The sequence below is a fragment of the Clostridioides sp. ZZV14-6154 genome (assembly GCF_020657785.1).
Taxonomy (GTDB): domain Bacteria; phylum Bacillota; class Clostridia; order Peptostreptococcales; family Peptostreptococcaceae; genus Clostridioides.
Genome location: NZ_JAGWCY010000001.1, coordinates 1 through 57,671 on the forward strand (window position 1 = coordinate 1; position 57,671 = coordinate 57,671).

49 protein-coding genes are annotated in these 57,671 nt (G+C 27.2%); 36 read left to right on the forward strand and 13 right to left on the reverse strand.

Annotated features, from left to right (window positions below):
* Positions 1–192: 192 nt before the first annotated feature.
* The 9 genes from KGF45_RS00005 to KGF45_RS00045 all read left to right on the forward strand — a co-directional run bounded on the left by KGF45_RS00005 (position 193) and on the right by KGF45_RS00045 (position 12,638).
* Positions 193–1,014 (forward strand): histidinol-phosphatase HisJ family protein, encoded by an 822-nt coding sequence (locus KGF45_RS00005; RefSeq protein ID WP_227829562.1) that lies wholly within the window; start codon positions 193–195, stop codon positions 1,012–1,014.
* Positions 1,015–1,286: 272 nt separating this feature from the next.
* Positions 1,287–3,170: a glycoside hydrolase family 13 protein gene (locus KGF45_RS00010; protein WP_227841558.1), complete on the forward strand. Its 1,884-nt coding sequence runs from the start codon at positions 1,287–1,289 to the stop codon at positions 3,168–3,170.
* Between the two features lie 226 nt (positions 3,171–3,396).
* The gene (locus KGF45_RS00015) at positions 3,397–4,281 is read left to right on the forward strand and encodes a hypothetical protein (RefSeq protein WP_227841559.1); all 885 of its coding nucleotides are present in this window, start codon (positions 3,397–3,399) and stop codon (positions 4,279–4,281) included.
* A 113-nt stretch (positions 4,282–4,394) separates the two neighbouring features.
* Complete coding sequence (pgmB, locus tag KGF45_RS00020; RefSeq protein ID WP_227841560.1) at positions 4,395–5,075, forward strand: beta-phosphoglucomutase; 681 nt, start codon at positions 4,395–4,397, stop codon at positions 5,073–5,075.
* Positions 5,072–7,369: a glycoside hydrolase family 65 protein gene (locus KGF45_RS00025; protein ID WP_227841561.1), complete on the forward strand. Its 2,298-nt coding sequence runs from the start codon at positions 5,072–5,074 to the stop codon at positions 7,367–7,369. The genes pgmB and KGF45_RS00025 overlap by 4 nt, the downstream gene beginning before the upstream one ends.
* 217 nt (positions 7,370–7,586) lie before the next feature.
* The gene (locus tag KGF45_RS00030; RefSeq protein WP_227841562.1) at positions 7,587–8,480 is read left to right on the forward strand and encodes a glucosaminidase domain-containing protein; all 894 of its coding nucleotides are present in this window, start codon (positions 7,587–7,589) and stop codon (positions 8,478–8,480) included.
* A gap of 47 nt (positions 8,481–8,527) precedes the next feature.
* On the forward strand, positions 8,528–10,831 hold the full coding sequence (locus KGF45_RS00035; RefSeq protein WP_227841563.1) for a glycoside hydrolase: 2,304 nt from the start codon (positions 8,528–8,530) through the stop codon (positions 10,829–10,831).
* A gap of 381 nt (positions 10,832–11,212) precedes the next feature.
* Entirely contained in the window at positions 11,213–11,941 is a 729-nt protein-coding gene (locus tag KGF45_RS00040) for an ABC transporter ATP-binding protein (protein WP_227829555.1), read from the forward strand.
* Positions 11,934–12,638: an ABC transporter permease gene (locus KGF45_RS00045; RefSeq protein WP_227829554.1), complete on the forward strand. Its 705-nt coding sequence runs from the start codon at positions 11,934–11,936 to the stop codon at positions 12,636–12,638. Before KGF45_RS00040 ends, KGF45_RS00045 begins: the two co-directional genes overlap by 8 nt.
* Before the next feature lie 289 nt (positions 12,639–12,927).
* Here the strand turns inward: KGF45_RS00045 and KGF45_RS00050 are convergent, their stop codons facing one another.
* On the reverse strand, positions 12,928–14,184 hold the full coding sequence (locus KGF45_RS00050; protein WP_227829553.1) for an MFS transporter: 1,257 nt from the start codon (positions 14,182–14,184) through the stop codon (positions 12,928–12,930).
* 258 nt (positions 14,185–14,442) lie between these two features.
* Between KGF45_RS00050 and KGF45_RS00055 the strand changes: the two genes are divergently transcribed.
* From KGF45_RS00055 to KGF45_RS00080, 6 genes are all read left to right on the forward strand, one after another.
* Positions 14,443–14,940 carry an SPOCS domain-containing protein gene (locus tag KGF45_RS00055; RefSeq protein ID WP_227829552.1) on the forward strand — a complete coding sequence of 166 codons (498 nt, stop codon included), beginning with the start codon at positions 14,443–14,445 and terminating at the stop codon, positions 14,938–14,940.
* Positions 14,941–14,967: 27 nt separating this feature from the next.
* Positions 14,968–15,981 (forward strand): DUF11 domain-containing protein, encoded by a 1,014-nt coding sequence (locus tag KGF45_RS00060; protein WP_227841564.1) that lies wholly within the window; start codon positions 14,968–14,970, stop codon positions 15,979–15,981.
* A gap of 472 nt (positions 15,982–16,453) precedes the next feature.
* Positions 16,454–16,996, forward strand: a complete 543-nt coding sequence (locus KGF45_RS00065; RefSeq protein ID WP_227829550.1) for an N-acetylmuramoyl-L-alanine amidase — start codon at positions 16,454–16,456, stop codon at positions 16,994–16,996.
* Positions 16,997–17,346: 350 nt separating this feature from the next.
* Positions 17,347–18,840: a DEAD/DEAH box helicase gene (locus KGF45_RS00070; protein WP_227829549.1), complete on the forward strand. Its 1,494-nt coding sequence runs from the start codon at positions 17,347–17,349 to the stop codon at positions 18,838–18,840.
* 42 nt (positions 18,841–18,882) lie between these two features.
* A complete protein-coding gene (locus KGF45_RS00075; RefSeq protein WP_227841214.1) occupies positions 18,883–19,578 on the forward strand; it encodes a DinB family protein in 696 nt (231 codons plus the stop codon).
* A gap of 154 nt (positions 19,579–19,732) precedes the next feature.
* Positions 19,733–20,497, forward strand: coding sequence for an alpha/beta fold hydrolase (locus tag KGF45_RS00080; RefSeq protein WP_227829547.1), 765 nt, complete (start codon positions 19,733–19,735; stop codon positions 20,495–20,497).
* 130 nt (positions 20,498–20,627) lie between these two features.
* Here the strand turns inward: KGF45_RS00080 and KGF45_RS00085 are convergent, their stop codons facing one another.
* Positions 20,628–21,485 carry a LysR family transcriptional regulator gene (locus tag KGF45_RS00085; RefSeq protein ID WP_227841215.1) on the reverse strand — a complete coding sequence of 286 codons (858 nt, stop codon included), beginning with the start codon at positions 21,483–21,485 and terminating at the stop codon, positions 20,628–20,630.
* Positions 21,486–21,598: 113 nt separating this feature from the next.
* On the opposite strand from KGF45_RS00085, the gene KGF45_RS00090 reads away from it, so the two are divergent.
* Together KGF45_RS00090 and KGF45_RS00095 are read left to right on the forward strand one after the other, a co-directional pair.
* Complete coding sequence (locus KGF45_RS00090) at positions 21,599–22,171, forward strand: chromate transporter (RefSeq protein WP_227829545.1); 573 nt, start codon at positions 21,599–21,601, stop codon at positions 22,169–22,171.
* Positions 22,168–22,728: a chromate transporter gene (locus tag KGF45_RS00095; protein WP_227829544.1), complete on the forward strand. Its 561-nt coding sequence runs from the start codon at positions 22,168–22,170 to the stop codon at positions 22,726–22,728. Before KGF45_RS00090 ends, KGF45_RS00095 begins: the two co-directional genes overlap by 4 nt.
* Positions 22,729–22,871: 143 nt before the next feature.
* On the opposite strand, the gene KGF45_RS00100 is transcribed toward KGF45_RS00095, so the two are convergent.
* The gene (locus KGF45_RS00100; protein ID WP_227841565.1) at positions 22,872–26,060 is read right to left on the reverse strand and encodes a DEAD/DEAH box helicase; all 3,189 of its coding nucleotides are present in this window, start codon (positions 26,058–26,060) and stop codon (positions 22,872–22,874) included.
* Positions 26,061–26,341: 281 nt separating this feature from the next.
* Between KGF45_RS00100 and KGF45_RS00105 the strand changes: the two genes are divergently transcribed.
* Both KGF45_RS00105 and KGF45_RS00110 read left to right on the forward strand, forming a co-directional pair.
* Complete coding sequence (locus KGF45_RS00105; protein WP_227841566.1) at positions 26,342–28,516, forward strand: molybdopterin-dependent oxidoreductase; 2,175 nt, start codon at positions 26,342–26,344, stop codon at positions 28,514–28,516.
* A gap of 13 nt (positions 28,517–28,529) precedes the next feature.
* The gene (locus KGF45_RS00110) at positions 28,530–28,958 is read left to right on the forward strand and encodes a 4Fe-4S dicluster domain-containing protein (protein ID WP_227829542.1); all 429 of its coding nucleotides are present in this window, start codon (positions 28,530–28,532) and stop codon (positions 28,956–28,958) included.
* Positions 28,959–29,134: 176 nt separating this feature from the next.
* Here KGF45_RS00110 and KGF45_RS00115 read toward each other — a convergent pair whose 3' ends face one another.
* Entirely contained in the window at positions 29,135–29,887 is a 753-nt protein-coding gene (locus KGF45_RS00115; RefSeq protein ID WP_227829541.1) for an AAA family ATPase, read from the reverse strand.
* A gap of 197 nt (positions 29,888–30,084) precedes the next feature.
* On the opposite strand from KGF45_RS00115, the gene KGF45_RS00120 reads away from it, so the two are divergent.
* From KGF45_RS00120 to KGF45_RS00135, 4 genes are all read left to right on the forward strand, one after another.
* Positions 30,085–30,747: an amino acid ABC transporter permease gene (locus KGF45_RS00120; RefSeq protein WP_227829540.1), complete on the forward strand. Its 663-nt coding sequence runs from the start codon at positions 30,085–30,087 to the stop codon at positions 30,745–30,747.
* A 59-nt stretch (positions 30,748–30,806) separates the two neighbouring features.
* Entirely contained in the window at positions 30,807–31,604 is a 798-nt protein-coding gene (locus KGF45_RS00125) for an amino acid ABC transporter substrate-binding protein (RefSeq protein ID WP_227829539.1), read from the forward strand.
* 139 nt (positions 31,605–31,743) lie between these two features.
* Positions 31,744–32,919 carry a M20 family metallopeptidase gene (locus KGF45_RS00130; protein WP_227829538.1) on the forward strand — a complete coding sequence of 392 codons (1,176 nt, stop codon included), beginning with the start codon at positions 31,744–31,746 and terminating at the stop codon, positions 32,917–32,919.
* 132 nt (positions 32,920–33,051) lie between these two features.
* Positions 33,052–33,801, forward strand: a complete 750-nt coding sequence (locus KGF45_RS00135) for an amino acid ABC transporter ATP-binding protein (protein WP_227841567.1) — start codon at positions 33,052–33,054, stop codon at positions 33,799–33,801.
* A 201-nt stretch (positions 33,802–34,002) separates the two neighbouring features.
* Here KGF45_RS00135 and KGF45_RS00140 read toward each other — a convergent pair whose 3' ends face one another.
* A complete protein-coding gene (locus tag KGF45_RS00140; RefSeq protein WP_227829536.1) occupies positions 34,003–34,719 on the reverse strand; it encodes a Crp/Fnr family transcriptional regulator in 717 nt (238 codons plus the stop codon).
* A 163-nt stretch (positions 34,720–34,882) separates the two neighbouring features.
* On the opposite strand from KGF45_RS00140, the gene KGF45_RS00145 reads away from it, so the two are divergent.
* From KGF45_RS00145 to KGF45_RS00165, 5 genes are all read left to right on the forward strand, one after another.
* A complete protein-coding gene (locus KGF45_RS00145; protein WP_227841568.1) occupies positions 34,883–35,611 on the forward strand; it encodes a 4Fe-4S binding protein in 729 nt (242 codons plus the stop codon).
* Positions 35,612–35,674: 63 nt separating this feature from the next.
* On the forward strand, positions 35,675–37,267 hold the full coding sequence (gene hcp, locus KGF45_RS00150; protein ID WP_227841569.1) for a hydroxylamine reductase: 1,593 nt from the start codon (positions 35,675–35,677) through the stop codon (positions 37,265–37,267).
* Positions 37,268–37,639: 372 nt separating this feature from the next.
* On the forward strand, positions 37,640–38,551 hold the full coding sequence (locus tag KGF45_RS00155; RefSeq protein ID WP_227829533.1) for a patatin-like phospholipase family protein: 912 nt from the start codon (positions 37,640–37,642) through the stop codon (positions 38,549–38,551).
* A 191-nt stretch (positions 38,552–38,742) separates the two neighbouring features.
* Entirely contained in the window at positions 38,743–39,696 is a 954-nt protein-coding gene (gene msrA, locus KGF45_RS00160) for a peptide-methionine (S)-S-oxide reductase MsrA (protein WP_227829532.1), read from the forward strand.
* A 161-nt stretch (positions 39,697–39,857) separates the two neighbouring features.
* Positions 39,858–40,988: an XRE family transcriptional regulator gene (locus tag KGF45_RS00165; RefSeq protein ID WP_227840649.1), complete on the forward strand. Its 1,131-nt coding sequence runs from the start codon at positions 39,858–39,860 to the stop codon at positions 40,986–40,988.
* A 159-nt stretch (positions 40,989–41,147) separates the two neighbouring features.
* Here the strand turns inward: KGF45_RS00165 and KGF45_RS00170 are convergent, their stop codons facing one another.
* Both KGF45_RS00170 and KGF45_RS00175 read right to left on the reverse strand, forming a co-directional pair.
* On the reverse strand, positions 41,148–42,101 hold the full coding sequence (locus KGF45_RS00170) for an L-lactate dehydrogenase (protein ID WP_227841570.1): 954 nt from the start codon (positions 42,099–42,101) through the stop codon (positions 41,148–41,150).
* A 109-nt stretch (positions 42,102–42,210) separates the two neighbouring features.
* The gene (locus tag KGF45_RS00175; protein WP_227841571.1) at positions 42,211–43,179 is read right to left on the reverse strand and encodes an L-lactate dehydrogenase; all 969 of its coding nucleotides are present in this window, start codon (positions 43,177–43,179) and stop codon (positions 42,211–42,213) included.
* Positions 43,180–43,538: 359 nt separating this feature from the next.
* Here KGF45_RS00175 and KGF45_RS00180 point away from each other — a divergent pair, with 359 nt between their 5' ends.
* The 6 genes from KGF45_RS00180 (at position 43,539) to KGF45_RS00205 (ending at position 49,394) form a co-directional block, all read left to right on the forward strand.
* On the forward strand, positions 43,539–44,738 hold the full coding sequence (locus KGF45_RS00180; RefSeq protein WP_227829528.1) for a DHHA1 domain-containing protein: 1,200 nt from the start codon (positions 43,539–43,541) through the stop codon (positions 44,736–44,738).
* A gap of 55 nt (positions 44,739–44,793) precedes the next feature.
* A complete protein-coding gene (locus tag KGF45_RS00185) occupies positions 44,794–45,294 on the forward strand; it encodes a GNAT family N-acetyltransferase (protein ID WP_227829527.1) in 501 nt (166 codons plus the stop codon).
* 141 nt (positions 45,295–45,435) lie between these two features.
* Positions 45,436–45,750: a hypothetical protein gene (locus KGF45_RS00190; protein ID WP_227829526.1), complete on the forward strand. Its 315-nt coding sequence runs from the start codon at positions 45,436–45,438 to the stop codon at positions 45,748–45,750.
* Positions 45,751–45,913: 163 nt separating this feature from the next.
* On the forward strand, positions 45,914–46,879 hold the full coding sequence (locus tag KGF45_RS00195; protein ID WP_227829525.1) for a VanZ family protein: 966 nt from the start codon (positions 45,914–45,916) through the stop codon (positions 46,877–46,879).
* Between the two features lie 112 nt (positions 46,880–46,991).
* Positions 46,992–47,780 (forward strand): putative ABC transporter permease, encoded by a 789-nt coding sequence (locus KGF45_RS00200; RefSeq protein WP_227841572.1) that lies wholly within the window; start codon positions 46,992–46,994, stop codon positions 47,778–47,780.
* A 294-nt stretch (positions 47,781–48,074) separates the two neighbouring features.
* A complete protein-coding gene (locus KGF45_RS00205; protein WP_227841573.1) occupies positions 48,075–49,394 on the forward strand; it encodes an aminotransferase class III-fold pyridoxal phosphate-dependent enzyme in 1,320 nt (439 codons plus the stop codon).
* A gap of 72 nt (positions 49,395–49,466) precedes the next feature.
* On the opposite strand, the gene KGF45_RS00210 is transcribed toward KGF45_RS00205, so the two are convergent.
* The 6 genes from KGF45_RS00210 to KGF45_RS00235 form a co-directional block, all read right to left on the reverse strand.
* Complete coding sequence (locus KGF45_RS00210; protein WP_227840642.1) at positions 49,467–49,901, reverse strand: hypothetical protein; 435 nt, start codon at positions 49,899–49,901, stop codon at positions 49,467–49,469.
* An 89-nt stretch (positions 49,902–49,990) separates the two neighbouring features.
* Positions 49,991–51,367: a [FeFe] hydrogenase H-cluster radical SAM maturase HydG gene (hydG, locus tag KGF45_RS00215; protein WP_227829521.1), complete on the reverse strand. Its 1,377-nt coding sequence runs from the start codon at positions 51,365–51,367 to the stop codon at positions 49,991–49,993.
* The gene (hydE, locus tag KGF45_RS00220; RefSeq protein ID WP_227829520.1) at positions 51,368–52,453 is read right to left on the reverse strand and encodes a [FeFe] hydrogenase H-cluster radical SAM maturase HydE; all 1,086 of its coding nucleotides are present in this window, start codon (positions 52,451–52,453) and stop codon (positions 51,368–51,370) included.
* Positions 52,454–52,488: 35 nt separating this feature from the next.
* The gene (hydF, locus tag KGF45_RS00225; RefSeq protein WP_227841574.1) at positions 52,489–53,697 is read right to left on the reverse strand and encodes a [FeFe] hydrogenase H-cluster maturation GTPase HydF; all 1,209 of its coding nucleotides are present in this window, start codon (positions 53,695–53,697) and stop codon (positions 52,489–52,491) included.
* Positions 53,698–53,711: 14 nt separating this feature from the next.
* Entirely contained in the window at positions 53,712–53,963 is a 252-nt protein-coding gene (locus tag KGF45_RS00230) for a TM1266 family iron-only hydrogenase system putative regulator (RefSeq protein WP_227434807.1), read from the reverse strand.
* Between the two features lie 379 nt (positions 53,964–54,342).
* Positions 54,343–55,383, reverse strand: coding sequence for a M42 family metallopeptidase (locus KGF45_RS00235; protein WP_227829518.1), 1,041 nt, complete (start codon positions 55,381–55,383; stop codon positions 54,343–54,345).
* Between the two features lie 485 nt (positions 55,384–55,868).
* Between KGF45_RS00235 and KGF45_RS00240 the strand changes: the two genes are divergently transcribed.
* On the forward strand, positions 55,869–57,029 hold the full coding sequence (locus KGF45_RS00240; protein WP_227829517.1) for a DUF819 domain-containing protein: 1,161 nt from the start codon (positions 55,869–55,871) through the stop codon (positions 57,027–57,029).
* Between the two features lie 342 nt (positions 57,030–57,371).
* Positions 57,372–57,533 (forward strand): hypothetical protein, encoded by a 162-nt coding sequence (locus KGF45_RS00245; RefSeq protein WP_227434804.1) that lies wholly within the window; start codon positions 57,372–57,374, stop codon positions 57,531–57,533.
* The last annotated feature ends 138 nt before the right edge of the window (positions 57,534–57,671 follow it).

Below are 57,671 nucleotides of genomic sequence, written 5' to 3' on the forward strand. Positions count from 1 at the left end.
ATATTAATAAGGAAGTGTCTGAATTGATTTTATAAAATCAATTCAGACACTTCCTTTTTTGTATAAAAATAAGGTATTTCTTTAAAGAGGAAGTATTGTAAATAAAATTTAACTATTATCATTTTCTTTTAACAATTGTATACAATAAACCTGTAGTATAATTAAGGTAGATAAAATAAAGGGAGGGATAATATGAATTTAATTGATAATCATATTCATACTAATTTTTCAAGTGATGGAAAGGATTCAATGGAAGATACAATAAAAAAAGCTATAAGTATAGGTGTTAGATATTTAACTTTTACAGACCATTTAGAGCATGATGAAGGTAAGGGATTTTGTATAGATTATAACAACTATGTCCCAGTGTTTAATAAACTAAAAGAAAAGTATAAAAAGGATATAGAGTTATTATTAGGTGTTGAAGTAGGATATAGAAAACATTTAAAAAATGAAATAAAAGATGTAATAAATTCACATCCTTTTGATTTTATATTGTGCTCAACTCATACAATTGATAATGTACCTGTTCCATCGAAAAAATACTTTGAAGGACTTAGCAAAGAAGATGCATATTATAAATATTTTAATAGCATACTTGAAACTAATCATGAATTTAAAGATTATAATATATATGGACATTTAGATTATATATCTAGATATGGGATATATTCAGATAACAGAGTAATATATAATGATTTTAAAGATGTTATTGATGAAGTCTTAAAGTCAATAATTAATAATGGAAGTGGAATAGAGTTAAATACATCTGGTTATAGATATGGATTAAATGCCATACATCCAAATGAAGATATCTTAAAAAGATATAGAGAACTTGGAGGTTTTATAGTTACTGTAGGTTCTGACTCTCATAGAGTAGAAGATATATGTAAAGATTTTGATGTGGCTTATGATATGCTTAAATATCTTGATTTTAAATATGTATCATTATTTAAAGAGAGAGAAACTTATTTTTTAAACATAGAAAAAGTTAAATCTAATAATATAGCATAGAGAGCTAATATAGCATAGATAAGTCTTTTTAAATAATTTAAAAGTTAGTATAAAAATTAATAGTATGACATTGTATCCTCTAGGAAAATACTAGAGGTTTTTATTTTGCAAAAAAATAATAAAGATAAGATTTATTTTAATAAAAATGATTATTGTAGCTTAGAAAACTATTGTTATGATATTTAACTATTATATCTTTTTATTATGATATAATAGTTAAATATATTGACCTATCTTTAAATTATGTAAATTATTAGAAAGAAGGGATAAAGTTGTCTAATAAAAATAAAGAAAATATAACTTTAAACAATCAAATCACAGAATCAACTCAACAAACTTTAACAAAAGAAGCTATATTACATATACCAATGAGCAACTATGCTTATGGCTATGATAGAGAAACATTACATATAAGAATTAGAACTAAAAAAAATGAGGTAAAAAAAGTGACCTTAAGGATAGGAGACCAATATGTATGGGACAAAGGAGGTGCAGGAGGAGGGAATCTAAATGCATCTGGACTTGGTTGGTCTGGTGGAACAAATATAATGATGAACAAAGAAGTAGAAACAGAATTATTTGATTATTGGATAGCTGAGTGTAAGCCTTTAAATAAACGTTCAAGGTATGGATTTATAATAGAAGGTCAAGAAGAAAAAATTTTATTTACAGAAAAAAAGATAATAAAATTAGGAAACGAAAATGATGAGAAAGAGTTATGTGAAATAAGTAATTTTTTTGGATATCCATATTTGAATCATATAGATATACCTAAAGTCCCAAATTGGGTAAAGGATACTGTTTGGTATCAAATATTTCCTGATAGATTTGCAAATGGAAATCCATCTATAAATCCAGAAGGAGTAGATATATGGGGAGCTATTCCAACAAGAGATAATTTTACAGGTGGAGATTTACAAGGTGTAATAGACCACCTAGATTATTTGAGCGATTTAGGAGTAAATGGAATTTATTTTTGTCCTATTACAGTTGGAAAAACTAATCATAGATATGATACGATGGACTACATGGAAATAGACCCTACCTTAGGTGATAAAGCTACTTTGAAAAAACTGATAGAAGAAGCACATAAAAGAAATATAAAAATAATGTTGGATGCTGTATTTAATCATATAGGATATTATTCTAAACAGTGGCAAGATGTAGTTAAAAATAAGGATAATTCGAGATATAAAGATTGGTTTTATATAAAAGATATGAGTAAAGTTGATACTCCAATAGAAGAAATAGATGAAAAAAACATACCTTATGAAACTTTTGGGTGTGAAAAATACATGCCGAAACTTAACACAGAAAATTCAGAAGTAATAGAATACTTATTGAGTGTAGGGAGGTATTGGATACAGGAATTTGATATAGATGCATGGAGATTGGATGTATCAAATGAAGTAGATCATGCTTTCTGGCGAAAATTTAGACAAGAGATTAAAAGAATAAAACCTGATATATACATATTGGGAGAAATTTGGCATGGAAGTTTACCATGGTTGATGGGAGACCAATTTGATTCAGTTATGAATTATTTAATGTCAGAAGCTATGAAACAATTCTTTTGTACAAATGAGATAAATGCTGAAGAATTTAAATATATGATAAATGATGTAATAGTAAGCTATCCAATGCAAGTCAATGAAGTTATTTTTAATTTACTTGGAAGTCATGATACTACTAGAATATTGACTTATGCAAATGGTAATATAGGTAAATTTAAACTTGCGCATTTATTTATGTTTATACAATCAGGAAGTCCTTGTATATACTATGGTGATGAAATAGGAATGCAAGGAGAACTAAGTCCAGTATCTGAAGGACAAAGAAAATGTATGGAATGGAATGAGGAAAAATGGAATAAAGATATACTTGATTTTATGAAGAAGATTATTAGACTTCGTAAATCAAATAGAGAGCTTAGAACTGTATCAAATGAGTGGATACTATCAGATAAAAAAAATGGAACAATTATATTAAAAAAAGAATCTATTACAGTAATAATAAATAATTCATCCAAAGATTTAATCTTAAAGTTACCAGATTACTTGATGAATAGAAAAGTAAAAGATTTATATGAAGAAAAGATAATTGATTTAAAGGAAGAAATAACATTAAAAAAATACGAGTTTATTATTTTAAAATAATGTAACAATGTGCTTGATTTAAAATTAACTATAACTTTTTATATTATTTAAATAAAGTATCTTTAATTATAATAAATGAATTTAGTATAATTTTATATACAGGTGATTTGTAATAAAACTTGTTAAGAAAAGTTTTTATTTAGATGAAAATAAATATTGAAGTTTTTAATTATTTTGTAATTTAATAAAAAGGAGAATTACTGAATAAGTAGAGGGAAGGGAAAACATGAATGACTATAAAGAATATATATTTACAGTAAAGTCTAGTAGTGTAAATTTAATTTTAGGTTTGATATTTTTATCAATTGGGATTGTATTAAGTGTATTTTGTGTATATATTAAACAGTATTACATATTAGTAATTACTATTACACTTACAATATATGGATTAACTTCAATTCTCAAATATACAAGAAAGTATATTATTTTTGATTTATATAATATTAAAGTTCGTAAATTCATAGGGCGTGAAAAAGAGTATTCATATCGTGATATTACTAGAATTTCAATAAATAATAAGAAGCAGGAATGTCCAGTTAAAATATATGTAGATAATAATAAAATTGCAATTTTTTTTATATCTGATAAAAATTATCTGTCTGCTATAGCTGAAATGAAGCGAAGAGAATTACCATTTGATGATAAAAGTATAGATTATATATCAGATATGCCACTTTGGATTCCAATTCAATCTAATGAAATTAAAAAGTTTTGTAATGAAGCTTCACGAAAACTTGAAAAACAGGTTAAAGAGGATTTGTGTAAAATAGAAAAAGAGTTTGGAAAGGATATATCTTTTTCTTTTGGTATAGATATTGAAGAAAATCCGTTTGTATGTGTATTTTTAGTATGTATTATGAAGAATGAAAATTATACAAAAGTTATAAAAAAATACAGAGGGGAAAAAGCATGGGCTATGTTTCCTGTATATATAGTGGGACCACGACTATATAAGAAAGAAATTGAAGATGGGAAATTTATTTGCAATATAAATTATTTAAATGCTTTTTCTGGAAAGATGTGGTCAAATTTTTCTAGAGTGATAAAAAAATATGGTGTGCAAGAGAGTGAAATAGATGTGGGTTTTGAATTAAAGAGTGAATTAGATTGAATAGTTCTATAAAGAATATTTAAAATATAAAAGAATATCTAAAATATGAGATATAGACGCAAAATAAATTAATTATTAGTCTAAAAAATCCTTATAGAGAAAGAGGTATAGGAATGCTTGAAGCATTTATATTTGATTTAGATGGAGTGATTACAGATACAGCAGATTATCATTATTTAGCTTGGAAAAAACTAGCTGATGAGATTGGTATAGATATAGATAAGGAATTTAATGAGTCTTTAAAGGGTATAAGTAGAATGGAATCATTAAATAAAATACTAGAATATGGATATAAAAAAGATTCATTTTCGGAAGAAGAAAAAATGAAAATGGCTGAAGACAAAAATAACTATTATGTATCTTTAATAAACAAGATAACTTCAAATGATATTTTACCAGGTATAAAAAATTTACTTGATGATATAAAATCTAATAATATAAAGATAGGATTATCTTCTGCAAGTAAGAATGCCACAAATGTATTAAAACATCTAGGCATAAGTGACCAATTTGATTTCATAGCGGATGCATCAAAATGTAAGAACAACAAACCATATCCAGATATATTTCTCATGTCAGCAAAGGGGCTTGGTGTAAATCCTAAAAATTGTATAGGTATAGAAGATGCAAGTGCAGGTATTGATGCTATAAACTCAGCTAATATGTTTTCTGTTGGAGTTGGAGATTATAAAAATCTAAAAAAAGCAAATTTACTTGTAAATTCAACAAGTCAGTTAAATTTTAAGTATATATTAAGTGAGTATAATAAGTATATAGTTAGGAGCGTTATATGAAATGTTTGTTTGATAATATAAATGAGTGGAAAATTATACAAGACAAGATTGAAATTAAAGAAAATAGATTAGCAGAGTCTATAATGAGTATAGGCAATGGTTATATGGGTATGAGAGGAAACTATGAGGAAAGATATAGCGGAGATAGTCATAGAGGTTCTTATATAGCTGGAGTATGGTTTCCAGATAAAACTCGTGTTGGATGGTGGAAAAATGGATATCCAGAATACTTTGGTAAAATTCCTAACTCAGTTAATTATATAGGGATAAGAATTTTCATAGATGGTGTAGAGTTAGACCTTGCAAAATGTAATGTTGAAAATTTTTATAGAGAATTAGACATGAAAAATGGTATTTTAAAGCGCAAATTTACTGTGAATATTAATGGCAAAAAATTTGAAGCTAATATAACAAGATTTTTAAGCATATCAGTTAAGGAATTAGCTGTAATAAAGTATGATATAAAAGCTTTGAATTCTAGCGCTAAAATAAAATTTATTCCATACTTAGATTCAAATATAAAAAATGAAGATTCAAATTATGAAGAAGAATTTTGGAATGCAGTTTCTTCAAGTTCCTCAGAATATAGAGGAAAGATACTTTCACGTACAAAAGAAAATACATTTAATACACCAATATTTACAGTAGGTGCAATGATGCATATTAAAACAAGAGGTAAAGTAGATGATATATCTTATTTAAGTACTGATAATTACTGTGAAAATTCAATAACAATGGATATTTTAGAAAATGAAACTATTGGAATAGAAAAATATGTAACAATAACTTCTACTAGAGATTATGGTGAAAATGAGTTATTAAAGAGATGTGAAGATATTTTAAATATAGAAATATTTAAAGATTACGAAGATATCTTAAATAAACATACAAAATTGTGGAATAAAAGATGGGAAAGTGCAGATATAAAGATAGAAGGGGATAAGAGTAGTCAACAAGGTATAAGATATAATCTATTTCAACTATTCTCGACTTATTATGGAGAAGATTCAAGATTAAATATAGGACCAAAAGGATTTACTGGTGAAAAATATGGAGGTGCTACTTATTGGGATACAGAAGCATTTTGTCTTCCAGTATATTTAGGTGTGGCAGATAAGAGTGTAGCAAGAAATCTTTTAGTATATAGATACAATCAGCTAAAGCAAGCAAAAGATAATGCAAAAAAACTTGGACTTAAGGGAGCCTTATACCCAATGGTTACTTTTGATGGAGTAGAATGTCATAATGAATGGGAGATAACATTTGAAGAGATTCATCGCAATGGAAGTATAGTATATGCAATATATAATTATACAAATTATACAGGTGATTTTGAATATATAAAAGAAAAGGGTATAGATGTAATAATAGAAGTAGCTAGATTTTGGGCTAGCAGAGTACATTTATCTACAAGAAAAGGTTTGTATATGATACATGGAGTTACAGGCCCAAATGAATACGAAAACAATATTAATAATAATTGGTATACTAATTATATAGCCAAGTGGTGTTTGGAATATGCTATAGAAAATGTCTTAAAGTTAGAAAAAGAGTACAGCGAATGTATTGAAAGAAATAATATAAGTAGAGAGGAAATTGAGGACTGGAAAATAATATCAAAGAAAATGTATTTGCCATATGATGAAGAATTACAAATAATAGTTCAGAATGATAATTTTTTAGATAAGGAATTTATAGAGGTAAAAGATTTGCCAAAAGAGAATCTTCCTCTTAATCAAAAATGGTCTTGGGATAAGATTCTTAGGTCTTGCTTTATAAAACAAGCGGATGTGTTACAAGGAATTTATTATTTTGGAAATAGGTTTACTAAAGAAGAGAAAAAGAGAAACTTTGATTTTTATGAGAGATATACTGTACATGAATCTTCTTTATCTTCTAGTGTTTATTCTATTATCGCTTCTGAAGTAGATAACCTAAAAAAAGCTTATGAATTATACTCAAGAACAGCTAGACTTGATTTAGATAATTATAATAATGATACTAATGATGGTCTTCATATAACCTCAATGTCTGGCTCATGGCTTTCCATTGTACATGGATTTGCAGGTATGAGAACATGGAATGAAACTCTATCTTTTGAGCCTAGGTTGCCTCAAGAATGGAAGAATTATTCTTTTAATATAAATTATAGAGATAATAATATCAATGTTGATGTATATAGTAATTTAATTAAGATAGAAAATTTAAAGGGAAAACCAATAAGAATTATTGTATATGGAAAAGAGTATATATTAGAAAAATCTATAGAGATTGATAGAAATAAATTAAAATAATGTTTTATTGTATAAATAGTTAAAATAAATTTATCTAATTTAAAATTTATTTTAACTATTTTTTATTTAATGCAAACCTATATATTATAACAATAATCGTGCTTTAAATTAAATATATTACATAAATCTTCATAAAATCTTCATAATTTCGTAAAGAATATGTAACAAAAGTAGGGTATATTGTATTCTGTAGAGAATATAAGGGAGGAAATAATTTATGAAGAATAAGAAGTTCATTGTAGCAATACTAATAATAGTAGTTGGAATAGGGGTATTAGTAAAAGAATATTCAATTAAAGAGATAAATAAGGATGATATAGATGTTAGTAAGTATATAGAATATGCTGATTTAGCAAGTGAAAATAATGCACAAGTTAATTGGAAGTATGTAGCTTCCATTATTGCTGTATTAAATAAAAATAAGTTAGAAAAAGTTAATGATTCACAAATAAAAGAAGTATCAGATTTATTTGTTAAAGATTTTTCTAAAAATAATAAAGTGGAAAAGTTAAGTAGTGTTTTAAATGAGTTAAAATTTAATAATAAACAAAAAAGATTGGTTAATGATTATATAGAGGACCTTAAAGATTATGGCATAAAGCCAGAAAGATTAAAATCTGACACACAATATATGAAATTTATTAATGAGATTGAAACATCAGCTATACAAAACTATAAAAATTATAAAATACTGCCATCTATAACTATTGCACAAGCAATAATTGAATCTAGTTGGGGTAAATCAAGTTTAGCGAAAGAGTATAATAACTTATTTGGTATAAAGGCCGATGCCTATTGGAAAGGAAAATCAGTTACTTTAGAAACAAAAGAACATTTAGATACAATTATAGATGATAAATTTAGAATATATGATGCTAAAAGTGAATCTATAAAAGACCATGCAAAATTTTTAGCTACAAATAAAAGATATAAAGCCAATGGTGTATTTGATGCAAAAACATATATCTATCAAGCTAAAGCATTAGAAAAAGCAGGTTATAGCACTGCAAAAGATGAAAGTGGAAATAACATATATGCAAAACGTCTAATAGAATTAATTCAACAATATAATCTTCAATTAATAGATAGTGAAATTCAAAGTAAACTGTAACCTTGACGTAACATAAGGATGATATATTTATCGAGGAGGTGGCTTTTATGAAAAAAATATTCTCGGTATTTACAAGTTGTATAATTATTGCAACTACTATCACTGGATGTAGTAGTAGTGAGGTGATTAATGACACATCATCTATGTATAATGTCAAAAATCTGGATTTTAATTTTGAAGTAAAACCAGAAACTTTTGAGGTATCAGTAGAATCCAATGGTTTAAAGGAAAAGATATCTGAACCATTAAAAGAAAGGAAAGTATCAAATTTCAAAAAGACGAAGACAGAGACATCATGGACATATCCTGATGAAAACATAGACATAAATATAAAAAAGGAGGAAAGCTATTTAGATGTAGACATTAAATCTAATTCAGAAAAAGAAGCTAGTTTTAATTGGCCAAGAATTGAAGGCGAAAGTTATGTGTTACCACTTTATGAAGGCAAGTTTATACCAAGTGATGATAAGTACTGGAAAGAGCATTTAAATGAATCAGCTTACAATGTCATAGAATCCTTTTCAATGCAGTTTTTTGCAGTAAATAAGACAAAGTATTCTGTGCTTTATATTATTGAAAATGAGTTTAATAATGAGATTAAATTTAATTCTAAAGATAAAATTAATTTTACATTTACACATGAATATCCAAGTATAAATAAAAATAAAGAGTATGGATTTAAGATATATTTGACTGACAAAAATATTACAGATGTAGCCAAAACATATAAAAATTATATAGTTGATAAAGGGGAGTTTAAAACATTAGAAGAGAAATCTAAGGATAATGAAAACATTAAAAAGCTTTATGGAGCTCCACAGATTTATTTTGCAGACAAATCTATAATAACAGTAAGTGATATTAAATGGGACAAATTAAAGAAAAATTTATCAGACGATTTAATTAATTGGATGAAAGAACTCTTAAGTAAAAAACCTGATAATAGTGAATTTATAACTGTACTTGACCAGATAAGAAATCAAGATTATATAGATAAATATCAAAAAAATCAAATAGTTCAAGCGTTTAATCAAGTTATGCAACTAAATACTTTTTATAATAGTAAGGTTTTTGATAGTAATGATAAAGAAATAAAAAAAGTATTAGATAAAGGAATATCTAAATTAAATAGAGTAGAACTTATAGAGTTTAACAAGAAGCTATTAAAGTCAAAACTAGGGGATAGTGTGAATAAAATTGATACATGGGCAAGATATAATACAATTGATGTAATTAATGATATGAATAAATCTGGTATTGATAATGCTTGGATAGGGTTTGATGATATGGAAGATGGTTATGTATCACCAGAGATAGTCAAAAGAGCTAATGATTTAGGTTATCTTGTAGGACCATATGATTCATACCATTCTATACACAAGCCAGGGGAAGAAAAATGGAGTACGGCAGCATTTAAAGATAAGTCACTATATGAAAATGCTACTATAGAAAATAAAAAAGGTGAAAAAGAATCTGGATTTCAAGGAGAAGGAAGACAACTAAATCCTACATTGTCTTTACCAAGTGTAAAAGAGAGAGTAAAAAGTATATTGGATGAAGGGTATAAATTTAATTCTTGGTTTATAGACTGTGATGCTACAGGAGAAATTTTTGATGATTATTCTCCAAATCATATAACAACACAGTCACAAGATTTAAAAGCCAGACTCGAAAGAATGTCGTATATAAGAGATAATGCTAATATGGTTATAGGTTCAGAAGGAGGAAATGACTTTGCAAGTGGTACTATAGCATTTGCACATGGGCTTGAGACACCAGCATTTGCTTGGGTAGATAAAGATATGAGCAAGAACAAAGAAAGTGAATATTATGTTGGCAGATACTATTCTCCAACAGGAGGAGTACCAGAAGTCTTTTCGAAACAGATACCTGTAAAAGAAAAATACAAAAAAATATTTATAGACCCAACTTATTCTTTACCTTTATTTAGATTAGTTTATAATGATTCTGTTGTATCTTCTCATCAATGGTTATGGGGAACTTTTAAAATTAAGGATGAAGTTGGAAGTAGAATGATGAAAGAAGTATTATATAATACACCACCTATGTATTATATAGATAGAACTGAATGGGAAAAACATAAAGGTGAAATAATTTCTCATGATAAAGTATGGTCAGAGTTTAATAAAAAGGCTATTAAAAGAGAAATGACAGACTTTGAGTTTATTTCTGATGATAGATTAGTTCAAATGACTAAATATGGAGAGGATTTAAAAGTAGTAGCTAATTTTTCTGGAAAAGATGTTAAATATGAAAATGAAATTGTAAAGTCAAATTCTTTGGTAATATATGATAATAATAAGAAAGTTATTTATAAACCAGAACAATAGATTTAATGAAAATAAATTCTATTAAACTCACATATAAAATAAAATGATATTTAATTAGACTATACAAAATAGTGACTATCTTAATTATTAAAATTAAGATAGTCACTATTTTTATATCATTTTTAATATTGAAAACCTTGCCCAAGTAATATTAAATATCTGAACTATTCCAACATATACCCTACCCATTGTACCTTTTAATAAATATAAATTTTATTTTAGACAATATATTGACTTTTTGAATTAAAGATAGTATTCTTAAATAAGACATCATATTGTCTATTTGAAGTGATATTATTTTATGAAAGAATCAAATTTGAAATGTTTAATAAACACTAAAAACAAAGACTGATTCATAGAGAAAGGAAAATATTAACGAAAATGAATACAATCATTAAAGTTCAAGATTTGGTAAAAGTATTTGATAATCAAGAGGTTATCAAACATTGTAACATAAATGTAGAGAAAGGAAGTATTTATGGATTTTTGGGTGCAAATGGAGCTGGAAAAACTACAGTACTAAAATTGATAGCTGGTTTATTAAAACCAACCGCTGGGAATATAATGATTTCTGATATGAATATATCAGAAAATCGTAATAATATTTTAAGAAAAATTGGATGTATTATAGAAACACCTATTTTTTATGAACATTTATCAGTGGAGGAAAATTTAAAGATACATAACGCTTACATGAATTTTTCTGGTGCAGATATAAATGCTGTTTTGCAAAAAGTAGGACTCGAAAATACTGGAAAGCTACAGGTATGTAAGTTCTCTTTGGGTATGAAGCAAAGGTTGGGGATTGCTCGTGCAATCATACATAATCCAGATATTCTTTTACTTGATGAACCTATCAATGGTCTTGACCCTATGGGAATAAAACAAATGCGTGATTTATTCAAAACACTTGCAAAAGAATATGATATGACACTTATTATTTCAAGTCATATATTAAGTGAAATAGAGTATATAGCTGATACAATAGGTATTATTTCAAATGGAAGTATTTTAAAAGAAATTCCTATGTCTACAGTAAAACAAGAATTTCCCAATGGTTTGGAAGAGTATTTTTTTGAAATAATGAATGGAGGAAACAACTGTGTATAAACTTATAAAATTAGAACTAAAAAAAAATAAAATTCGCCCTTATCTTAATGCCATGGGTATTATTACTTTATGTGTATTAGGATTTTTATATACATTTGCTATGATTGCTTATTTAGGAGGAGACACAGATTCTGCTGAGTTTTCTAATTACCATAATATTTGGGTAATCACTAACGTTTTACAAATGGTAGCTTATGCCATTTTATCATCTGCATTGTTTTCCACATTTGTTATAAAAGAATATTCTGGGAAAAATGCAATTTTAATTTTTACTTATCCAATAAATCGAAAGACTTTATTGAACTCAAAGATTGTATTAATAGCTACATTATGTTTGAGCTTTATGTTGATTGGAACGATTATTTCCCTACTTATATTTACGATGACAGAAGCTATTTTTCCTATGATTTCTGATAATTTTACTCTTGGATTGTTTTTTAAGATTATCATTGAAACAATTTTGTGTGCTGTATTCTCTTTATTTATAGGTGTAATTTCTGCTAGCATTGGATTTCGAAAATATTCCATTCAAACAACGATTATAGCCTCTGTTATTCTTGCCTCATGCACTGCTAACATTGTAACAACTATGATTCACACATATATTCCTTTTATTATTGTCTGGATAGTAGCAGCAGTATTAGCTGTACTTTCGTACTTATGGCTTATCTCAAAAGTCGAAGACATAGAAGTATAATTGTATATTTAATTAAAGATAGTTCTAATGAATAAAGCAACAGATAATAATAAGGTGTCATACTTTATTTATCTGTTGCTTTTTACCGTTTTGTAGATGATTAAAGTATGTTTTCCAATCAGTTTGTATATTTAAAAATAATTATAAATAGTATGTTTATTTTACTTTAATTACTTGATTTAGCATTTTTGTTATCTCAATATTAATAAATAAATTTAAAACTTTAAATATGCCCTTTTACTATAGGCTTTTTATAAAAGAATTAAATCCTTTTTAATTATTTTATATTTTATGCCTTTGATTCATTCTTATACAGATATTTAGCAAGGATTGAAATTGATAGCATAATTATGAACATACATACTATAGGTATATAAACTCTAGAACTGAAAACTTCAAATAATTTTCCATGCATAATTTGACCAACTGGAGCAACACACTGTGATACAGCTGTAATAGTAGCCATTACTTTCCCCAATAATTCATTAGGAGTTTGTTTTTGAACAATAGTTAAAACGAATATAGTAATAATTGTCATAGACATGGCTATAGGTATAACACAAATAAATAGTAATATAAAAGATGGATAGTATCCTAGTTTAAGCATTGAAGGTGAAACAGAAATGGCCATTGGTATCATCAAAATACTAATTAACATTAACCAGCGATATAATGTATTCATTTTCATTTTTTTAGCAAACATACCTATTGAAAGTGCACCTAAAACACTACTAAATTCAATAATTCCTATCCCTATGCCATACATATTATTACTACTATGCATTGTTATACGTAAAATATATTGTATTCCTACAAGTAAGAATGGAGTCAAAAATAAATTTAAAGAAGCTGCTAGAATCATGGCTTTACTAATATAAGATTGTTTTATAACATAAGAAAATCCTTCTTTCATATCACTGACTATTGTTGATACTATGCTTCCATTAACTTCTCTTTTATTAAAAGGTATATGAATAAACATTTCCATTACTGCGGATAGAAAAAATGCAATACAACTTGTAATAAGAAGCATCTTAATTCCAATAAGACCATACAACAAACCTCCAAGAACAGGAGCAAACATACTTGAAAGAGAGCCAATTCCATTTACAATTCCATTTGCTTGTTCTAAATCTTTTTCATTTACTATTAAAGGTATGCTTGCCTGCACAGTAGGTTGATACATAGAACTAATAATTGACAATAGTACCATAATAACCCCAATTAATATAATTGAATTGTTTAAAGAGGAAAGAAGACAAATAAACGTAAAAATAATAATCGAACTCATAAAATCAAAGATGACCATTAAATTTTTACGATTAAATCTATCCGCTATTGCACCACCAATTGGAGAAAATAAAAGAGGTATGTTTGATATTGCATATAAAGCTGCAAATATGTCTGCACGTCCTGTCGTATCTAAAATATAAGTGGAAAGTCCAAATCTTAACAACGATGAACCAAGTATAGAGATAATTTGACCAAGTACTATTAGATTAAAATTCTTATTAAAACAACTATTCATTTTATTTAAATCTTGCATTTTTAGAACACCTCACTTTTAAAGACTGACCGTCGGTCTATAAAGATTATAATCAATTATAAATAAGAAGTCAATAGATATACTTAATTTATAATTTTAAAATTATATTTTTAGTTTAAATAAAAGGTATTATATCTATTAAAAATATATAGTATCTTATGAATAGCGATATTTCTTTGATACTAAATTAAAAATAGTAATTTGAAATAGTTATAATGAATAGTATTAATATATAGATATAGGGAGATTGATGAAATCATGTATGAAAAAGATAAGGTTATATATAATCTGGAAGAATGTGAAAGTCTAGAAAATACATTTTACTTTTCTCAATTTAATACATATAAAAATTTTAAGCTAGCTTCTAAAAAATCTGGAGTAAGTTTATTAGACACATCTGTTTGTGGCATGAATATCCACGATATAAAATTGATTGATACAATAGAATGTATGTCATTAGAGGATGAGCAGATGACGGGTAAAAAGTTAATTTTAGTTGGTGATATAAATGCTAATATAAGGTTAGAAAACATAAGTAATGCTAAAAGAAATAGGAATCCTACAAAGAAAAATATACTTGAATTAAAAATACCTTTTAGTACATTTATACAAATGCCTAGAGGAATTAAAAATAACGATAAAATTAATTTAAAGTATATTATACAAGATATAACATCATCTATTTTAGATGAAAATAATTTATTTATAAGTGTAACTACAATTATAAGTTATGACAATAATTTTAAAATAAGATAATGTTTAAATTATAGAAAGGTGGGTGCAATGAGAGGTATCAATGAATATGGGGAAAATTTTAGTTATAAGTTATTATCTAGAAGCCCTATAATAACAAAAACTACTTTTAGTAATATTATTTCAAATGATATCAGTGGAAATATTTTAAAGGTAGAAAAATATGTTGATAAAGAATATGCATCTGTATTTGATATTTTAACATATACTATTGTTGTTACAAATATAAGTAATCGCAAAACTGGGAATATATTTTTTAAAGATTATATTTCTAAATACATAAAGTTTATAAATAATACTGTAGAAGTTAATGGTATCAAAAAAGGTGAATTAAATCCACAACAAGGTTTTTACATAGGTAAGATAAATGGAAATTGTAAAAAAAAAATATCTTTTAAAAGTATAGTATTAGCAAATTCAGCATGCAGGGTTATAGAAAACCACGCTAATATATATTATTATTATAAGTATGATATGGAAAAATTTCCAATGAAAATATCAATAGAAAGTAATTGTGTTTATACAAGTATTAAAAAAGCTGTATTTAAACAATTAAATATAAGTAATACTTTAAAAGCACCTAAAAATCTAAAAGATATATTAAAAGTGAATACAAATAGCAAAATACTCGATGTAAAACTTATAAAAAATCCTATAAATAAAGAAAAAAATTTAAAACTATGTAATTTAATAATTGTTGGAAGTATAGAGTTTGAAATGGATTATAGTTGTAGAAATCATAGTAGATTTAAATCAGTAAATAAATCAGATAATATTGATGACACTCAAGAAGATAAGGACTATAGAAGTAATATAAAAATGGCTAATGAAAATATAAAAAATTACAAAAATCAAATTAATATTAATACTAACAAAATTAAAAAAGTAACTAAAACTTTTGGTTTCTCTTGCTCTATTTGTTCACCTGTTGGAATAGTTTATGAAGATGTAAAAAGTATAAATATAAAAACTGAACATGTATCAATAAATGAACTGAATAATGGTGAATTATTTATAAATACATCACTTCTATTATACTATTAATTAGTTGTACATAAAATTTAAAATTACTAAAGTAACTATATAGTTTAATGTATACAAATATTATTATAGATTAGATATAAGGTGATAATTGTGTTAAAACAGTGTCAATTATAAAAAATCAATTATCAAGTATTTATGACTTATAAATCGATTATAAATCCTTAATAATCACCTCTTACCAAACAATTTATTCTAATATTATAATGACAAGTATATAGTTTAAGAATAAAAGTGTTAGCAAAGTTAGAGATAAGAAATTTGTGATTCTTGAGGAACTTTTAGCTTACAATATATCTGTAATAAATAAAATTAAGCATCTAGATTTACGCTAAAATAAGACAAATATGTTAAAAAAATGATAAGTTATGAGAACTTTTGCCATCTTCAATTAATATATTATTACTAGTAATAACTTTAAAATCATATTACTATTATATAAATTTTAGCTTTAAAAGAAGGTGACAAAAAGTAAATGAAAATATGCATAACAGTAGGTCATAGTATACTAAAAGGTGGAAAAAGTACAGGTGTAAATGCAATAGTTGATGAGTATAGTTATAATAAAAAATTAGCTCCTATGCTAGCAGAGATGCTTATAAGTCAAGGTAATGCAGTAGATGTAATAATTTGTCCAGAAAGACATTTTGTAGCAGAAAAGGAAGAGTTTTTTTATAGAGTTCCAAAAATAAATAGTGGCAAATATGATTTACTAGTAGAGCTACATTTAAATAAAAGTGATGGAAAAAGCTTTGGTGCAGAAGTACTTTATTATGGTAATGAAGGATTAGAATATGCTAAAAGAGTATCTAATAAACTTGGGGAACTATTTGAAAATAGAGGAGCTAAAAAAAGAGAAAATTTATATATATTGAGAAACACCAATCCAGTTGCAATACAAATTGAAAGTTTTTTCTGTGATAATATGGATGATTGTAATAAAGCCAATGAAGCAGGTTATGACTATATAGCACGATTAATAACAGAAGGTATTTTGAATAAAGATATAGGTATGTGAGATTATGGTAATTTAGGTATTGATTAATACCTTTTAATCTTAGATATAAATTGAAACAATGTCTAGAAATATAAATTAAACCTAAAAAGTATACTAATTCAGTCTATTTAAGTCGATTAAATTATCTAAAAAAATACCCCTTGAAAATATTGATTTATCAATGTTAATAAGGGGTATTTTTTTGTAAGATTTTATTTTGATTTAAGGACTAGTTTATAATTTTTTGTTGCGAAAATCTATATATGTAGGATAATAAAAACTATAAAAATATTGACATCTTACATTATAATAATAGAATGGAGAAAAATATAATTGATAAGATGAAAATAAATATAGTAAGGTGGTAACATATGAAATATACATTCGAAAGTTTTAAATTAGATAAAAAGATACTTAAGTCATTAAAAAATTTAGAATATAATGTGCCTTCTAAGGTACAAATAGAGGTTATTCCAGAATTGTTAAATAATAAAAATATAGCAGTAAAATCAAAAACAGGAAGTGGGAAAACAGCAAGTTTTGCAATACCTATATGTGAAAATATTGATATAGAGTATAATAATATTCAAGCACTTATAGTAGTACCAACGAGAGAATTAGCACTACAGGTAAAAGATGAAATATCAGATATAGGAAGGTTAAAGAAGGTGAGATGTAGTGCTATATTTGGTAGACAATCTATAAAAGAACAAATAGCTGAGTTAAAACAAAGGGTTCATATCGTTGTAGCTACTCCAGGTAGAATAATTGACCATATAAATAGAGGTACTATTAATTTAGAAAAAATGAAGTATTTAATAATAGATGAAGCTGATAAAATGTTTAACAAAGGTTTTCTTGAACAAATGGAAACAATATTAACCAATATACCGAAAGAGAGAACGTTAGGTCTTTTTTCAGCTACGATAGGTGAAGAGATAGAATATATATGTGAAAAATATATGCCAGATTATAGTATTATAAATGTAGAAGGAAATGAAAGTAATACTAATGAAGGATTAAGACAAATAGATGACAAAATAATCAAGTCAAAGGAAAGAAATAAGTATATAGTTTTAAAAGAATTAATATACAGTGAAAATCCAAGAAGTGTAATAATATTTTGTAATACTAAAGAAAAAGTATCTAAATTATATAACAAAATGAGTAAGGAAGGTTTTTTGGTAAGAGAGTTACATGCAGATTTATCCCAAGAAAAAAGAATATTTGTGATTAAGGATTTTAAAAATATAAAGTTTAATGTATTAGTTAGTAGTGATGTAGCATCTAGAGGAATACATATTGATGATATTTCTTTAGTGATAAATTATGATGTACCACAAGATAAGGAAAACTATATACATAGAATAGGTAGGACTGGGAGAAAAGGAAATAGTGGAAAAGCTATTACTATAGTAGATGAAAAGGATGAAAAATATATAGAGAATATAGAAACATATGTAGGATATAAAATAAATGAGTTAACTAATATAGAACAAAGTAGTATTATACAGGGTAAAGTTTTATTTGAAGAATATTCAAAAGAAATTTTGAAAGAAGTATCGAAAAGAAAAAAAATGGATAAAAATCCACACAAAAGTAAATGTATAAAACCAAATCTAGAAAATGAAGTTGTTAGATTATATTTAAATGCTGGTAAAAAGAAGAAAATAAGGGTCTTAGATATAGTTGGAGCATTTAGCAATATAAAAGGTATTACTAATGATGATATAGGTGTAATCGAAGTTAAAGATTTATGTTCATATATAGATATATTAAATCACAAGGGAGATTTAATATTAAAAAAATATAAGGAGATACCTATAAAGAAAAAAATGGTTAAGGTGAAAAGAGATATACGATAATTCAGTGTAATAGAAAAAAGAATTTGATTAAGAGGTATTATTATGAAATATTTTGGAAATGGGTTAAGTGAAGTACACAAAGAATTAAATAAAATCATACGTAAAGAAGAAAAAATAGAACAGGCGAAAGCACTATTTTTGGAAATTCATTCAAAATTACATCTCTCAGAAATATCAAATACAGAAAAAAATGAAGTGGACAAGCTTATTTATGACTTAAACAGAAATGAATATGCTATTATGCCAACAAGTAAGGACGAAACTATTGCGTGGGTTTTGTGGCATATTGCAAGGATTGAAGATTTAACAGTAAATGTACTGGTTGCCCAAAAAGAACAAATTTTTAATGAACAATGGAAAGAGAGATTGAATGTTTTCATTACAGATACAGGAAATACTCTCTCTGATAATGAAATTATGAATTTAAGTAAAAGTATCAATATTGATGAATTGCTTTGCTATCGAAATGAAGTTGCAAAAAACACAAGAGAGGTTGTTAAGAAGTTGAAATCTGAAGATATGAAGCGAAAGGTTTCTCCAATTGATTTAGAAAGGATTTTGGTAACTGGTGGAGTAACAAAGCATGGAGATTCTATTTGGTTGCTGGACTTTTGGGGGAATAAAGATATTGCTGGCATTTTGCTTATGCCTCCTACTCGACATGTTATACTTCACTTGAATGATTGTTGCAAATGGAAAGAACATTTTCGTACAAAAAAGAAACTTTACAGAAGTTAAATTACAATAAATTAAGTAAATAACAAATCAACTAAAGGTATTATTGATTTTAGCTATACTCTAAGCTATACTATTTTTAAGTGTTTATGACAATAGTTATTTTAAATGTAAGTTGTAAATATATATTTATAGAAATATTAAAGGGGGGAAATATATGGCATATTTTAACTATAATAACAAACAGTGCTACTATAATGAAGTTGGAGATGGTACGCCATTACTTTTTTTACATGGAAATACAGCTTCTTCTAAGATGTTTGAGAATATAATAGATTTTTATAAAGATGAATATAAAGTAATATTAATTGATTTTGTGGGTCATGGCAAATCTCAAATGGTTGATAAGTTTTCTGTCGATTTATGGTTTGATGAAGCTATGCAAGTTATATGTTTTTTAGAAAAGATGAACTATAAAAAAGTAAATATAATTGGTAGTAGTGGAGGAGCTCTTGTTGCATTAAATGTTGCACTTGAAAGACCTGATTTAGTGAATAAGGTAATTGCAGATAGTTTTGAAGGAGAGGTTCCTCTAGAGTCATTTGTGCAAAATGTAAAATTAGAGCGTGAAGCATCAAAGCAAGATGATGATGCAAAAGCTTTTTATATTTACAATCAAGGCGAAAATTGGGAGCAAGTAGTAGATAATGATACAGAAGCTATTTTTGAACATTATAAAACTATAGGTAAATTTTTTCATAAGCCCCTAGAAACTATGCAACCAGATGTGCTTTTAACAGGAAGTAAAGAAGATGAATTTGTATCTTTAGTGTCTTTTGATTTTTATGAAAATACATTTTCTTCACTTCTTAAAAAGATTAAAAATGGGAAAATACATGTGTTTAATAAAGGTGGACATCCTGCAATTTTATCAAATGGTCTTGATTTCTCAAAAATAGCTAAAGAATTTTTAAAGAAGTAATTTAAAAATCTTTGTACATAAGAATGTGTAACAAACATTGGAAAAGAGACTTATAAAAAGTAATAAATATTGCCTATAAAAAGGATACTTGATTATTTCATAGAGAATTTATCAAGTATCCTTTTAAATGCTAAATCAATTGACATAGCTTTTCTAATGAGGCAGATTTATACTTATTTTTATTTATTACTACAGTAATATCATTAAAAAGTTTAAAATCAGGAATGAATATCTGCATAAGGTTTCCTTTTTCTATTTCTTGCTCAACTAGAATTTTAGGAAGAATTGAAACACCTAAACTATTTTTAGTAGCTTCTATTAGGGATTGTGAATCTACACTTTCCCAGCTTGCATGTACTTTGTAACCTTGCAAGGTTGCAGCTGATTCAAAAGTTTCGCGTACAGCACTTCCTCTTTCTCGTAATAGTAAATCCATACCCAATAGTTGAGATAAACTTAATTCGGCAGTACTACAATAACTTGGTGAAGATACAATGCATAATTCATAAGAAGAAAATTTCCTTATTTCTAATGAGCCTTGTATGATTTTCCCTTCAATAAAAGCTATATCAACCTTTCCTTGTTTCAATAATTTTAATGCTTTTAATGCACTATGGACTTCAACGTTAATCTTAGTATTTGGAGATATTTCTTGAAATTTCCTTATTAACTGAGGAAGCCATATTTGAGCAAACGTAATACAAGAAGCAATATGTATGGGAGTTTCATACTCTAAGTTTTTAATCCTTGATTCAACATTTTCTAGATTTTCAAGTATTGGTAAAATTTCTTGTAAAAGAAGTTCTCCAGTTTTTGTTAATTTAACACTTTTATGTAATCGCTCAAATAATTTGGTTTCAGCTTCATTTTCAAGTTCCCTTATTGCATGAGAAACTGCTGATTGTGTAATAAATAAATTATTTGCAGCTTTAGTAAAATTTTCTACTTTTGCGACTTCTCTAAAAATAATACAATGTTTAAAATTCATAATCAGACTCCTTTACTCATGAATTAAATTCATGTCTGCAACAATATTTTATCATTTTACAAATAGCAGTACAACATTTATAATATGTCCATGTGCACATAGAAAGGAATATTATGAGAAAAAATATTAAATTGTATTTATGGCTTTGCTATATAAATTTATTTATAAGTGCCTTTACTTTTGGTGGAGGATATGTTGTTGTTCCCATGATAAAAAAGTACTATGTTATGGATAAAAAAATATTTAGTGAATCAGAGCTTATGGAAATGGCTACGATTGCTCAATCTTCACCTGGAGCAATTGCAATTAACTTAAGCATTTTAGCAGGTAAAAGAACAGCTGGATTTATAGGAGTAATTATCAGTTGTATTTGTTCAATTATACCTCCTATAGTAATTTTAGGTCTTGTTTCAAGGTGGTATGTTGCGTTTTCTTCAAATATTTATATAATTGCAATCTTAAAAGGTATGCAAGCATGTGTTGCTGCATTGATTGTAGATTTGACTATAGATATGTATAAAATGATTCTTAATGAGAAATCAATGCTATTAAATCTATTAGTACCATTTTCATTTATTGCTTGTACTTTCCTTAAAATTAATGTAATACTCGTATTACTTTTAAGTTGTTTGATTTCTTTGTTTGCTATATATATTCAACTTCGAAAAAAGGAGGGGAGTATATGATTATAAATTTATTCTTTACATTTTTGAAAATAGGAATGTTTAGTATAGGTGGTGGTTATGCTATTATTCCACTTATACAGGAACAGGTAGTTTTTAAGCAAGGATGGATAACAGAAAAGGTCTTTACTGATATTATTACAATTTCTCAAATGACTCCTGGACCATTAGCGGTTAATACTTCTACCTTTGTTGGTATGCAAGTGGCAGGAATTGAGGGTGCTATATCAGCAACAGTTGGATGTATAATATCAGGAATAATTATTTCTATATTTTTATATGAATTTTTTAAGAAATATAGGAATTCGAAATTTGTTTTTGAAATTTTAAATGGACTAAAAGCATCATCTTTAGGATTAATCATCTCAGCAGGATTTACAATTATATTGTTGACATTTTTTGGTTCTTCAAATTATTATACTACCAATATTTTCAAAAATATAGATATTGTAGCTGTTATTTTATTTTGTTGTTCACTGTATTGTTTACGAAAATATAAGATTGGACCTATACTTATGATGGTATTATCTGGATTGTTTGGATTAATTGTATATTTGTAAAGAAGGTCAATATATAGGTAAAGAAAGGTTTACATATAATGTGAAAAGTTTAAGATATTATGGAGTCTCCTATATTTTAGGAAACTCCTGTTTATCAATTATAAATAACATAGTAGTATTTTTATTTGCCATATATCTCACTTTCAATTAAACAAGTCCATTATCTCATTATCAGATAAATTTCTTAATACACCTTCATTAGAAAGTTCTCCATTTATAAATTGATTTATAAGCTCTTTTTTACTTTCTTGTAATTTTATTATCTTTTCTTCTATGGTGCCTTTAGCAATTAACTTTATAACTTGTACTACATTTTTTTGACCAAATCTATGAGCTCTGTCACTAGCTTGATTTTCTACTGATGGATTCCACCATGGGTCAAAGTGGATTACAATATCAGCAGTTGTAAGATTTAATCCTGTCCCACCTGCCTTTAAAGATATTAAAAAAACTTTTTTGTCAGTACTCTTATTAAATTCATCTACAAGTTCAAGCCTTTCTTTAGCACTAGTTTTACCATCTATATAGTGATATGCAATTTTACACTTATCAAGTTCCTTGCCTATGTTTTTAAGGACAGATGTAAATTGCGAAAATAATAATATCTTGTGATTTTCATTTATACTATCTCTAAGTATTTCTAGACACGTTTCTATTTTTGAACTTTTTTTATTATAATCTTTTACCACTATACTTGGGTCCAAACAAAGTTGTCTTAGTTTAGTTAAATAAGAGAAAATAACTATTTTATCTTTCTTAAGATTCTTATCTTTCATTTTATCTTGTATATCTTTTGCATATACACTATATATTTTTTTCTGCTCCTTATTTAATTCAACAAAAAAGTTTTTCTCAATCTTATCTGGCAGTTCTTTCATTACTTCTTTTTTACTTCTTCTAAGAATAAAAGGTTTTATAAGTCTTTTTAAATTTTCAACATTATCTTCTTTATTTATAAATAACTCTTGAAATTTTCCTCTACTATATAAATATCCAGGCATTATAAAATCAAATATAGACCATAACTCTAATAAATTGTTTTCCATAGGTGTACCAGTAAGTGCAAACTTATTTTTGGCATTTATATTTTTTACAGCTTCTGTTACTAAAGCCACTGGATTTTTAATGTTTTGAGCCTCATCTATTACACAATAATCAAAAATTATTTCACTATATCTTTCTAAGTCATTTCTGAGAGTACCATATGTTGTAAGGACTACATTAAAATTGTTTATTTCTCTAAAACACTTTTCTCTATCTTTTTTATTTCCATGTATCAATAGAACTTTTATATCTGGAGCAAATTTTTCAAATTCATTTTTCCAATTATAAATAAGTGATGTTGGCGTAACAATAATACTTTTTTTATTGGATACAGATAATAAAAATGTAATAGTTTGTATTGTTTTTCCAAGTCCCATTTCATCAGCTAATATACCACCAAATTTATAAAAATCTAAAACTTTAAACCAATTAAAACCATTTATTTGGTAGTCACGTAGATTTGCTTTTAAATTACTTGGAATTTCTGGACTTATAACATTAAAATTTCTAAATTTTTCACATGTATTCTCTAATTCTTTTTCACCATTTATAAATTTTAAGTTTTTACCTTTTATCATTTCATTTATATACAGAGCTTTATTATTATGAATTTTATTATCTTTTGATTTATCAATTACATCCAAATTTTCAACCAGTTCAAAAAAGTCTTTAGTTTCTTTTTCTGATAAGTCTATAAAACTTCCATCTTTTAGTTTATAAAAAGTACGTTTTTCTTGGAGAGCTTTTAGAATATCTTTGTACTCTTTTGGATTTATATCAGATATATTAAAATTAAATTCTAGATAATTTTGATTAGTTTGATTAATTGAAGCTTGAATTGATGAAGAATTATATATTTTCTTCAATTTAAACTTCTCAGAATAATAGATATCTCCAAATTCCTTTAAAGGTTCTAACTGTAAATCTAAAAATGTAAATAGGTCATAGTCAGTTCCTTTAAATGTATATCTGTTATTTTCTTTTACAAATTGTGAAGAAAGCATTTTATTTTCAATTTTAGCCTCTTTTTGTATGTTGGGAAGTATAAATTTTTTACCATCTTCATCATCATAGATATACTTTATGTCGCAACATACATTGCCATCAATTATATCAAAGTAAAACTCTGTTTCAAAATTGTTTGCGATATTATTTTTTATGTTTTCATCCAAATAAACTTCTTTGGATATTGACTTTAATTTAGGAACTAATAGACCTAAAACATCTTTAGAGTCTTCTTTATCAAATTTTAATTCCTTAGATTTTGATAATACTTGATAGATTTTTGAATAATCGTTAGCCTTTTTATGAGACAATAAGTAGATATTATTGTCATATAAAAGTACATCATTCTTTCTAGTAAGTGGAACAGGTAGTAAGTCTTTGGAAGATAAGACAATTTTATCCTCTATATTTTTAAAATTAAATTTTATTGGCAAAATATCGCTTAATACTTTTGGATGATATTCTTCTTTAGAAAAAATAAGAGTAAAATCCTTGTATTTAAGAGCATTCAAAAATTGTTTCAGAGAACTCATATTTATTTCCATGAACTTTTTTGAATATGACGAAGAAAAATTATATGAAAGATTTGTTCCATATTCTTCTATCATATCTATCAACTGCTCATCCTCATCAGCAAAATAATGGATATTAGGATTATAAATAAATTTTTTTCCAAATTCCAATTCATATCCATTAAGTTTTGAATATGCAAATTCAGTAATATTTTTTAAAACATACATTTTATTGATTCCAATTTTAAACTCAGCAATTGCTTTATTTGAATCAATGCTTAATAATACATCTAAATTGACTCTTTCTTTTTTAGTATCATTAAAAAAAGAAAGTAGTTGTTTACTTAAATCCAAGCTGACTTTAGAATCAGTCTTAGAAAGTTTATCTTTATCCTCATCTAATATGTCTATTAGAACAGGAGGAATGTCATTTTTACTTTTTATTTGCTTTAGGCTTTTTATCACGATAGCAACTAAATGTTTACATATAAAGATGCTTCGATTTGTAATATTTGATTGACAATCAACACAGCTACAGTCACTTTCAATTATTTTAAAGTGTTTTATATCTATTGTTATTAAATTAAAATAAAAGCTATAATTATCCTCAGAATTGACTCCACCACGAAATGTTAGCAAGTTATTTTGTAAGTCATCAATATCAATGTCTATATAATCAACTAATTGATTATTATAGTATTTTATACCTCTTGACCACCTTGATGGTTCTGTATTTCTTTTGATTAATTTATATATCATATCTATTTTCATCTTATTCACCTTACCTCACTGTATATATTATAATCTAAATCTATTCAATTTACACTCTAAATACAGTGTTTAAATTAAAGCATATATAAATAGTTTTTATCTATTGCAAAATATATATAAATAACAATTTACTATTAGATTTTTATTGTAATATCCTGTAAACTAGGAGTGAAAAATAATGATTTAAGTAGTTTATTAACGTATATAAAATTTAATTATTAAAAGTATATTTTAAATTTATAATATATAAAATTAAAAATGTGATATATAAAATTAAAAGAATGTATAATAATTATAGTGCTTTATATTTATCATTGGGAAAGGAAAATATTGATATGGATAGTTATAAATTGATTAAGGCTAAGATACCATGCAAAGAAACAGGAATAGAAATAAAGAGGACTTTATGTGATATTTGTTCTCCAGGAATTCATTGTGGAATTGATGCATATGTCAAAGATGGTAAAGTAATAAAAATAGAAGGTACAAAAGAGCATCCAATGAACAGAGGGTTGTTGTGTACAAAGGGTCTTTGTAATAGAGAATATATGTATAGAGAAGATAGAATAAAAACACCACTGAAGAGGATTGGAAAAAGAGGTGAAGGAAAGTTTAAGCCAATATCATGGGAAGAAGCTTATAGTGAAATAGGGGAAAAATTAAATAAAATAAAAGTCGAATATGGAGCAAAACATGTAGCATTTTTTACGGGGTATGGAAAGTGGTATAGACCGTTTTTACAAAGGTTTGCATCTTCATTTGGTTCTCCTAATTATGGTACAGAATCAAGCTCATGTTCAACATCAGCACAAATGGCTGGAAATGTTGCAACTGGAAGAAATTTTACAATGCAGGATATGGAAAATGCAAAGACTTATTTAGGTTGGGGATTTAATCCATACTACTCTAAATTTTTAAATAGTGTAAATCTAAGTAAACTAAAGGAAAAAGGTTTAAAATTTATAATTGTAGACCCTAGGATAACACCAACAACTCAAAAAATAGCAGATTTGCATTTGAGAGTTAAGCCTGGTACTGATGGAGCTTTAGCCCTTGGAATGGCTAATTTATTTATAGAAAAAGATTTGATAGATAAAGAATACATAGAAAAACATGTACATGGATTTGATGAATACAAGGAATACGTAAAATTATTTGATTTAGATACTGTCAGCAAAGTTACAGGAGTTTCTAAAGGTGATATAGTAAAAGCTGTAGAGATGTTATCGCAAGGTCCATTCTGTATAAATGAAAGTGCTGCTCCAGTAGTTCATCACCAAAATGGATTTCAAAATTATAGGGCAATGATGTCTCTATCTGCTATAACAGGTAATTATGATAAAATTGGAGGTAACATACCAAAACAAGATTATTTTGCTGGTAAAGTAGGAGGATTTCAAACATTAGAAAAAGAGTTTGTAAAAGAAGCTCTACCTAAAAATATAAATGAAAGAATTGGTGGGGAAAGATTTCCTCTTTGGAATGAAATGGTAACTCAATTTCAAGCTATGGATTTAACTCGACAAATAGAAGAAAAGACACCTTATGAAATAAAAGCATTGTTTTGTCATGGTATAAATGCTAGAATGTTTCCTAATTCAGGTAGGCTTTTTAACACACTAAACACTGTAGATTTCTTTGTCAATATAGATTTATTTATGACAGATGCATCAAAATATGCAGATATACTTTTACCTGCATGCACATCTTTTGAAAGAGAAGAATGCAAGAGTTATCCAGGTGGGTATATTACATATACGAAAAAAGTAATTGATACATTATATGATTCAAAATCAGATGTAGAAATACTTTCTGACTTAGCAAATGTTATGGGAATAGAGGATGATTTGTTAAAAGCAGGCTATGAAGCAAGTATAAGATACATGTTTAAAGGAACTTGTGTAGATGTAGATGAGCTTAAAGAAAGTGATTTGCCATTGAAATGTAAAGATTTTAAACCATATGAAGTAGGTTCATATACAAGAGAAGGATATGACACTAGTACATCTAAGTTTGAATTAAAATCTACAATTATTGAGAAATATAAAGATTTTGGATTAGACGCATTACCAACATACAAAGAATTTAATGATGATATAGATGAGTATACTTACCTATTAACATCAGGGGCAAGAATTCCAAATGCATTACACTCAAGACTTCATGATGTTAAGCTTTCAAGAATATTAAAAAATGAGGCTAGTTGTGACATTTCTAGTTTAGATGCAAAAGACTTAGGTATTAATAATGGAGATTATGTAAAAATAACTACTAAAATAGGAAGTTTGAATGTAAAGGTCAATGTTACTGATAGAGTTTTATATAAAAACATACATATGTATCATGGATATAGAGAAGCTGATGTAAATAGTATCATCTGTGATAATTTTGACCCTTATAGTGGATTCCCTGCATATAGAAGTTGTAAGTGTAAGATTGAAAAAGTGAATAAATAATTGGAGGGATATAATGAAAAGTTTATTTGAATTTAATAAAGAGTTATGTACAGCATGTGGGGCTTGTTTACTTGCTTGTATAGACCAAAATGATAATGACATAGATAAGGGTGAACTTTTTAGACATGTATTTACAGTGGAAGAAAAAGAAAAGGTAGAATATTTCTCATTATCATGTGTTCATTGTGATGAAGCAAAATGTGTAGATGTATGTCCTAAAGATTGTTTTAAAAAAGAACATAAATTTGTCATATTAGATAATCAAGATTGTATCGGATGTAAACTTTGTGAAAAAGCTTGTGAATATGGAGCTTTGATTTATGGAAATGATGGTAAGGCAAACAAGTGTAATGGTTGTGTTGAACGAAATGAGTGTGGTATGGATGCACCTTGTGTAATGGTATGTCCTACAGGAGCATTAAAGTTTAATATGGAAGTGTAGATTAAGTATAAATTATAATTTATACTAAGATGTAAAATGAACTTTGTAAAAGACTACATTAAATTTGTATTATAACGAGTTTAATGTAGTCTTTTTTATGTATATACTTATAAAATAAAAAATTGAGATAGTTAGAAGTTTAAATTTTTATTTCAAAAAGTTTGTCTTATAAATTACTAATCAATTAATATGTTTAAGAATTTTTCTTTATGATTTAAAAAATCTTGAGTAAGTTGATAATTTTCGCTGTCTTCGCATTTAACTTTATTAATGCCATTCTCATTTACTTCATAGATGATTGAATTAGGATAACAAATTAATATGGGTGAGTGTGTTGCTATGATGAATTGGCAATTTTGGGTTACTAATTCGTGTAATCTTGTTATAAAAGCCATCTGTCTAGCAGGTGAAAGTGCTGCCTCTGGTTCATCTAATATATATATTCCTTCTTTAGAAAATTTATGAATAAATAATGAGAAGAAGGATTCACCATGAGATTGTTCATGCAATGATACTCCTCCATAATAGTTTATAGTTTTTACTCCTGACGAAAACATAGAAGCTTTATCTATTGCAGTAGCTACATTATAAAAAGATTCAGCTCTCAAGAAAAAATTTTGCTTAGGTTTTTTAGGTCCTTTTGTGATTGTTATATATTTATGAAGTTCAGAGTGGCTATTATAAGTACTAAAGCCAAAGTTTTTTGTCCCACCTTCAGGGTTGAATCCATATTCAATAGCTATTGCTTCTAATAATGTTGATTTTCCACTTCCATTTTCACCAATTATAAAAGTTACGTTTTTATGAAACTCAAGTTGATATAAGTTTTTTACTATTGGTAGATTAAATGGATATTCATTTATACTATGTATACCTTTTCTGTTTAGTTTAACTGACCTAATATATTGATTTATTTTTTCAGCATTCAAATTTAAAACTCCCTTTTATTGATTTTAATATACTTATTATAACTTAAAATTAGTGACTAAATTTGATATTAAAAATGGCTATATAAGTGGGTAAGGAAATAGTTTTTTTCTATTGGAAAAATAAAGAAAATTCTATTATAATTGAACATGTGACAAAAGTTTGCAAAAAACAACATTAAGTGAGGGGGACTTATTTTATGATTTTTAGCATGAAATATTTTTTGGAATTATTTCCAATAATAATGAAATCATTCAATGTAACTGTGATTTTAGCAATAAGTTCACTGGTATTTTCATTAATTATAGGAACGATAGTAGCGTTATCATCTTATTATAAAGTCAAAGTATTAAATCAAATATGCAAAGTATATGTATCAATATTTAGAGGTACACCTCTTATGCCACAGTTGTTCTTTTTATATTTTGGTTTGGCCTATATGAGTGATTTTGTAAAAAATATGGATCCAGTATTTGCAACATCTATAGTACTTAGTTTGAATATGGGAGCTTATATGTCAGAAACGATAAGAGCATCTATACTTTCAATTGATAAGGGGCAGATAGAAGCAGCATATGCAATGGGATTAACAAATTTACAAACAATGAAAAGAATTGTTGTACCACAGGCAATAAGAGTTGCATTGCCATCATTATTCAATAATTTTATAGATTTAATTAAAGGTTCTTCTGTAGCTTTTGTTGTTGGAGTAAATGATATAATGGGTGTTGCCAAATCACAAGGAGCATTAAGTTTTAAGTTCTTTGAGGTATATGGAGCAGTTATGGTAATTTATTGGTGTATAATAACTCCTTTAAGTTGGGGGCAAAAAAAATTAGAAAAGAAAATCAGCAATTATTAGGTCATAAAAAAATACATAGAAAAGTATTTTATATAAAAAATAATGTGAGGAGAAGAGACATGATAAAAAGAAATATTATAAAATGTTTGGTAGCAGTTTTGTCATTAACAGTTTTAGTCACTGGTTGTACAAAAAAGGAAGAAGCAAAGGATGAAAAAATTATAACTGTAGCTTCATCTAACTCAGCAGACCCATATTCTTATGTTGATAGTGGAGAACATAAAGGGTTTGAAGTTGACATGTGGAAAGAAATAGGTAAAAGAAGTGGATATAAAATAAAAATGGAACCAACAGGTTTTAGTTCTATATTCGGAATGTTAGATTCAGGTAAAGTTGATGTAGCAGCCAACTTTTTTGGAATGTCTAAAGAGAGATTAGAAAAATATGATGCTTCTGTTCCTTATGGCTCTGATTCTGTATGTATAGCTGTAAAAGATGGAAACAATGAAATAAACAAGCTTGAAGATTTAAAAGGAAAAGTAGTAGCAGTATCAGAAGGTTCTCAAGGTCAACAAGTTGCAGCAACTGTTAATAAAGATAATTTATTTGAAGAAAAGGTTTATGGTGATGGAACTAATGGTCTTCAAGATTTAGATTTAGGAAGAGTTAGTGCATGGATTGATGCAGAACTTACTGTTGTAGGAGATTCTAAAAAAGCTAATATGAAAGTAAGAGTGTTAGACGAAAAATTATCAGTTACTAATATAGCTTATTTCTTTAAGAAAAATGATGAAAAATCAAAAGTTATAAAAGAAGATGTAAACAAGGCAATTGAAGAAATGCTTGCAGATGGAACAGTAAAAAAAATATCTGAGAAATGGTTTGGAATGGATGTAAGTGCTGATATACAAAAATAAATATTTTAAAGATAAAATATAAAATTGTGATAACTATAGATAAAATTATGAAAATGTAAATTTATCTATAGTTATCTGTGTATTATAATGTATTTAGATTAGCCCTTATAAATTAAAATAAGTTATGGAGGTCTTATAAATGATTGAAGATAAAATAAAATCTATTGCACTAAAAAATAATGAAAAGGTTATAAAAATAAGACGACAAATACATAGCAATCCAGAATTAGCATTTAAAGAATTTGAAACATCAAAACTTATAAAAAAAGAACTAGATAAGCTTAATATTGAATACATAGATGTTGCAGGTACAGGAGTATTAGCAACTATAAAAGGAAACAATAATGGCAAAAAAACAATGCTACTTAGAGCTGATATGGATGGGCTTCCAATAAAAGAAGAAAATGATTTAGAATTTAAATCTACAAATGATAATATGCATGCTTGTGGGCATGATGCACATGTTTCATGGTTACTAGGGGTAGCAATGATTTTAAATGACATAAAAGAAGAACTGCATGGAAATTTAAAATTACTATTTCAACCAGGTGAAGAAAAAGGTGGTTCTGATATTGTAATCAAGGAAAATGTACTTGAAGGTGTGGACGTATTAGCAACAGGCCATTGTTGGCCAACTATTGAATCAGGGAAAATTGGAATTGCTAGAAATTGTGCTATGGCAGCAACGAATACTTTTGAAATAACAATAATTGGTAAAGGTGGTCATGGAGCAGAACCTCACAATTGTATAGACCCAATTGCGGTTGGAAATGCAGTATATACATCCATCCAGCAGATAGTTTCAAGAAAAATTGACCCAGTTGTACCAGTAGTGGTGTCTATTTGTTCTTTTAATTCTGGTATCTCTAAAAATATAATACCAGATATATGTATACTTCAAGGAACTATTAGAGCTGTAAGTCAGGAAAAAGTACTTGAAATAAGTGAAGTACTAGAGCATATGGTAAGAAATATATGTAAAGCTCATGGAGCAGATTGCAAGTTTGAAAAGAGTGCAGGAGGAGATGCTGTCGTAAATGATAAAAATATGATAGAACTAGGAAGAAAAAGTGCTTTAAAAATACTTGGAGATGAAAATATTGAAATGATTGATTTCCCAGCAATGACAGGTGAAGATTTTGCTATTTATATGAAGGAAAGACCTGGTTTATTTATGTATATAGGGGTAGGTAATAAAGAAAAAAATATAAATTACAGACTTCATAATAACAAGTTTAATATAGATGAAAAATGTCTAAGTACAGCATCTTCATTATTTGCACAACTTGCAGTAGATTATCTTTGTCAATTTTAGGCTATAGTTATAAGAATATATTTTATTTAAAAATAAAATGACTAAGTTATTTTTAGATTTGAAATTAACATATTAATTTTAGTTTCAAGTATGTAATTAGTCTATTATATTTATTAAAAAGGGTGGATAATAATGATAAAAGTAGAGAATTTGCATAAAAGTTTTAAAGGTACAGAAGTTCTTAAAGGTATAAATTTAGAAATAAATCAAAGTGAAGTAGTAGCCATACTTGGTCCATCTGGAACAGGTAAATCTACGTTACTTAGATGTTTAAATTATTTAGTTGAGCCTACAAAAGGAAAAATAATGATTGGAGATGTAAAAGTAGATGTAGAAAAAGCAACAAAAAAGGATATAGCAAATTTAAGAAAACATACATCTATGGTATTCCAAAACTATAACCTATTTAAAAATAAAACAGCATTAGAAAATGTAATGGAAGCATTGATAGTAGTACATAAAAAGAGTAAACAAGAAGCTAGAGAAATTTCTCTAGAATTAATAGAAAAAGTTGGGATGTTGGATAGAAAAGATTTTTATCCATCAAAGTTATCTGGTGGTCAGCAACAAAGAATAGGTATAGCTAGAGCAATGGCAGTAAATCCAAATGTAATATTATTTGATGAACCAACATCTGCACTTGACCCAGAACTTGTTGGAGAAGTTTTAAGTGTTATAAAATCGCTTGCAAAAGAGGGAATAACAATGCTTATTGTGACTCACGAAATAAATTTTGCAAAAGAAGTTGCTGATAAAATTATATTTATGGATAATGGGGTGATAGCTGAAGAAGGAACTCCTGATGAAATATTTAATAATCCCAAAAATGAAAGAACAGCAAAATTTTTAAATATTATTAGGAAAGAAGAAGTATTTAATTAAAAACATATAATTGAAGTATGTCTTAAAATATATGAGATACTTTCATAAAAGTAAGCTAATTAACATACAAAATTAATAGATATCTTAATTATATAAATCAAGATATCTATTAATTTTTTGAGTAAAAATATAAATTCTAGATTTGAACGTAATATCTATAATTTGAATTAATTAAAATCATGTGTATTTAATTGTATAAATTTAAATATCAAACTTATTTTGGAAACAAAAGATTTCAAACTTATTTTTGTTAAAGGATAATAAACCTTCATCTCTCATTTTTCCAAGTTCTCTTGACATAGAACTTCTATCAACACATAAAAAGTCAGCCATTTCATTTCTTGAAAAAGGAATTGTAAACTTATAGTTACCCGTTCTCTCTATTTGATTTGAAAGGTACATGAGTAATTTTTCACGAGTTGTTTTACAAGAAAGTAACTCTATTTTGTTATGAAGTAAAATATTTTTTTCAGCTATTAATTGTAACATATTTTCAATAAGTCTATTGTGAAATTCACATGTAGACGAACAAATACCAGTTACACTTTTAAACTTTATAAATAGAACCTCACATGAAGATGTTGTCACTACTGTTACAGTACTTTTATGTAGTCTAGTACAAGCAAACACCTCTCCAAATAAATCACCAGGTAAAAGCTCAGCTACAATATTTCTATTACCTTCAATGTCTTCTTTTATTATGTGTGCACTTCCATTAAGCATAATTCCAATAGAAGTCACTTCATTTCCTACAGAAAATATTATGTTGTCTTTTGGATAAGTCTTATCAATAACACCCAAACATTCTAACATTGCTTCAAGTTCATCATCTTTAATTCCTTCAAACAGAGAAATTTTTCTTAATAGATTTATATGTTTTTCTAAAAATTTTTTCAAATAATCACTTCCTTGTTGCATATGCAACCGATAATTTGTTTTTATTGTACTATACTAAATTTATAAAATCAAGGAGATATAAAAATCCTGATACAAAAACTTAAAACAAAAAGATCTATGTCTTAAAAATAAATATCTAGTAAAGTAGTATTTTAAACAAAAAAATTTTTATGAGGTGATATAAATGATTAGAAAAATAATTAAAATTGATGAAGAAAAATGTAATGGTTGTGGATTATGTGTTGAAGCTTGTCATGAAGAAGCTATAGGTATGGTAAATGGAAAAGCAAAACTTTTAAGAGATGATTATTGCGACGGTTTAGGGGATTGTTTACCAACTTGTCCAACGAATGCAATTTCATTTGAAAATAGAGAGGCTGCAGAATATGATGAAGAAGCAGTAAAAGCAAACATGGAAGCAAAGAGAGCACAAAAAGAAAATTTAGCCTGTGGATGTCCAGGTTCTCAGTCTAAGTCTATAAAAAGACAAGATTTAGATACTATATCTATAAATAACAATATAGTGATGGAGGAACAAGGGTCTCAGCTTAATCAGTGGCCAGTGCAAATAAAACTAGTACCTGCTAATGCATCATACTTAAAGAATGCAAGTCTTTTAATAGCAGCAGACTGTACAGCATATGCATATGGAAATTTCCATAATAAATTTATGAAAAATAAGGTTACATTAATTGGTTGCCCTAAACTTGATGAAGTTGATTATGCTGAAAAACTTACAGAAATTTTAAAATTAAATGATATTAAAAATATAGTGGTAACACGTATGGAGGTACCTTGTTGTGGTGGTATCGTAAATTCAGTTAAAACAGCTCTACAAAGTAGTGGAAAGATGATACCATGGCAAGTAATTACTATATCTGTAGATGGGAAAATAGTAGATGGAGAAATCTAATTAAGTAAATCGTAGACAATTTAATAAATTTTAATAAATAAAATGAAATGGGAGGAATAAAAAATGGAGAATATGTTTTGTTTTCAATGTGAACAGACAGTTGGTGGTAAAGGATGTACTATAAACGGAGCTTGTGGTAAAAAAGGGGGAACAGCCAATTTACAAGATGAACTTACAGGAGTATTAATTGGACTTTCAAGAGCAACTGTTGGAAATAAAAATAGACCAACAAGAGAAACAGATAAAGTTATGATAGAAGGATTGTTTACTACTGTAACAAATGTAAGTTTTGATGATGAAGCTATAAAAAGACAAATTGAAAAAACTGAACTAGCAAAAAGTGAACTTGTACCTAGATGTTCAGATTGCTCGACAACTTGTAGTAGAAATGACAACTACGATATGAAGAATTTATGGAATGATAATGAAGATATACGTTCATTAAAATCATTGATTTTATTTGGATTAAGAGGTATGGCTGCTTATGCTTATCATGCAATGGTACTTGGATATACAGATAAAGAAGTGAATGATTTTTTCTATGAAGGGTTAGTAGCAGTTGGAGAAGACTTATCTAGTGATGAACTTTTAGGATTTGTAATGAAAACTGGAGAAATAAACTTAAAATGTATGGAATTACTTGATAGAGCAAATACCGAAACTTATGGAACACCAGAACCAACTCAAGTACCTATGAAAATTGAAAAAGGTCCATTTATTGTAGTTACAGGGCATGACCTTTATGATTTACACAAATTGCTAGAGCAAACAAAAGATAAGGGAATAAACATATACACTCATGGAGAATTATTACCAGCACATGCATATCCAAAATTAAAAGAATATAAGCATTTAAAAGGAAATTTTGGTACAGCATGGCAAAATCAACAAAAAGAATTTGACAATATACCTGCTCCAATATTATTTACGACAAACTGTTTAATGCCTGTTAAGGATAGTTATAGAGATAGAGTATTTACTACAGAAGTGGTTGCTTATCCTGGTATGATTCATATTGGAGAAGATAAAGATTTTTCTAGTGTCATAGAAAAAGCACTTGAACTTGGAGGATATAAAGAAGATATGCATATGACTGGAATAAATGGAGGTGATATGCTAACTACTGGTTTTGCAAGAGGAACAGTTTCATCTGTACAAGATACAGTAGTAGAAGCTGTAAAAAATGGAGCTATAAGACACTTTTTATTAGTTGGTGGTTGTGATGGTGCAAAACCTGGAAGAAATTATTATACTGAATTTGTAAAACAAGCTCCTGATGACACTGTTATATTGACTCTTGCATGTGGAAAATATAGATTTAATGATTTAAATCTTGGAGAAATAGGTGGTTTACCACGTTTAATGGATATGGGACAATGCAATGATACTTACAGTGCAATTCAAGTGGCTGTTTTATTGGCAAATGCTTTTGAATGTGATGTAAATGAATTACCTCTTAGCATAGTGCTATCATGGTATGAACAAAAAGCTGTTTGTGTACTTCTTACATTGATTTACTTAGGTATAAAAAATATCTATATAGGACCTTCTTTACCAGCATTTTTGTCTCAAAATGTATTAAATATATTGGTTGAGAAATTTGCTTTAACTCCTATATCTACTCCAGAAGAAGATATGAAAAAAATATTAGGATAAAGAGTATACGCTTAATTAATAAGGTATAAATTTTATAATCGAAGTATTATTAAGCTTAATTATAATTAATATAAATAAGGGGGTGGCTTTGTATAAAGTCAACCCTTATTTATGTTTTTATGGTCTATTACAAAGTAGATACTATTTTAATCAACTGTTTACAATAAATCATACTTTTAAACTTATAATACTTAAAATATGTGTATAGTATAAACAAATAAAAAGTATAGTTTTAATAGTGCAGGATACTGAATTTAATTATAGAAAGAGGAACTTTGTAATATAGAATTTGCATAATATATATATACTATAGTGTAATTATTTTAACTAAAATTTAAAAGATATAAGGCTTTTATATGGGGGTATGTGTATATGAAAAATTCGAATTTTAATATATTAACGTTCGATGGTGGTGGATTAAAAGGAGCATTAAGTATATCCATACTTGAGAGACTAGTAGAGGAGTATCCAAGTTTATTAAATAATATAAATATGTTTGGAGGAACATCTACAGGTAGTTTGATTGCATTAGGGCTTGCATATGGTGTAAGCCCTAAAGAGATAAAGACACTTTATTCAATTGAAAATTCAAAGTATATTTTCAACAAGAGTTATGCAGAAATGCTTAGACCAAAGTATGAAAATAAAAATCTAAAGGAAATTTTGCTAAGTATATTTCCAGAGGATTTAGAATTGAAAGATTTAAATAAACTAGTCATGGTGCCAAGCTTTTATATAGGCAATGAAGAACATTCATGGAAGCCTGTATTTTATAATAATATGCCAAATTCTCTTACTAAAACTAGTAAAGTTGTAGACGTAGCAATGGCAAGTAGTGCTGCACCAGTATTTTTCCCAACCTATAATTGTCATGTTGATGGTGGAATAATAGCAACTGATCCAAGTCTAGCATGTATAGTTTATTCAATTGACAGTGGACTTAAGTTAAATTATAAAAATACAAGACTTTTTTCTATAGGGACTGGATATGTATATAATAGTATAAAGACAGATACAACTGAATGGGGAGCTATTGACTGGATAATCAATAAGAAGCCAGACTTACCAATTATATCTGTTACACTAGAAGGGAATTCTCAAATGAGTCAATTATTTTCTCAAAAACTTCTTGGAGATAATTACTATAGGTTAAATCCTAGAATGGAAAGAGAGGTAGCTATGGATGATTGTGATTCACTAGAATACTTAATATCTTTAGGTGAAAACTGTGATATAAAAGATGCATTTGAATGGATAAATAGAAAAAGTTTTTATAAAAATTAAGTATAGTTTTTAATTATATTTATAAGTAGAGAATTTCTATAGTTTATAATTTTGATAAAAAATTTTGCAATTTTAGATACATTAATATCATATAGTATTTTCTAAATAAAGTAAAAAATAATAAAATACAAGATTATTAAGTTACTTCTTAGGGAATAAATAAAATATAATTTTTTTAAGGAGTGATGAAAATGATAAAACTTGCTACTTTTGCAGGTGGGTGTTTTTGGTGTATGGTAAAACCTTTTGATAAATATGATGGGGTTATAAAAGTAGTTTCTGGATATACAGCTGGTCATGTTGAAAATCCTACATACCAAGAAGTATGTTCAGGAACAACTGGCCATGTTGAAGCTATTCAAATAACTTATGATGATAACATAATAAGTTATGATGAACTTTTAAATATATTTTGGAAGCAAATTAATCCTACAGATGATGGTGGACAATTTGGTGATAGAGGAACTCAATATAAAACCGCTATATTTTATCATGATGAAGAGCAAAAAAATACAGCTTTGGAGTCAAAAGAAAGCTTAGAAAATAGTAAAATATTTGATAGTAAGATAGTTACTGAAATAATTCCAGCAACTAAGTTTTATGAAGCAGAAGAAAATCATCAAGATTATTATAAAAAAAGACCATTGAATTATAATATGTATTACAAAGGTTCAGGAAGATATAATTTTGTAAAAAGTTATTGGGATGGAAATAATGTAGATAGGGAAGCGTTAAAAAAGACTTTAACTCCTATTCAATTTGAAGTTACTCAAAATGATATGACAGAAGTACCTTTCGAAAATGAATATTACGATAATAATGAAGAAGGCATCTATGTAGATATAGTAAGTGGAGAGGTTTTATTTTCTTCAAAGGACAAATTTGATGCAGGATGTGGATGGCCTAGCTTTGCAAAGCCAGTTATAGATAAGTCTGTAATTGAAAGAAGCGATTTTTCACAAGGCATGTATAGGGTTGAAGTAAGAAGTGCTAAAGGAAATTCTCATCTAGGTCATGTTTTTGATGATGGGCCAAAGGAACTTGGAGGTTTAAGGTATTGTATAAATTCTGCTTCTCTTAAGTTTATACCTAAAAAAGATATGGAAGAACTAGGATATGGAGAATATTTAAAACTTTTTAAATAATTAAAACTAGTTAATATCATATATTAAGATTAGAGATGGAAATATAAATTTATGTTTTCATCTTTTGTTTTTTTGTCAATAATGTGATAAATTATTAATTGTAATGTTATAATTTATATTTGTATGATTAAAGAATTTAATTTTTGAAAGAGAGAAAACAAATGAATTTAAAAGACTTTAATGGAAAAAGATTAAAATCAGCTAGAGTTTTTAGAGCTAAAACTCTAGAACAGTTATCTAAAGAAACTAAAATAAATAAAAAAGATTTACAAGCTTTTGAAGAAAATAAGTATGTTCCAAATATTGAAAATGCATTAAAATTATCAAATATATTAAACTTCCCCAAAGAGTATTTTTATAAAAATGAAAGTATAAATGTTATTGTAGAAGATAGTCATTTTAATCCTCATTCTAAACTTCCTAGAGTAGAGGAAATTTCTTATAGAGAAAAAATAATAATTATACATAAAATATACTCGTTTATGGAAAGTTATATAAAATTTCCAAAAGAAAACTTACCAAATAGAAAACTAATTAAGGATGTTAATGTAAATGATATAGAAAGTCTTGCTAATAAGACTAGAGAACTTTGGAGTTTAAACAACAATCCAATATTAAATATGGTAAGTTTATTAGAGGCTAATGGGATTATAATATCAGGAATGAATGTAGATAGAAAAGGAGCAACAGTATTTACTCAAAAACAGAGAATTGGTAAAGAAACTAAATATCTAATATCTCTTGGGAATGATAAAAAATCAGCATCAATTAGAAACTATGATTTAGCATATGAGCTTGGATATATAATATCAAGTCAATTAGGAATACCAAATAAGCAATTTTTAGCAGATGAATATGCTTGTGCATTTTTGCTTCCAAGAGAGACTTTTTTAGAAGACTTGGTTTATCCAGAAGACATAGATTATTATGTAGAACTAAAGCAAAAATGGATTGTGCCTATATCTGTTATGATTTTTAGAGCATATAATTTAGGTGAGATAAGCTACAAAAAGTATAATTATCTTATGAGTGAAATGGATAAACGAGGATGGTTAATAGAAGAACCATTAGATAAAATGAAGGGTGTAAGTCCAGTATATTTAAAAAAAGCAGTCGAATTATTGATAGAAAACAAAATAATGAATACAGATAATATAGTATCAAATTTAGGGGATATAGGAATAAGTCTTTATCCAGAAGACCTAGAATTGTTGATGGGATTAAAAAATGGATTTCTATCTCAAAATACAAAGAAAAAAAGCAAAGTTATAAAGTTTGATGGGAAAAGATAAATTAATAATTTAATATTGAAAGATAAAAGCAGGTATTTATATTTAAGCTTTGTTGATATGGTTTTTTATCATAAGCAATTTACCTGCTTTCAATATTAAATTTAAGATATATTTAAAATATGCTATTAATTTAAATATGTATTCTAATATGATATTAATCTAAATATCCTTAGCAATTTGAATGTATTCTTTTAAAATAGTACATGATTTATTGAATTTTTTTTGTTCATCATCAGTTAAATTAATTTCTACTATAGACTCAACTCCATTTATGCCAATTATAGCAGGCACACCAGCAAATACATCTTTTTGTCCATATTGTCCATTTAATAGGGTAGAAACAGGAAGGATTTTTCTTTCATTATGAAAAATTGCCTTTACTATTTCTGTTAAAGCAGTACCAATACCAAATTCAGTAGAACCTTTGCCATAAAGTACATCCCAACCAGCTCTTGCTATTTTTTCAGTTAATTCATCTAAGTTTAATTTTCCATAAGTGCTAGGATTTTCTTTCATAATATCAAACAATGGCTTACCACCAATTGAAACATGAGACCAAAGAACCATCTGAGAATCTCCATGTTCACCCATAGAGTAAGCTTGTATTGATTGTTGAGGAAGATTTGTTTCCTCAGATAAAAGTCTTCTAAGTCTCGAAGAATCAAGTGCAGTGCCTGTGCCTAAAACTTTATTTTTAGAAAATCCAGAAACTTTCCAAATATAATCAGTAATTATATCTACTGGATTTGAAATTACAATAAATATACCATCAAATCCAGACTCGACAATAGGTTTTACAATTGTTTTTACAACGTTGATTGTAGACTCAAGTGTATCTAATCTAGTCTGATTTTTTTCAGGTAATGGACCCGCACTTATTACTATAATATCAGAATCTTTACAATCATCAAGATTTCCACTTTTTATTTTTGTAGCATGTTTAAGATAAGAAACTGCATCTGATAAATCTAAAGCTTGAGACTTAGCTTTACTTTCATCTATATCAATCATTAGTAACTCATCACAAACTCCTTGAGTTACTAAACTAAATCCACAATGTGAACCAACATGACCAGTTCCTATTATTGATACTTTTCTTGGTTTTATTGACAAATTTAACATCTCCTTACATTTTGTTTTATGTATACATATGAGAATGCTCTATAATAATTATAGAGCATCTAAATAAGTTAATTAAAGAATAAATAGCATAGATTTAAAACTAAATAGTCTTTGAAAGTGCAATATGGTCTCTTAAAACAGAACAAGATTTACTAAATCCAGCTTGCTCATCATTAGTTAAATTGATTTCAACAATTCCCTCAATCCCATTTTTACCTATAATACAAGGAACACCTGCAAATACATTTTCTTCATTGTATTGACCTTCTAATAATGTAGAAACTGGTAAAATCTTTTTCTCATTATGTAGTATAGCTTTTACAATTTCTACTAAAGCAGTTCCTATTCCAAACTCTGTGCAATCTTTGCCATTTATTATACCTATACCTGTTTTCTTGTTTTTTTCAACTATTGATGGTAAGTCTAATTTGCCATAAGTATCTGGATTATCCTTTATCATATCTAAAATTGGTTTGCCACCAATTGAAACATGAGACCAAGGAACTATTTGAGAATCTCCATGTTCACCCATTGAGTAGGCCTGTATTGATTGTTGAGCGATTCCAGTCTCTTCAGATAAAAGTCTTCTAAGTCTTGTTGAGTCTAAAGCTGTTCCAGTTCCAATAACTCTGTTTTTAGGAAAACCAGACTTTTCCCAGATATAATTTGTAACTACATCAACTGGATTAGAAATAACGATAAATATACCATCAAATCCAGAATCAATTATAGGTTTTACTATAGATTTTATCATCCCAATAGTTGGTTTTAGTAAGTCTAACCTAGTTGTGTTTTGTCTGCGTAAAGGACCTTCTGAAGAATCTGCAACACTTATCACTACTATATCAGAATCCTTACAATCATTAAAAGTTCCTTTTTCTATATGTACTTTATGTGGAAGATAGGAAACCGCATCAGCTAAATCTAAAGCTTGAGCCTTTGCCTTAGTTTCATCAATATCAATCATAAAGAGCTCATCACAAACTCCTTGAGTTATCAAACTAAATCCACAGTGTGAACCAACATGACCTGAACCTACAATAGATATTTTTCTTGGTTTTATTGGCATTTTAAATCACTCTCCCTACAAAATAAAACGATATATTTATAATACAATGCTATATGTTATTAAGTATGTTTTTTATAGATTGCAATATTCTATCATTTCAGAAAATTTATTTAATATGATTTTATACTAAAGTTTTTAAAAAAGCAATGTTAATATACTTTATATTATTGAATATTTAAAATAATATATAATTATAAATTTGTTAACATTAATATCTATATGTTAAAATATAGTAGAAGATTACTATTAAAAAATAGGTTAAGCTATATCTGGTGTAATTACTTTAAACTTAACCTAAAATATGTGCATATTTAAACAATAAGGCAGTTTAGAATAAAGGAAATGGAGATAAAATCATAATGGAAAAGTTATACTATACGAATCAGTATATAAGAGATTTCACGGCAGAAATAATTGAGATAAGAGAAATAGAAAATAAGTTTCATGTTTTGCTGGATAAAACAGCGTTTTTCCCTGGTGGAGGAGGACAATTTGGAGACTTAGGAAAAATAGATGATTATGAAGTAATAAGCGTATATGAAGAAGATAAAAAAGTGTATCATATATTAGATAAAAAACCAATAAAAATACATAAGGTAAAGTGTAGTATTGATTGGGATAGAAGAGAAGATGGTATGCATCAACATTTTGGACAACATGTACTCTCAGGGTGTTTTTTTAAGACTTTTAATGCAAATACAACCGGTTTTCATTTAGGAAATGAGTACAGTACAGTAGATATAGATGGTAACTTAGATGAAGAAAAAATTAGAGAGATAGAGTTGCTTGCTAATGAAATTATTCGTCAAAATATACAAGTAGAAACATTACTTCCAACTAAAAGAGAATTAAAAAAAATTTGGGTAAGACGTGCTTTACCAAACACAAATGAAGAAATAAGGGTAGTAAAAATAGGTGACTTAGATACAAATGCATGTTGTGGAGTACACCCAAAATCAACAAGTGAGCTTAGAATGATAAAAATAAAGAAGTGGGAGAAGCATAAATCTAGTACAAGAATAGAGTTTTTAGCTGGGAAAAGAGCTGTAGATGAAGTATTAAAAAGGGATGTATACTTAACCAAAATCTGTAGATATTTAAGTTGTAGTGAAGAAGATGCTATAAATGGAATTGTAAATTTAAATGAGAAAGTGGAAGATTCTCTAAGTAAAAAAAGAAAACTTGAAGAAATAGTAGCTAAGTATCAAGTTAAAGAAATGGTAGAAAATGCAAATAAGATTGGAAATGTTTCAGTTGTTAAAAAAATTTATGATGAAGAAGATTTAAAATATGTAAATAAAATTGCAAATAAAATTACAGAAGATGAAAATAATATTGCATTATTAGCTGTTAGATTTGAAGAAAAAATAAACTTGATTTTTGCATGTTCTAAAAATTTGAAAGCTGTCAATATGGGAAGTTTATTGAAGGATGCAATAAGTCTTATAGATGGTAAAGGTGGAGGAAGTCAGGTTTTAGCTCAAGGTGGAGGAAAAAATAATGGTAACTTAGAATCTACCTTCGATTATGCATTTATGAAACTAGAAAAAATTTTATAATGTATTATTACAAAAAGATTAATGTAATACATAAAATAGATATGGGGGAATAAGTATGGAACAACAAAAAGACTATATAGAATTATATGAAAATGAAGAGCTGATAGAGATAAGAGAAGCCCGTTTAGAGGATTTGGATATAATAGCGAAATTTAATTATAATTTAGCCAAAGAAACAGAAGGAAAAGAACTTGACATGGATGTTTTAACTAAAGGTGTAAGGGCATTGTTATTAGATGAAAGAAAAGGAAAATATTATGTATATACAGTATTTGATAAGGTTGTCGCACAGATTATGTATACATATGAGTGGAGTGATTGGAGAAATGGAAACTTTCTTTGGATTCAGAGTGTATATGTAGAGAAAGAGTATAGAAGAAAGAGCATCTTTAATTATTTATTTAATCATATAAAAAATATGTGTGATAGAGATGAAAATATTGTTGGCATGAGATTATATGTAGAAAAAGAAAACATAAATGCAAAAGCAACGTATGAGTCTTTAAATATGTATGAATGTGATTATAATATGTATGAATATGAAGTAATAAACTAGTAATGTAAATATAAAAATTAATAAGCCAGTAATATAAACTTATACTATTATTATATTAAGATTATAAGTTTATCCTGAGTATATTGAGAATTGTATGAAATAAACCAGATATTATAATTAAATTTATTAGGGGGTATAAGTATGGGCGTTTTAAAAGTCATGTTTTATGTATTTTTGTTTTTAGATTTAGTGTCAATATTCTGTTTCTTTTTTAATAAAGGAAAGATAGCATCTAATACAATTGTATTTAATGCAATAGGGGTATATACATTTGTACTTTGTTTCATGCATTTTAGTTCTTATCCAAGTAATAATATTCTTGGTAAATTTATTGCATCTCTCTTTTTTATACTTGGAATTGCAGGCGTTATGCTTAAAGAAAAAAATTTTTTATATGCTAGATTACTTTTAACTTTGGTTATTGTTTGTTCTACACTTAAATTGTTTGTTATTTAATAAAATGTATTTATAAGGAAATTTATGAAGGTCTATATTTTAAAGTATAGACCTTTTTTAATGTGTTTTAATTTAACACTTAAGGAAAATTTAAGAAAATTTTAAAGGCATCTTAAATACTTGTTGGTACTATTAAAATATTAAAAGAGAGAAGGTGTTATTATTGAAAAAGGAAATATGTGGAACTTCAGAAAAATTATTATTGTCAATTATATACACAATATTTTTGGTATATGTTTTAATAACTATAAGGATAATTTTATTTAAAGATGTACCAATTTACGCTATTTTCAAGGGGGGATTTAGGTCTGTCAATTTAATTCCCTTTTATACAGTATGGCAATTTATAACAGACAGTAACATTAGTCTTATAAGAGCTATTGCAAATATCATAGGTAATGTAGGTATATTTATTCCGATGGGAATTTTTCTTCCTATAGTATTAAAAAAATTAGATAAAAGAAATATAATTATAATAATTTCTCTTATTAGTTTAGGATTTGAATTAATACAATACATTTTGGCTATTGGAAGCAGTGACATAGATGATGTGATTCTAAATTCATTAGGTGGGATACTTGGTATTATTATTTATACAAAGGTGACCAAATTATTTCCTAATAACATTAAAAAATTCCAAGCCATAATAAGTACAAGCATAATTTTGGGAGTGATAGGATTGGGTGTCATTGTTACAAACTACCAAAGCTTGTTAACTTTTAAACTCAAGCCAGATAAACAAGTTTCAAGAATATTAGTTGAAGAAAATAAGGAAATAGTTAAAGATATAGATAAAAATGAGGCAGATATAATTGGTTCATTTGAAAGTTTTAAAAATGGTGTGTTAACTATTAAGACAGCTTGTAATAATAATATAAAGTGTCCAGAAAATTTAATGGATAAGGATGGTTATATAAAAGTTTATCTGAGTAAAAATACAAAATTAATATCTTTTGTAATTACTGAAGAAGAGAACAAAGATATAATTAGATATGAAGAATTTGATGTTAAAAATTTACCTCTATTAAAGAAAACTGATACATTTGAGATTTGGATTGATAAAGATAATCAACCAAAAGATGAACATGGAATCACAGCTTCTAGATTATTAATTGGATTAGATGAATAGAATATCCAATAAAAAAAGAATAACAAAAGTAAAAAACGAAAAAACTATTTCTATAATTATTTTTACATTATGCACAAAAATATATCAACTGTTGAAGGAGTAGAGATAAATTATGGAGATAATAAAATATATTTTGTATTTTTTTATATATTCATTTCTAGGATGGGTAGTAGAAAGTGCAGGATGTTCTATAGCAAGCAAAAGGATAATCAATAGAGGGTTTTTAAATGGTCCAATATGTCCTGTTTATGGTTTTGGAGCAGTACTTGTGATATCAATACTAGGAAGATTTGACAATATAATTATTTTATTTTTGATAGGAATGATTTTGACTACAATTCTAGAATATTTTACAGGATTTATTTTAGAAACATTATTTCATGCTAAATGGTGGGATTATTCTGACCAAAAATTTAATATAAAGGGAAGAGTCTGTTTAAAAAATGCAATATATTTTGGTATAATGTCTGTTGTAATAATAAAATTTATACATCCCTATATAGAATATATTGTAAGTACTATTCCGTATAATATATTAATTTCAATAGTGGTAATTACGACTTTATGGACAATTGTGGATTTAATTGTTACTATCATATCACTTAAAAAATTAGATATGAAGCTCAATTTATTAGATGAAATAATTACAGACCTAAATGATATAAATATGAAATTAGATAAGTTTGATAGAAGAGAGATACAAGCTTTATTTAAAACAATAAATAGTGAAGAATTAGAAGCTAGAGAAAAATTAAATAAAATAAACAGTAAATTAGACCGTATAGAATCTAATATTATCTTACAAAAAAGAATTATCAAGGCTTTTCCAGATATAAAACATAAAAAACAACAAGAACAATTACAATACTTTAAAGAAATCATCAATGATAATAAAAGATGATAATATGATTTAATTAAAAATAAACAGAAAAATAGTATTTATAAGATAATTTGCAAAGAACTCTATTATAATAGAATAGAGTTCTTTATTTTTTGGAGAAATAGAGTTGATTTGCTGAAAACAAAATATATTATCTCTGAATAACAAATATTTTGAAAATTATAAAAACATATATTGACAATTTGTGTCAAAAATACTAACATTAGTATATAAAGAATTTTATATAAAAATATCTTTACAAATTGCAATAATTCTAAAAATATAAATTTACTTAAAGAGGGGAATGATTTGCCAATGAGCGAGATAACTAGTCAAATGATAAGTACAGAAGAAAAAAAATATGTTGCTAAAACTCAAAAAATACCTTATTATCCAGTAGCATTTAAATCAGGTGAAGGTGCGATGTTATATGATTATGAAGGTAATGAGTATGTAGACTTTTTAGCAAGTGCAGGCTCTGCAAATGTAGGTCATGGAAATAAGGAAATCTCACAAGCAGTTAAAGAACAAATGGATGATATCACACAATATACACTTGCATATTTCCATAGTGATCCTCCTGTAAAATTAGCTGAAAAGCTTGTGGAAATAGCCCCTGGAGATAATGATAAGAAAGTATTATACAGCGCAACAGGCTCTGCTTGCATAGATGCTGCTATAAAATTAGCAAGAGGATATACTGGAAGAACAAAAATAATATCTATGTGTGAGTCATATCATGGAAGTACTTATGGAGCTATATCTATATCTGCATTAAGTACAAATATGAGAAGAAAAATGGGTCCATTATTACCAGAAGTTTATCACTTCCATTATCCAGATAAAAATAGAACTGCTAAAGAATGTTTAGATGAAATGGAATATGCTTTTGCACACTACTTACCAGTAGAAGAAGTAGCTGCAATATTTATAGAACCAATTGCAGGAGATGCAGGGATAATAGTGCCTCCAGTAGAATGGATTCAAGGATTAAGTAAAATATGTAAAGAAAATGGAATACTACTTATAAGTGATGAAATACAACAAGGTATGGGAAGAACAGGTAAATGGTTTGGTATAGAAAATTTTGGTATTGAAGCAGACCTTATAGTTCTTGGAAAATCTGTTGGTGGAGGATTACCTCTAGGAGCAGTTGTTGGAAGAACAGAAATAATGCAAAGTCTTGATGCACCAGCACATCTATTTACTTTAGCTGGAAATACAACAGTATGTGTAGCTGCTTTAAAATCTATAGAAATAATTGAAAGAGAAAACTTACTTCAAAAGAGTATAGAAATGGGAGATTATATTAAAGCAGGATTTGAAAAACTAAAAGAAAAATACGATATAATTGGAGAAATAAGAGGCTTAGGTTTATCTATAGGAGTTGATATAGTTAAAGGAAAAGGTTCTACTGAAAAATATCCAGATGCTACAGCTAAGATATGCTATAGATGTATACAAACTGGATTGATAATGATATTCTTAGGACAATCTACTTTAAGAGTACAACCACCTCTAGTAATAACTAAGGAGCAAGTAGATAAAGCAATGAGTATTATAGATTCTGCAATAGATGATTATTTAAATGGTAGAATTGGTGACGAAGTTTATGAAGTAACTCAAGGTTGGTAAAATAGATATTAAATAAAAAAGAGTTATCTCAATTTTAGAAAGTAATTTCTGAAATGAGATAACTCTTTTAAGTTACCCACAAGTAAGAAGATTAGTCGATTCATTAAAGGTTATGTTTTGGGTATTACTTTTGTGAGTATCAGAAACAGTATTACGAGAGTAGTTACCCTTACTCGAACTATCTGTCAATTTTGTTATAATCAAAATTGCTAAAAGAATAAAAATTACTGTGTATAAAGCAATAACATATGGTTTTCTTTTATATTTGTATTTGTTATTAAAAAAAGAATGTCCATAATTATCTCTATTGACCTTATGTTTGTTTATATTTGTATTCTTTTTTTTGTTATTTTTCTTTTTATCATCCTTTTTTCTATTTTTAGGGTAAGGAATGACTTTGTGTGTATCGTCAAGTTTGACATTTTTATTTTTTTGAATATTGTTTTCTAGGCTAGCTTTTTTTTCTCCAAATTGAATAGTTTTATTGGTATTGTTGTTATCTTTCAATGTTAATCTCCCTCCCTTAAACTTTCCCTTTAGATAATATTACTACTAACCTATAGAATATACAATAATAATATACAATGAATAAAATTTTATAAGTATAAATCTCTTTCCCCACGTTCTAAAGCAGTCATATTGTTAGATACAATGTTTCTTATGTCTTCTCTTTCTATCTTAGCTATTTCTTCAGTAATAAGTTTTTTACCCATAACTTTAAGTTCTTCATCACCATAATCAATTAAAAATTCATTTAATGTAGTAAGTGCATTTGGTGTGCAGACGTTGTGAATTTGACGACTCTTAGCTAAACTCATAAATCTATCCCCAGTTCTACCTTTTCGATAACAGGCTGTACAGTAACTAGGTATATATCCATCAGTGATTAGTTCCTTAAGTACTTCTACAGGACTTCTGTGGTCTCCAACCTCGAATTGATCTGTATTGTCACCATCCTCATATGCTTTATATCCACCAACACCTGTTAGAGAACCTGCACTAACTTGCGATACACCATATTTTAGTAATTCATTTCTCATTTCGGCAGTTTCTCTAGTAGACATTATAATTCCAGTAAAAGGAACTGCTAATCTAGTTATAGCTACAATTTTTTTAAACATATCATCAGAAACTAAATGAGGGAAGTTTTCTAAGTTCATACCTTCAGCTTTTTTTAATCTAGGAAAAGATATAGTGTGGAATCCTACACCAAATTTTTCTTCCAGATGTTCATTATGCATCATAAGGCCTAAAACTTCAAATTTAGGATCAGCTAGACCAAATAAAACTCCAGCACCAACATCATCAACTCCAGCTTCCATAGCTCTATCAAAAGCTGTTAAATGGTAGTAGTAGTCATTTTTTATAGATTGACCATGCATCTTTATAAATGTTGGTTTATGGTATGTTTCTTGGAATAGTATATAAGTTCCTATTCCTTTTTCTTTTAATAGTTTATATTCATCTACACTAGTAGCTGCTATGTTAACGTTTACCCTTCTTATATTTCCATTTTCATTATATGTTGAATAAATTGCATCTAAGCAGTCTAATATATAGTTTATATCACAATTTTTAGGGTCTTCACCAGCTTCTAAAGCAAGTCTTTTATGCCCCATTTTTTCCAGTATTTTAACTTCTTCTCTTACTTCGTCCATAGTAAGCTTTTTTCTTTTAAATTTATTACATGTATTGAAACCACAGTAAACACATTCATTTACACAGTAGTTTGATACATAGAGAGGGGCAAATAAAACCACTCTATTACCGTATATTTCATTTTTTATTTGCCCAGCTATACTAAACAATCTATCAAGTTGTTTTTTATCTTCTACTTCAAGAAGTGTAGCTATATCTTTATAGCTAAGTTTTTCTCTTCTATCAGCCTTATCAAGCACTTTCTCAATATCATCAGAAGTTGAATTTTTTGCATCCTCTAATAAAGAATTAATAAGTTCATGTTTTATGAACATTTACAAACGCCTCCATTCAATATTATCACCACGAGAGTAGTCAACTTTAAGTCCTAGCGACTTGATATTTTCCTCTAAACTCTGGTGATATTCACAAGCTTCTTGACCAGTAAATGCTTTGTTATCATAAAGAGAATATTGTTTTCTAAATTCTTGAGGAGAAAGGTTTGGCATAATTACATTACAACCAGCTAAAAGGCCTGCATTTCTACCACTAGGGTTTATAGATGCAAGAGCTGTTGTAGCAGGTAATAAGACTTTTGGAAGTAGAAGTCTTGTAATTGAAAGCATAAGTAATGTCTTTTCTAAATCACCATGTTTATAATCTTTAAAGATTGTATCATGATGTGGGATAAAAGGTCCTATACCAACCATATGAGGATTTAACTCTTTTAGGTATAATAAGTCACGAACAAGGTCCTCATTGCTTTGGAATGGTGACTCAACCATAAATCCAGCACCTACTTGATAACCAATTTCCTTGAGGTTTTTAAGGCATTCTTTTCTAGTTCTAAGTTCAATGTTTGGCGGATGTAATTTTTTGTAATGGCTGTCTGTAGCAGTTTCATGTCTTAAAAGATATCTGTCTGCACCACTTAAAAAGTATTTTTTATAGGAGTCATAGCTTTTTTCTCCTAATGATAATGTTATAGCGCAATCCTCATATTTATTTTTTATACTTGAAACAATCTCACATATCTTGTCATCAGTAAAATATGTGTCTTCACCACCTTGTAAAACAAAAGTTCTGTATCCTATCTTATAACCTATATCACAACATTCAAGTATTTCATCCGTTGAAAGTCGATATCTTGTAATATTTTTGTTAGAAGATTGTATACCACAGTAGTAACAATTGTTTTTGCAGTAGTTTGTAAGTTCTATAAGCCCTCTTAAGTAGACTCTATTTCCATAGTATTTATTTCTCATATCGCTAGCTTGCTTGTAAAGATAGTTTCTCAAATTTTGTTCAAAGTTATATTCTTCATTGTCGATATTCTCTATTAAGTATAGTAGTTCATCAAAGCTTAGTGAATTAATGCTGTAAAGTTTATCTATAAAGTATTTAATCTTATTTTTAGTCATATCTAAATATGTATTTATTAAATATAGTTAAATTTTTAGTAATTGAAAAGTTCAAGTGATCTTTCTAAAATACCTTTTGTATATGCTATTAAAATACCATAGTTTACGATAGGTACATTGAAAGATTTTGCCTTTTCTATTCTAGATAACATTCCAGCTCTATTCATCATACAAGCTCCACAATGAACTACAAGTGCATATTTAGTTATATCTTCAGTGAAGGATACTCCAGAACTAAATTCAAAAGTAATATTTTTACCAGTTTTCTTTCTAATCATATTAGGGATTTTAACTGTTCCAATATCATCAGTTTGTCTATGATGAGTACAACCTTCAGCCATCAAGACCTTGTCACCATCTTTTAAATTTTCTAAAGCATAGGCACCATCAATTAATTCTTTAAGGTCTCCTTTTTGTCTAGCGAACAATATAGAAAAAGATGTAAGAGGAATATCTTTTGGAGTATCTTTATCCACTTGTGGAAATACTTGAGAGTCAGTAATAACAAGCTTAGGTTTTTTACTTAAATTAGATAGAGTTTCTTTTAAGTTATCTTCTTTTGTAACTATAGAAATTGCTCCAGTATCCAAAATATCTCTTATAACTTGCTGTTGAGGAAGTATAAGCCTACCTTTTGGAGATGCCTTATCTATTGGAACGACTAAGACAACTAAATCATTTGGCTCAATTAAATCTGATACCAATTTAAACTCATTACTATCTTTAGGCAAAACCTTTATTATTTCATTTTTTAAATCTTCAATTCCAATTTTATCTGTTGATGAGACAGAAACAACTGGACATTTAACTTTATTTTTAGTTAAGCTTAAAATTTCAGATTGATTTTTAATTGTATCAATCTTGTTAAGTACTAAAATATGAGGTATATTTTTATCATTAAACTTTTCAATTAGTGATAAATCTTCTTTTGACACACCAATTTGGCAATCCACTACTAGTAAAGCTATGTCTGTCTTTTCTAAAATATCTAATGATTTGCTTATTCTAAGCTCACCAAGCTCACCAACATCGTCAAGACCAGCAGTATCTATAAGAACACAAGGTCCTATAGGAAGGATTTCCATTGGTCTAAATACTGGGTCTGTAGTAGTTCCAGCAATATCTGATACTATTGCAGCACTTTGATTTGTTATAGCGTTTATTACGCTAGATTTACCTGCATTTCTTTTGCCAAAGAGACCTATATGTACTCTTATTGATTGTGGAGTAGAATTTAGACTCATTTGTACTCACCACCTTAAATTTCTTTTTTTGATATACTAGTTTTTACAGATACATGAGGTATATTTCCCAATTTACCAGTCAAACTATTGATAATATCCATTTCGCCAACAACTGCTATACATACAATTGAGACACCCTCTTCTTCACAAGGAATTCCCATTCTACCTTTAATAATGCCTTTAAAAGTCGATACAACTTCATTAAATTTAAGCTGACATTCTTTTGGTTCTTCCAAAATAGCACTTATAACCGCAACCTTTTTCATAAATATCCTCCTAACTCAGAAAATATGTTTTTAAACAAATCCAAAATCAAAAAACTTTTCTTTTTAAAGAAAAGTTTCTACAAAAGAAAAGTTATTAATTACACAATTATAATGTGCTATATTAAACTATTTCCTTACAGATTAGATAACTCTTTTCTGGTAGGGTTAGCTTGTAAAATTTATTTTAACAACAATTAACTAAAGAAAATTTTTATACAATTTGTGTGAATCATATAAAAATTAACTAAAGAAAATTGAAGTTACTTATATAATAGTAGTAAATCGAAATTAAGTCTATAGAAAAACCAATTTTTGTATAAAAATAAAAATAAAAATTGGTTATTTACAAAGAAATGACTTTAATAAAATATATAGTTAATTATTTTTTTAGCATATAATTTATAAGAAGTTTTAGAGTATTTTCAATTGCTTCTATATGAGTTCTTTCGTAGTGGTGGCTATTATTTGTTCCAGGGCCAACACAAGCTATTTGAACATCTTCTCCCCAACGAATAGCCTCTGAAGCATCTGAACCATAAAAAGTAAATACATCAACAGCATAATCTAAATTATTATCTTCTGCAACATCTACAAGTTTATTTCTTAAATTAAAATCATATAGAGATAAGTTATCTTTTGCAACTATAGTCACACCATGTTCACTAGATGTTTGACTTGGCCCAGTAGGTGCTATGTCTATTGCTACAAATTCTCTAGTTTTTTCAGGTAAAGCTTTAGAGACACCATGTCCAATTTCCTCATAATTACTTATATAGAAGTTAGTAGTATGTTTAGGTGTTAAGTTGTTTTCCTTAAAGTATCTAGCTATTTCAAGAACCATTGCTACAGCTGCTTTGTTATCTATATATCTAGATTTTATAAAACCAGATTCTGTAGCTTCAAAACGATGGTCTAGACATACAAAATCTCCAACACTTATTCCTAAATCCAAAACATCCTGTTTATTAAATACTTTTTCATCAAGTCTAATAATCATTGTTTCTTCATTTCTTTCAGATGCAGCTTTTGTCTGTCCATATATATGAGTAGAAGCGTATTTAAACACAATACTTCCTCTGATTTTTTTACCTTTTCTAGTTATAACAGTACAATTTTCACCCTCTATAGCGGCCCAACAACCACCACCAACTTTATGGTATTTAAGAGTACCATCTGGTGATATTTCTTTTACCATAGCACCAAGTGTATCCATATGTGCAGATATTGTTATTTGATTTGAATCATCTTCACCAGGAAGAGTAGCTATAAGTGCACCTTTTTTTGTAAGAGTAGTATTAAGACCTAAAGTTTCAAAATCCTTTTTGCTTTCTAAAACTGCATTTTCAGTATATCCAGCTGGACTTGGTATATCAAGATACTTCTTCATTAAATTTATAGTATTAGTTAAATTTAAGTTCATATTATTTCCTCCTAAAAAATATATATTCATACAAATTATAACATAAATACGAATGTTCTGAAAACTGTATTTGAAAGAAAAATTTCTAAATCTATTAAAAAAAATAATATATAAGGTAAAATTAATTTATATTATATAGGTTTAAGTTAAAAATAGTTTTATTGTATAAATAATAAAAATAAATAAAAAACAAATAAACAAATAAAAACAAATAAATGAGATATTTAGTTTAATTCTCTTTACAAATAAAGATTTTAGTAATAAAATAATTGTTGAAAAAGATTTTAAATTCAGATTATTCGTTTTTAAAGTAATTAATCTGTAAACCTTTATTAATATATGTAAATAGTTGGTTATATATGTATTTAATTAGCTAAATATATATATAAAAGTTTATTTTAATTATTTGGATTATTCTGAGAAAAATTTTTATTAGGAATTATAAAAAATCTGAATCACTTAGGAAAAGAGAGGATGTGTATAATGTGATTGAAAACGGATTCGTATTTTGTAGTTTTTTAGTTGTATTTGTAGGTGGCATTTTTTACATGGTTGATAAATTAAAATGGAAGATATTTGATGTTATTAATCCAATGCTTTTAATTTATTTAGGGTCTGCTATACTTGCATCATTTGGTTTATTTGCACAAAATGAAGAAGTTGGTATATATCAGAATATAATAACAGTAAATTTTCTACCATTAATGTTAGTATTCTTATTAATTCAATGTGATTTAAGAAAAATATTAAAAATGGGACCTAAAATGTTATTATCATTTTTCTGCGCTACATTGACATTTATGCTTGGATTTATCATAGCTTTTATAATTTTTAAAGGTTCAATGGGTGCAGATTCGTGGAAAGTTCTTGGTGCAGCATCTGGGTCATGGATAGGTGGTTCATCAAATATGATTGCAGCAGCTAATGCTCTAGGTGTTGCAGAAGAAGGGCTTAGCTATGCAATACTTATGGGTTCTATAGGATATACAGTATGGATGTCTGTTTGTCTAATGTCTGTAAAATTTGGCCCTAAATTCAACAAATGGACAAAATGTGATACAAGTTTTATAGATGAGGTTACAGCAAAGCTTGAGAAAGAAAATAAAGATAATACAGCACCTACATTTGTGGAACTTATGACTTTATTGTCTGTTGGATTTGGAGTTGCAGCATTTGCACAGATTGTATCTAAGATACTTCCAACTTCAGGTATACTTAATGAGACTATGTGGGTAGTGCTTGTTGCATCTACAGTATCAATACTGTTAGGTATGACTAAGATATCAAAACTTAAAGGAAGTACATTAGTGGGAAATGTATTTATGTACTTGCTTCTTGCAGCAACAGGAAGTAAAGCAAATTTCTTTGGACTATCAGAGGCTCCTGTTTACATAATGTTTGGATTAGTAGTAGTTCTTGTACATGCTATTTCATTTATAGGACTTGCAAAACTATTTAAATTAGACTTATTTACTTGTGAGGTAGGAAGTATAGCTAATATAGGTGGTGTAACTACAGCACCAATGATTGCTGGGGTTCATAATCCGGTATTAATTCCAGTAGGTGTACTTATGGGGCTTTTAGGAAATGTTATAGGAACTTATTGTGCTCTTATAGTGACTCAAATATTACATATGTTAGCTTAATGAAACTATAGTATAAAGCTAAATAATTCATATCAGAAAAGTTATTTCAATTTAAGTGTACACTTTTATCGAAATAACTTTTTTTATTTGACAAAATAAGTTATTTCAAAAAGCTATTTTGACATATTTAGTGAATAATATTGTAAAATTTACCAATAGTGATATATATTTAATTTTTATATTGAATCGAACGTTTGTATGATGTATAATAAGCATATAGAACGAATGTTTGCAGAACGGATGTTTTTTGAAATTATTTTAATAATTTATGAATATATATAACAATACATAAATATATTTAAATATAAAGATAAAAAGAATTTAAAGGAGTGTTGATAACTTATGATAATTCCATCAAGAAAAATACAAGATATAACATTAACAAATTTAAAAAATGGTGAAGTGACTTTAATTGAATTAGATGAAATATATAAAAAGATGGGATTTTTATTTGTTGTAAGTGAAGGCAAATTGAAAAAAATAAAAAAGGAGAATCATCATTAAAAATGCATAAAATTATAAATACTATAAAATTTTGTAAAACCTAACTTATGTAGAATATAAATACTTAAGTTAGGTTTTTTGTGATAAAATCTGTGATTACTTGACTTTTAGAAAGCAGTACAGTGTTTTATAGACTAA

Excerpts from the sequence above, each read along its gene's own strand:
- KGF45_RS00005 (WP_227829562.1), top strand. The coding sequence starts at position 193 with ATGAATTTAATTGATAATCATATTCATACTAATTTTTCAAGTGATGGA.
- KGF45_RS00015 (WP_227841559.1), top strand. The coding sequence starts at position 3,397 with ATGAATGACTATAAAGAATATATATTTACAGTAAAGTCTAGTAGTGTA.
- pgmB (WP_227841560.1), top strand. The coding sequence starts at position 4,395 with ATGCTTGAAGCATTTATATTTGATTTAGATGGAGTGATTACAGATACA.
- KGF45_RS00025 (WP_227841561.1), top strand. The coding sequence starts at position 5,072 with ATGAAATGTTTGTTTGATAATATAAATGAGTGGAAAATTATACAAGAC.
- KGF45_RS00030 (WP_227841562.1), top strand. The coding sequence starts at position 7,587 with ATGAAGAATAAGAAGTTCATTGTAGCAATACTAATAATAGTAGTTGGA.
- KGF45_RS00035 (WP_227841563.1), top strand. The coding sequence starts at position 8,528 with ATGAAAAAAATATTCTCGGTATTTACAAGTTGTATAATTATTGCAACT.
- KGF45_RS00040 (WP_227829555.1), top strand. The coding sequence starts at position 11,213 with ATGAATACAATCATTAAAGTTCAAGATTTGGTAAAAGTATTTGATAAT.
- KGF45_RS00050 (WP_227829553.1), bottom strand. The coding sequence starts at position 14,184 with ATGCAAGATTTAAATAAAATGAATAGTTGTTTTAATAAGAATTTTAAT.
- KGF45_RS00055 (WP_227829552.1), top strand. The coding sequence starts at position 14,443 with ATGTATGAAAAAGATAAGGTTATATATAATCTGGAAGAATGTGAAAGT.
- KGF45_RS00060 (WP_227841564.1), top strand. The coding sequence starts at position 14,968 with ATGAGAGGTATCAATGAATATGGGGAAAATTTTAGTTATAAGTTATTA.
- KGF45_RS00065 (WP_227829550.1), top strand. The coding sequence starts at position 16,454 with ATGAAAATATGCATAACAGTAGGTCATAGTATACTAAAAGGTGGAAAA.
- KGF45_RS00070 (WP_227829549.1), top strand. The coding sequence starts at position 17,347 with ATGAAATATACATTCGAAAGTTTTAAATTAGATAAAAAGATACTTAAG.
- KGF45_RS00075 (WP_227841214.1), top strand. The coding sequence starts at position 18,883 with ATGAAATATTTTGGAAATGGGTTAAGTGAAGTACACAAAGAATTAAAT.
- KGF45_RS00080 (WP_227829547.1), top strand. The coding sequence starts at position 19,733 with ATGGCATATTTTAACTATAATAACAAACAGTGCTACTATAATGAAGTT.
- KGF45_RS00085 (WP_227841215.1), bottom strand. The coding sequence starts at position 21,485 with ATGAATTTTAAACATTGTATTATTTTTAGAGAAGTCGCAAAAGTAGAA.
- KGF45_RS00090 (WP_227829545.1), top strand. The coding sequence starts at position 21,599 with ATGAGAAAAAATATTAAATTGTATTTATGGCTTTGCTATATAAATTTA.
- KGF45_RS00095 (WP_227829544.1), top strand. The coding sequence starts at position 22,168 with ATGATTATAAATTTATTCTTTACATTTTTGAAAATAGGAATGTTTAGT.
- KGF45_RS00100 (WP_227841565.1), bottom strand. The coding sequence starts at position 26,060 with ATGAAAATAGATATGATATATAAATTAATCAAAAGAAATACAGAACCA.
- KGF45_RS00105 (WP_227841566.1), top strand. The coding sequence starts at position 26,342 with ATGTATAATAATTATAGTGCTTTATATTTATCATTGGGAAAGGAAAAT.
- KGF45_RS00110 (WP_227829542.1), top strand. The coding sequence starts at position 28,530 with ATGAAAAGTTTATTTGAATTTAATAAAGAGTTATGTACAGCATGTGGG.
- KGF45_RS00120 (WP_227829540.1), top strand. The coding sequence starts at position 30,085 with ATGATTTTTAGCATGAAATATTTTTTGGAATTATTTCCAATAATAATG.
- KGF45_RS00125 (WP_227829539.1), top strand. The coding sequence starts at position 30,807 with ATGATAAAAAGAAATATTATAAAATGTTTGGTAGCAGTTTTGTCATTA.
- KGF45_RS00130 (WP_227829538.1), top strand. The coding sequence starts at position 31,744 with ATGATTGAAGATAAAATAAAATCTATTGCACTAAAAAATAATGAAAAG.
- KGF45_RS00135 (WP_227841567.1), top strand. The coding sequence starts at position 33,052 with ATGATAAAAGTAGAGAATTTGCATAAAAGTTTTAAAGGTACAGAAGTT.
- KGF45_RS00140 (WP_227829536.1), bottom strand. The coding sequence starts at position 34,719 with ATGCAACAAGGAAGTGATTATTTGAAAAAATTTTTAGAAAAACATATA.
- KGF45_RS00145 (WP_227841568.1), top strand. The coding sequence starts at position 34,883 with ATGATTAGAAAAATAATTAAAATTGATGAAGAAAAATGTAATGGTTGT.
- hcp (WP_227841569.1), top strand. The coding sequence starts at position 35,675 with ATGGAGAATATGTTTTGTTTTCAATGTGAACAGACAGTTGGTGGTAAA.
- KGF45_RS00155 (WP_227829533.1), top strand. The coding sequence starts at position 37,640 with ATGAAAAATTCGAATTTTAATATATTAACGTTCGATGGTGGTGGATTA.
- msrA (WP_227829532.1), top strand. The coding sequence starts at position 38,743 with ATGATAAAACTTGCTACTTTTGCAGGTGGGTGTTTTTGGTGTATGGTA.
- KGF45_RS00165 (WP_227840649.1), top strand. The coding sequence starts at position 39,858 with ATGAATTTAAAAGACTTTAATGGAAAAAGATTAAAATCAGCTAGAGTT.
- KGF45_RS00175 (WP_227841571.1), bottom strand. The coding sequence starts at position 43,179 with ATGCCAATAAAACCAAGAAAAATATCTATTGTAGGTTCAGGTCATGTT.
- KGF45_RS00180 (WP_227829528.1), top strand. The coding sequence starts at position 43,539 with ATGGAAAAGTTATACTATACGAATCAGTATATAAGAGATTTCACGGCA.
- KGF45_RS00185 (WP_227829527.1), top strand. The coding sequence starts at position 44,794 with ATGGAACAACAAAAAGACTATATAGAATTATATGAAAATGAAGAGCTG.
- KGF45_RS00190 (WP_227829526.1), top strand. The coding sequence starts at position 45,436 with ATGGGCGTTTTAAAAGTCATGTTTTATGTATTTTTGTTTTTAGATTTA.
- KGF45_RS00200 (WP_227841572.1), top strand. The coding sequence starts at position 46,992 with ATGGAGATAATAAAATATATTTTGTATTTTTTTATATATTCATTTCTA.
- KGF45_RS00205 (WP_227841573.1), top strand. The coding sequence starts at position 48,075 with ATGAGCGAGATAACTAGTCAAATGATAAGTACAGAAGAAAAAAAATAT.
- hydG (WP_227829521.1), bottom strand. The coding sequence starts at position 51,367 with ATGTTCATAAAACATGAACTTATTAATTCTTTATTAGAGGATGCAAAA.
- hydE (WP_227829520.1), bottom strand. The coding sequence starts at position 52,453 with ATGACTAAAAATAAGATTAAATACTTTATAGATAAACTTTACAGCATT.
- hydF (WP_227841574.1), bottom strand. The coding sequence starts at position 53,697 with ATGAGTCTAAATTCTACTCCACAATCAATAAGAGTACATATAGGTCTC.
- KGF45_RS00230 (WP_227434807.1), bottom strand. The coding sequence starts at position 53,963 with ATGAAAAAGGTTGCGGTTATAAGTGCTATTTTGGAAGAACCAAAAGAA.
- KGF45_RS00235 (WP_227829518.1), bottom strand. The coding sequence starts at position 55,383 with ATGAACTTAAATTTAACTAATACTATAAATTTAATGAAGAAGTATCTT.
- KGF45_RS00245 (WP_227434804.1), top strand. The coding sequence starts at position 57,372 with ATGATAATTCCATCAAGAAAAATACAAGATATAACATTAACAAATTTA.